Annotated in this window: 47 protein-coding genes, 1 tRNA gene and 1 pseudogene (2 of these 49 cut by a window edge); 18 read left to right on the top strand and 31 right to left on the bottom strand. The window is 69.8% G+C overall.

Annotation, left to right across the window (positions count from 1 at the left end):
* Positions 1 to 97, bottom strand: the 5' portion of a protein-coding gene (locus GRI72_RS10790; RefSeq protein ID WP_160733929.1) for an MBL fold metallo-hydrolase. It extends 791 nt beyond the left edge of the window; 97 of the gene's 888 nt are visible here — the first part of the coding sequence; it begins with the start codon at positions 95 to 97; its stop codon lies beyond the left edge, outside the window.
* A gap of 89 nt (positions 98 to 186) precedes the next feature.
* Here GRI72_RS10790 and glpK point away from each other — a divergent pair, with 89 nt between their 5' ends.
* Positions 187 to 1,668: a glycerol kinase GlpK gene (gene glpK, locus GRI72_RS10785; RefSeq protein ID WP_160733928.1), complete on the top strand. Its 1,482-nt coding sequence runs from the start codon at positions 187 to 189 to the stop codon at positions 1,666 to 1,668.
* Here glpK and GRI72_RS10780 read toward each other — a convergent pair.
* Together GRI72_RS10780 and GRI72_RS10775 are read right to left on the bottom strand one after the other, a co-directional pair.
* Complete coding sequence (locus tag GRI72_RS10780; protein ID WP_160733927.1) at positions 1,665 to 2,126, bottom strand: DUF1465 family protein; 462 nt, start codon at positions 2,124 to 2,126, stop codon at positions 1,665 to 1,667. The genes glpK and GRI72_RS10780 overlap by 4 nt on opposite strands.
* A 109-nt stretch (positions 2,127 to 2,235) precedes the next feature.
* Entirely contained in the window at positions 2,236 to 2,433 is a 198-nt protein-coding gene (locus tag GRI72_RS10775; RefSeq protein ID WP_160733926.1) for a YdcH family protein, read from the bottom strand.
* Between the two features lie 171 nt (positions 2,434 to 2,604).
* Here GRI72_RS10775 and GRI72_RS10770 point away from each other — a divergent pair, with 171 nt between their 5' ends.
* From GRI72_RS10770 to tilS, 5 genes are all read left to right on the top strand, one after another.
* Complete coding sequence (locus GRI72_RS10770) at positions 2,605 to 2,760, top strand: YdcH family protein (protein WP_160733925.1); 156 nt, start codon at positions 2,605 to 2,607, stop codon at positions 2,758 to 2,760.
* Between the two features lie 220 nt (positions 2,761 to 2,980).
* The gene (ptsP, locus tag GRI72_RS10765) at positions 2,981 to 5,251 is read left to right on the top strand and encodes a phosphoenolpyruvate--protein phosphotransferase (protein ID WP_160733924.1); all 2,271 of its coding nucleotides are present in this window, start codon (positions 2,981 to 2,983) and stop codon (positions 5,249 to 5,251) included.
* A 133-nt stretch (positions 5,252 to 5,384) separates the two neighbouring features.
* A complete protein-coding gene (locus GRI72_RS10760) occupies positions 5,385 to 6,236 on the top strand; it encodes a helix-turn-helix domain-containing protein (RefSeq protein WP_160733923.1) in 852 nt (283 codons plus the stop codon).
* A 161-nt stretch (positions 6,237 to 6,397) separates the two neighbouring features.
* Positions 6,398 to 7,348, top strand: coding sequence for a tetratricopeptide repeat protein (locus GRI72_RS10755; RefSeq protein ID WP_160733922.1), 951 nt, complete (start codon positions 6,398 to 6,400; stop codon positions 7,346 to 7,348).
* A gap of 82 nt (positions 7,349 to 7,430) precedes the next feature.
* Complete coding sequence (tilS, locus tag GRI72_RS10750) at positions 7,431 to 8,297, top strand: tRNA lysidine(34) synthetase TilS (RefSeq protein ID WP_337191178.1); 867 nt, start codon at positions 7,431 to 7,433, stop codon at positions 8,295 to 8,297.
* On the opposite strand, the gene GRI72_RS10745 is transcribed toward tilS, so the two are convergent.
* The 4 genes from GRI72_RS10745 to zwf form a co-directional block, all read right to left on the bottom strand.
* Positions 8,298 to 9,074, bottom strand: a complete 777-nt coding sequence (locus GRI72_RS10745) for a L,D-transpeptidase family protein (protein ID WP_160733921.1) — start codon at positions 9,072 to 9,074, stop codon at positions 8,298 to 8,300. It lies immediately after the preceding gene.
* Between the two features lie 105 nt (positions 9,075 to 9,179).
* Positions 9,180 to 9,794 (bottom strand): bifunctional 4-hydroxy-2-oxoglutarate aldolase/2-dehydro-3-deoxy-phosphogluconate aldolase, encoded by a 615-nt coding sequence (gene eda / locus GRI72_RS10740; RefSeq protein ID WP_160733920.1) that lies wholly within the window; start codon positions 9,792 to 9,794, stop codon positions 9,180 to 9,182.
* Positions 9,795 to 9,798: 4 nt separating this feature from the next.
* Positions 9,799 to 11,607 carry a phosphogluconate dehydratase gene (gene edd / locus GRI72_RS10735; RefSeq protein ID WP_160733919.1) on the bottom strand — a complete coding sequence of 603 codons (1,809 nt, stop codon included), beginning with the start codon at positions 11,605 to 11,607 and terminating at the stop codon, positions 9,799 to 9,801.
* A gap of 48 nt (positions 11,608 to 11,655) precedes the next feature.
* Positions 11,656 to 13,095 carry a glucose-6-phosphate dehydrogenase gene (gene zwf, locus GRI72_RS10730; RefSeq protein WP_160733918.1) on the bottom strand — a complete coding sequence of 480 codons (1,440 nt, stop codon included), beginning with the start codon at positions 13,093 to 13,095 and terminating at the stop codon, positions 11,656 to 11,658.
* Between the two features lie 138 nt (positions 13,096 to 13,233).
* Here zwf and GRI72_RS10725 point away from each other — a divergent pair, with 138 nt between their 5' ends.
* A complete protein-coding gene (locus tag GRI72_RS10725; protein WP_160733917.1) occupies positions 13,234 to 14,262 on the top strand; it encodes a LacI family DNA-binding transcriptional regulator in 1,029 nt (342 codons plus the stop codon).
* Between the two features lie 58 nt (positions 14,263 to 14,320).
* Here the strand turns inward: GRI72_RS10725 and GRI72_RS10720 are convergent, their stop codons facing one another.
* The 4 genes from GRI72_RS10720 to GRI72_RS10705 form a co-directional block, all read right to left on the bottom strand.
* A complete protein-coding gene (locus GRI72_RS10720) occupies positions 14,321 to 17,101 on the bottom strand; it encodes a phosphoenolpyruvate carboxylase (RefSeq protein WP_160733916.1) in 2,781 nt (926 codons plus the stop codon).
* Positions 17,098 to 18,075, bottom strand: coding sequence for a glucokinase (gene glk, locus GRI72_RS10715; RefSeq protein WP_160733915.1), 978 nt, complete (start codon positions 18,073 to 18,075; stop codon positions 17,098 to 17,100). The genes GRI72_RS10720 and glk overlap by 4 nt, the downstream gene beginning before the upstream one ends.
* Positions 18,076 to 18,151: 76 nt before the next feature.
* The gene (locus GRI72_RS10710) at positions 18,152 to 18,961 is read right to left on the bottom strand and encodes a transglutaminase-like domain-containing protein (RefSeq protein WP_160733914.1); all 810 of its coding nucleotides are present in this window, start codon (positions 18,959 to 18,961) and stop codon (positions 18,152 to 18,154) included.
* Between the two features lie 35 nt (positions 18,962 to 18,996).
* Positions 18,997 to 19,413 (bottom strand): secondary thiamine-phosphate synthase enzyme YjbQ, encoded by a 417-nt coding sequence (locus tag GRI72_RS10705; protein WP_160733913.1) that lies wholly within the window; start codon positions 19,411 to 19,413, stop codon positions 18,997 to 18,999.
* 18 nt (positions 19,414 to 19,431) lie between these two features.
* On the opposite strand from GRI72_RS10705, the gene GRI72_RS10700 reads away from it, so the two are divergent.
* On the top strand, positions 19,432 to 19,995 hold the full coding sequence (locus GRI72_RS10700) for an alpha-ketoglutarate-dependent dioxygenase AlkB (protein ID WP_160733912.1): 564 nt from the start codon (positions 19,432 to 19,434) through the stop codon (positions 19,993 to 19,995).
* Here the strand turns inward: GRI72_RS10700 and GRI72_RS10695 are convergent.
* The 4 genes from GRI72_RS10695 to rimO all read right to left on the bottom strand — a co-directional run bounded on the left by GRI72_RS10695 (position 19,992) and on the right by rimO (position 25,261).
* Positions 19,992 to 22,133 (bottom strand): TonB-dependent receptor, encoded by a 2,142-nt coding sequence (locus tag GRI72_RS10695; RefSeq protein ID WP_160733911.1) that lies wholly within the window; start codon positions 22,131 to 22,133, stop codon positions 19,992 to 19,994. The two genes, GRI72_RS10700 and GRI72_RS10695, sit on opposite strands and share 4 nt — an antisense overlap.
* Before the next feature lies 1 nt (position 22,134).
* Entirely contained in the window at positions 22,135 to 22,362 is a 228-nt protein-coding gene (locus GRI72_RS10690; RefSeq protein WP_160733910.1) for a hypothetical protein, read from the bottom strand.
* Positions 22,359 to 23,513 (bottom strand): PepSY-associated TM helix domain-containing protein, encoded by a 1,155-nt coding sequence (locus GRI72_RS10685; protein WP_160733909.1) that lies wholly within the window; start codon positions 23,511 to 23,513, stop codon positions 22,359 to 22,361. The genes GRI72_RS10690 and GRI72_RS10685 overlap by 4 nt, the downstream gene beginning before the upstream one ends.
* A 356-nt stretch (positions 23,514 to 23,869) precedes the next feature.
* Positions 23,870 to 25,261, bottom strand: a complete 1,392-nt coding sequence (gene rimO / locus GRI72_RS10680) for a 30S ribosomal protein S12 methylthiotransferase RimO (protein WP_160733908.1) — start codon at positions 25,259 to 25,261, stop codon at positions 23,870 to 23,872.
* Positions 25,262 to 25,329: 68 nt separating this feature from the next.
* Here rimO and GRI72_RS10675 point away from each other — a divergent pair, with 68 nt between their 5' ends.
* Together GRI72_RS10675 and GRI72_RS10670 are read left to right on the top strand one after the other, a co-directional pair.
* On the top strand, positions 25,330 to 25,740 hold the full coding sequence (locus GRI72_RS10675; RefSeq protein ID WP_160733907.1) for a DUF1761 domain-containing protein: 411 nt from the start codon (positions 25,330 to 25,332) through the stop codon (positions 25,738 to 25,740).
* A 52-nt stretch (positions 25,741 to 25,792) separates the two neighbouring features.
* Positions 25,793 to 26,200, top strand: coding sequence for a DUF1761 domain-containing protein (locus GRI72_RS10670; protein WP_160733906.1), 408 nt, complete (start codon positions 25,793 to 25,795; stop codon positions 26,198 to 26,200).
* A 22-nt stretch (positions 26,201 to 26,222) separates the two neighbouring features.
* Here GRI72_RS10670 and GRI72_RS10665 read toward each other — a convergent pair whose 3' ends face one another.
* The 4 genes from GRI72_RS10665 to serS form a co-directional block, all read right to left on the bottom strand.
* A complete protein-coding gene (locus tag GRI72_RS10665) occupies positions 26,223 to 27,341 on the bottom strand; it encodes a potassium channel family protein (RefSeq protein WP_160733905.1) in 1,119 nt (372 codons plus the stop codon).
* An 11-nt stretch (positions 27,342 to 27,352) separates the two neighbouring features.
* Entirely contained in the window at positions 27,353 to 28,132 is a 780-nt protein-coding gene (locus GRI72_RS10660; protein ID WP_160733904.1) for a M23 family metallopeptidase, read from the bottom strand.
* A complete protein-coding gene (gene surE, locus GRI72_RS10655; protein WP_160733903.1) occupies positions 28,129 to 28,893 on the bottom strand; it encodes a 5'/3'-nucleotidase SurE in 765 nt (254 codons plus the stop codon). Before surE ends, GRI72_RS10660 begins: the two co-directional genes overlap by 4 nt.
* A 93-nt stretch (positions 28,894 to 28,986) precedes the next feature.
* Positions 28,987 to 30,270, bottom strand: coding sequence for a serine--tRNA ligase (gene serS / locus GRI72_RS10650; RefSeq protein WP_160733902.1), 1,284 nt, complete (start codon positions 30,268 to 30,270; stop codon positions 28,987 to 28,989).
* A gap of 183 nt (positions 30,271 to 30,453) precedes the next feature.
* On the opposite strand from serS, the gene GRI72_RS10645 reads away from it, so the two are divergent.
* Positions 30,454 to 31,713 (top strand): sulfotransferase family protein, encoded by a 1,260-nt coding sequence (locus GRI72_RS10645; RefSeq protein ID WP_337191170.1) that lies wholly within the window; start codon positions 30,454 to 30,456, stop codon positions 31,711 to 31,713.
* Positions 31,714 to 31,779: 66 nt separating this feature from the next.
* Here GRI72_RS10645 and GRI72_RS10640 read toward each other — a convergent pair whose 3' ends face one another.
* Positions 31,780 to 34,134, bottom strand: coding sequence for a TonB-dependent receptor (locus GRI72_RS10640; RefSeq protein ID WP_160733901.1), 2,355 nt, complete (start codon positions 34,132 to 34,134; stop codon positions 31,780 to 31,782).
* Between the two features lie 103 nt (positions 34,135 to 34,237).
* Between GRI72_RS10640 and GRI72_RS10635 the strand changes: the two genes are divergently transcribed.
* Entirely contained in the window at positions 34,238 to 34,876 is a 639-nt protein-coding gene (locus tag GRI72_RS10635; RefSeq protein ID WP_160733900.1) for a TetR/AcrR family transcriptional regulator, read from the top strand.
* Positions 34,877 to 35,012: 136 nt separating this feature from the next.
* On the opposite strand, the pseudogene GRI72_RS15015 reads toward GRI72_RS10635, so the two are convergent.
* Together GRI72_RS15015 and GRI72_RS10625 are read right to left on the bottom strand one after the other, a co-directional pair.
* Positions 35,013 to 35,243 (bottom strand): annotated as a pseudogene (locus GRI72_RS15015) (SRPBCC family protein); the annotation flags it as partial.
* A gap of 89 nt (positions 35,244 to 35,332) precedes the next feature.
* Positions 35,333 to 35,920, bottom strand: coding sequence for a TetR/AcrR family transcriptional regulator (locus GRI72_RS10625; protein WP_160733898.1), 588 nt, complete (start codon positions 35,918 to 35,920; stop codon positions 35,333 to 35,335).
* 89 nt (positions 35,921 to 36,009) lie between these two features.
* Between GRI72_RS10625 and GRI72_RS10620 the strand changes: the two genes are divergently transcribed.
* On the top strand, positions 36,010 to 36,519 hold the full coding sequence (locus tag GRI72_RS10620) for a DoxX family protein (protein ID WP_237487065.1): 510 nt from the start codon (positions 36,010 to 36,012) through the stop codon (positions 36,517 to 36,519).
* A 94-nt stretch (positions 36,520 to 36,613) separates the two neighbouring features.
* Positions 36,614 to 37,483 (top strand): class D beta-lactamase, encoded by an 870-nt coding sequence (locus GRI72_RS10615; protein WP_160733897.1) that lies wholly within the window; start codon positions 36,614 to 36,616, stop codon positions 37,481 to 37,483.
* Between the two features lie 46 nt (positions 37,484 to 37,529).
* Here the strand turns inward: GRI72_RS10615 and GRI72_RS10610 are convergent, their stop codons facing one another.
* The 5 genes from GRI72_RS10610 to GRI72_RS10590 form a co-directional block, all read right to left on the bottom strand.
* Entirely contained in the window at positions 37,530 to 39,557 is a 2,028-nt protein-coding gene (locus GRI72_RS10610) for a glycoside hydrolase family 97 protein (protein ID WP_160733896.1), read from the bottom strand.
* A complete protein-coding gene (locus GRI72_RS10605) occupies positions 39,554 to 41,179 on the bottom strand; it encodes an alpha-amylase family glycosyl hydrolase (protein WP_160733895.1) in 1,626 nt (541 codons plus the stop codon). Before GRI72_RS10605 ends, GRI72_RS10610 begins: the two co-directional genes overlap by 4 nt.
* Entirely contained in the window at positions 41,176 to 42,999 is a 1,824-nt protein-coding gene (locus tag GRI72_RS10600; RefSeq protein ID WP_160733894.1) for an alpha-amylase family glycosyl hydrolase, read from the bottom strand. Before GRI72_RS10600 ends, GRI72_RS10605 begins: the two co-directional genes overlap by 4 nt.
* The gene (locus GRI72_RS10595; protein WP_160733893.1) at positions 42,996 to 44,552 is read right to left on the bottom strand and encodes a tryptophan halogenase family protein; all 1,557 of its coding nucleotides are present in this window, start codon (positions 44,550 to 44,552) and stop codon (positions 42,996 to 42,998) included. The genes GRI72_RS10600 and GRI72_RS10595 overlap by 4 nt, the downstream gene beginning before the upstream one ends.
* 69 nt (positions 44,553 to 44,621) lie before the next feature.
* Positions 44,622 to 47,321, bottom strand: coding sequence for a TonB-dependent receptor (locus tag GRI72_RS10590; RefSeq protein ID WP_160733892.1), 2,700 nt, complete (start codon positions 47,319 to 47,321; stop codon positions 44,622 to 44,624).
* A gap of 281 nt (positions 47,322 to 47,602) precedes the next feature.
* Here GRI72_RS10590 and GRI72_RS10585 point away from each other — a divergent pair, with 281 nt between their 5' ends.
* Together GRI72_RS10585 and GRI72_RS10580 are read left to right on the top strand one after the other, a co-directional pair.
* On the top strand, positions 47,603 to 48,640 hold the full coding sequence (locus GRI72_RS10585; RefSeq protein WP_160733891.1) for a LacI family DNA-binding transcriptional regulator: 1,038 nt from the start codon (positions 47,603 to 47,605) through the stop codon (positions 48,638 to 48,640).
* 114 nt (positions 48,641 to 48,754) lie between these two features.
* Positions 48,755 to 50,284: an MFS transporter gene (locus tag GRI72_RS10580; RefSeq protein ID WP_160733890.1), complete on the top strand. Its 1,530-nt coding sequence runs from the start codon at positions 48,755 to 48,757 to the stop codon at positions 50,282 to 50,284.
* An 84-nt stretch (positions 50,285 to 50,368) separates the two neighbouring features.
* On the opposite strand, the gene GRI72_RS10575 is transcribed toward GRI72_RS10580, so the two are convergent.
* Positions 50,369 to 50,443: transfer RNA gene (locus GRI72_RS10575), tRNA-Val, on the bottom strand.
* A 109-nt stretch (positions 50,444 to 50,552) separates the two neighbouring features.
* Positions 50,553 to 52,439: a signal peptide peptidase SppA gene (sppA, locus tag GRI72_RS10570; RefSeq protein WP_160733889.1), complete on the bottom strand. Its 1,887-nt coding sequence runs from the start codon at positions 52,437 to 52,439 to the stop codon at positions 50,553 to 50,555.
* Positions 52,440 to 52,713: 274 nt separating this feature from the next.
* Between sppA and GRI72_RS10565 the strand changes: the two genes are divergently transcribed.
* Both GRI72_RS10565 and GRI72_RS10560 read left to right on the top strand, forming a co-directional pair.
* On the top strand, positions 52,714 to 53,745 hold the full coding sequence (locus GRI72_RS10565; protein ID WP_160733888.1) for an aspartate carbamoyltransferase catalytic subunit: 1,032 nt from the start codon (positions 52,714 to 52,716) through the stop codon (positions 53,743 to 53,745).
* Entirely contained in the window at positions 53,742 to 54,968 is a 1,227-nt protein-coding gene (locus tag GRI72_RS10560) for a dihydroorotase (RefSeq protein ID WP_160733979.1), read from the top strand. Before GRI72_RS10565 ends, GRI72_RS10560 begins: the two co-directional genes overlap by 4 nt.
* A 27-nt stretch (positions 54,969 to 54,995) precedes the next feature.
* On the opposite strand, the gene GRI72_RS10555 is transcribed toward GRI72_RS10560, so the two are convergent.
* Positions 54,996 to 56,387, bottom strand: a complete 1,392-nt coding sequence (locus GRI72_RS10555; protein WP_160733887.1) for an SPOR domain-containing protein — start codon at positions 56,385 to 56,387, stop codon at positions 54,996 to 54,998.
* On the bottom strand, positions 56,384 to 56,614 hold the final stretch of the coding sequence (locus GRI72_RS10550) for a hypothetical protein (protein ID WP_160733886.1). 441 nt of this gene lie beyond the right edge of the window; 231 of the gene's 672 nt are visible here — the last part of the coding sequence; the start codon falls outside the window, past its right edge; it ends in the stop codon at positions 56,384 to 56,386. The genes GRI72_RS10555 and GRI72_RS10550 overlap by 4 nt, the downstream gene beginning before the upstream one ends.

Genomic DNA, 56,614 nt, shown 5'->3' with positions numbered 1-56,614 from the left:
TATAGGGGGAGGGATTGGGGGCGAGCACCCGGCGCACCAGCGGTTCGGGCTGCTCGGCCAGGCCGGTCGGCCAGGGCTTGGGGGGCGGTCCTGCCATGCGCCCCCATATGGGGGCGCGCCGCGCGCCTGTCGAGTTCCGGGCGACAGGCTCTGGCGCGGCGGGCGATTGGCGCTAGGGTGCAGGGCATGGGAGAAAGGATCCTCGTCCTCGACGCGGGCACGACCTCGACGCGCGCCATGGTCTTCGGCGCCGACGGGGCGCTGCACCACATGGCCCAGCGGCCGCTGACGCAGCACTATCCCCGGCCGGGGTGGGTCGAACACGACGCGGACGAGATCTGGCAGCGCACGCTGGCCTGCGCGCGGGAGGTCATGGCCAGTGCCGGCGGCGCCGGGGCGATCGCGGCGATCGGGATCACCAACCAGCGCGAGACGGTCGTCGCCTGGGACCGCAACAGCGGGGAGCCGCTGGCACGCGCGATCGTGTGGCAGGATCGCCGCACGGCCCCGCTTTGCGCGCAGCTGAAGGACGAAGGGCACGAGCGCGCCGTCCAGCGCCGCACCGGGCTCCTGCTCGATCCCTATTTCTCGGCCACCAAGATGCGCTGGCTGCTCGACAACGAGGCCGCCGTGCGCGCGGCGGCGGAACGTCGCGCGCTGGCGCTGGGCACGGTCGAAAGCTGGCTGGTCCACAAGCTTTCCGGCGGGGCCTTCGTCACCGATGCCAGCAATGCCAGCCGCACCCTGCTCCTGCCGCTCGACGGGGCCGGGTTCGATCCCGGTCTCTGTGCGCTCTTCGACATTCCGCCGCCCGCCCTGGCCGACGTGGTCGATACGCACGGCACCCTGGCGGTCGCTTCGGCCGACGTGCTCGGCGCGGCGATCCCGGTCTGCGGGCTGGCCGGCGACCAGCAGGCCGCGACCGTCGGGCAGGGGTGCCTGGCGCCGGGGGAGACGAAGGCGACCTATGGCACCGGCGCGTTCATCCTGACGAACCAGGGCGACCGCGTGCCCGCCTCCGGCCACCGCCTGCTCGGCACGGTCCTGACCCAGCGCGAGGGGCGGCGGCGATATGCGCTGGAAGGATCGGTTTTCGTCGCCGGCAGTCTGGTCCAGTGGATACGCGATTCGCTGGGCCTGATCGGCTCCGCGGCGGAGACCGAGGCCCTGGCCCGCTCCATCCCCGACAGCGGCGGCGTCACGATCGTGCCCGCTCTTTCCGGGCTGGGCGCGCCGCACTGGCAGGCCGATGCCCGGGGCGTGATCGCGGGGCTCAGCTTCGCCAGCGGCCGGGCCCAGATCGCCCGCGCCGCGCTGGAGGCGATGGCCCACCAGACCCACGATCTCGCCGCCGCCTTCGCCGCGGACGGGGAAAGCTGGCAGGCCCTGCGGATCGACGGGGGGATGAGCGCCAACGACTGGATGGCGCAGGATCTGGCCAACATGCTGGGCATCGCGGTCGAGCGGCCCGATTTCGTGGAAACGACGGCTTTCGGCGCGGCCATCCTCGCCGCCGTGGGCGCCGGGTTCCACGCCAGCCTGGACGACGCCGTCGGCGCGATGCGCGGCGCCGTTCGCCGGTTCGAGCCCGCGATGGCGGGCGACGTGCGCGAGGAACGGCTGGCCCGCTGGCGCCGGGCGCTGGCCGCCGCGGTGCCCGCGGACTAGATCTCGCCCACCGCCCGGCCGAGCCGTTCGCGCAGGCGCAGGACGGCCGCCGGGCGCATTTCAAAACTGTCGCGCCAGGCCCGGTCGAGCCGGGTAATGCGCGCGTGCAGCAGCTCGCTGGCGCGGACCAGCTCGCCGATGTCCCCCGGCAGCAGGGCGAGATTGTCCGGGTCGGACGGGCGATCGGGCGGCAGGGCGCCGTGGCGGCGCAGCTGGAACTCGCTCATCTCGCCGTGGAAATGGGCCCGGCGGTTGAGCAGCCAGGCCAGTGCATGCATGACGCGGGTGGTCGTGCGCAGCCCCTCCACCGACAGGGCGATGCGCGCGAAATCGTCCTCGTCCGCCGGCAGGCTGGCCTGCGACAGGTCGAACGCGGCGCGCACTTCGTCGGCCAGGGCCAGCGCCTCGTGATAGAGCGCCTCGATAATCGCCCGGCTGATATCCGCGTGCGTTCCCATCGCGGCCACAGCGCTACCCCAGCGCGCGCGCGCCCGCCAGATGCGCGGGGCCTGTTTTCCCACGCCGAATGCGCGTGTTCCGTTGCGGGACGATGCGTTTCCGGTCTGCTCAGGCGATGATGTCGGGAAGCAGCTCGTCCTCGATCGCGGCGATCCGGTCGCGCAGGCGCAGCTTGTGCTTCTTGAGCCGGGCGAGCTGGAGCTGGTCGGTCGAGCCGGCAGCGCGCAGCGCCTCGATCGCCGCGTCGAGATCGCGGTGCTCGACCCGCAGCGTCGCCAGTCGCTTGCGCAATTCCTGCTCGTTCATCCGGGGCCGATTCCACGCCGTTTCGTTTCACCGCGCCTCTGCCCGGTCCCGTCGAAATGCGCAATCGGGGGACTTCGCAAGCGGGCGCGCTTGTGGTTCTATAGCTGCACGCGGCTCGACCGCGAAGGCGAGTCGCTGTCCTAACGGTGTTCAACCAAAGGAGAGCACACAATGGTATCGTCCCACGCCAATGCCCTGCAGAGCAAGCACGCCGGCCTCGAGGAGCGTCTTCGCGACGAGTTGAACCGGCCCGTGCCCGACGCGGCGACGATCCAGGCCATCAAGCGGCAGAAGCTCAGGATCAAGGAAGAGCTTTCCACGATCTGAAGCGCCTGTTCCAGCACGTGCGCGGCCCGGCCGGCCCATCGGTCGGGACGCCCCGCCCCGCGCGGGGCGATCGCGCGTTCCTCGCGCCGGCGCATGGCAACGGCGCCTCTCGCCATCGGGCCGTGCGGGTGCGGATCGGCCCGGTTCGCGGCCACGGCGGTGCAATTTCGTAGCGTAAGCGCCGTTCCCCAGCGCGCGCTTTTGGTATAGGCGGCTTTGCATGAGCGCCGCAGTCGCAGCCCGCCAGATCCTGACCCGCCTGCACGAAGTGATGGCCTCGCGCCTTCACGCGCAGGGCAAGCTCGACCAGGTCGTCGACATCATCGCCGAATGCCTCGATAGCGAGGTCTGCTCGATCTACCTCCTGCGCGAGGGGATGCTGGAGCTGGTCGCCACGCACGGCCTGAACGCAGAGGCGGTCCACGTCACCCGCATGGCGATCGGCGAGGGGCTGGTCGGCACGATCGCCGACAATGTCGAGACGCTGAACCTGGCCGAGGCGAAGGCCCATCCCGATTTCCAGTACCGGCCCGAGACGGGGGAGGAGAAGTTCCATTCCTTCGCCGGGGTGCCGATCGTCTATCGCGAGCGGGCGGTGGGCGTGCTGTGCGTGCAGCATCTCGACCCGCGCCGGTACGAGGATGTCGAGATCGAGGCGCTGCAGACCACCGCCATGGTCCTGTCGGAACTGATTTCGAACAACGAGCTGATCGACGAGGAGGAAGCGCGCGGCCTCGCCCCGGCCGACACCGGGCCGGCGACCGTGGCGGGCCTGCCGCTGGTCAAGGGGCTGGGCAGCGGGGTCGCCGTCTATCACCAGCCGCGGATCACGATCGACCAGGTCATGGCCGACGACATCGAGGCCGAGCGCCAGCGCGTCTATCGCGCGTTCGATCGGATGCGCGACCAGATCGACAACCTGGCCGACCGGGCCGAGTTCGGCGTCGGCGGCGAACACGAAGAGGTTCTCAAGACCTACAAGATGTTCGCCTACGACGAAGGATGGAGCCGGCGCATCAACGAGGCGATCGATTCCGGCCTGACGGCGGAAGCCGCGATCGAGCGGGTCCAGCAACGCACCCGGATGCGCATGCGCGAAATCGACGATCCCCTGCTGCAGGACCGGATGCACGACCTGGAGGATCTCGCCAACCGGCTGCTGCGGATCGTCTCGGGCCAGATCGGCACCGCCGCCAGCCAGGGCCTGCGGGGGGACGCGATCCTGATCGCCAAGAACCTCGGCCCGGCCGAACTGCTCGAATACGACCGCCGCCGCCTGAAGGGCGTGATCCTCGAAGAAGGCTCGCTGACCGCGCACGTGGTGATCGTCGCGCGGGCCATGGGCGTGCCGGTGCTCGGCCGCGTGCGGGGGCTGCGCGGCATGGTGCAGGAAGGGGATCTCGTCCTGCTCGATGCCGATAACGGCAATGCCGTCGCCCGCCCGGCGCAGCAGGTCGTCGATGCCTTCGCCGCCCGCTTCGCCAAGTCGCGCGAGCGGCAGGCGCACTATGCCGAACTGCGCGACGTGGAGCCCTTCACCCGCTGCGGGACGCGGATCGAGGTGATGATAAACGCCGGCCTGCGCGACGACATCTCCGCCCTGCCGCTGGTCGGGGCCGACGGGATCGGCCTGTTCCGGACCGAGTTCCAGTTCCTCGTTTCCGCGACCCTGCCCCAGCGCGAGCGGCAATTCCGCCTCTACCGCGATGTCCTCGACGCCGCGGGCGACCGGCCGGTGATCTTCCGCACCGTCGATATCGGGGGCGACAAGGCCCTGCCGTACTTGCGCGAAAGCGAGTTCGAGAACGACGAGAATCCCGCCATGGGCTGGCGCGCCCTGCGCCTGGCGCTCGAACGCGAAGGGCTGCTGAAAGTCCAGGCCCGCGCGCTGCTGGAGGCGGCGGCCGGGCGTTCGCTGCACGTCATGTTCCCGATGGTCAGCGAACCGTGGGAATTCGATGCCGCCAAGGCCGTGTTCGACAGCCAGCTGGCGCACTTGCGGCGCAAGAAGAAGATCCTGCCCGAAGCGATCCGTTACGGTGCAATGCTGGAAGTGCCGGCGCTGGCCGAAGTGCTCGACCAGATGGTGCCGCGCCTGTCCTTCCTCTCGGTCGGGACCAACGACCTGACGCAGTTCCTCTTCGCCGCCGATCGCGCCAACCCCAAGCTGGCAGAGCGCTACGACTGGTTGAGCCCGGCGATCCTGCGTTTCCTGCGCCGGATCGCCCAGGCCACCGCGGGCAGCGGGGTGGACCTTGGCGTCTGCGGCGAGATGGGCGGCCGGCGGCTGGAGGCCCTGGCCCTCCTCGGGCTGGGATTCCGGCGGCTTTCGATCACCCCGGTCGCGGTCGGGCCGATCAAGGCGCTGGTGCGCCAGGTGGACCTGGCCGAACTGGAAAAGGCGATGCAGGGCTGGCTCGCCGCCCCGCCGCAGGACATGCGCGGCGCGCTCACCGCCTGGGCGCAGGAACGCGGCATCGAAACCGACTGAACCGTCGCTCCCCTGCGCCCTTCCGTCGCAAAGCCCGGCAGGGGCCCGGCGATCGGCTTGACAGGGTGGCGCGCCCGCTATTGTCCGGTTACTATCAATCGGGCCGTATTATTTCGGGTACGCTAGGGACGGCATGTCAGACGAAACAAGTGAAACTCCTGGCGAGCTGCCACTGGAGGGCGCGGGCCAGCGTTTGCGCCGGGCGCGCGAGGAAGCGGGCCTGACGGTCGAGCAGGTCGCGGCCGAGACGCGCATTCCGCAACGGCACCTCGAAGTGATCGAGGCGGGCGATTTCGCCGCCCTTCCGGCGCGCACTTACGCGATCGGCTTCTCGCGCACTTACGCCAAGGCCGTGGGCCTCGACGAAGGCGAGATCGCGCGCCAGGTGCGCGAGGAAACGGGCGCGGTGCAGGAGCGCGAGCAGCCGCACGGCGCCAGCTTCGAACCGGGCGACCCGGCCCGCGTCCCGTCGCGCGGGCTCGCCTGGCTCAGCGCGCTGGCGGTGGTCCTCCTGGTCGCGGGCGGCTTCGCCTATTTCAAGGACTACTTCTTTCCCGGCGCGGGGCCCGGGCCGATCACCGCGCCGGAAGCCGAGGTGGCCGCGGCCGGCGAGGGCGCGGCCGATGCGCGCGCCGATGCCGCGCCGCCGCCGGCCGGCGGCCCGGTCGTCTTCACCGCGCTGGAAGACAATACCTGGGTCAAGTTCTACGACGCCAATGGCGAACAGCTGATGCAGAAGCAGATGGCGCGCGGCGAGACCTATACCGTTCCCGCCGATGCCGATGGTCCGCTGGTCTGGACCGGGCGCCCCTATGCCCTGGCGATAACCGTCGGCGGCCGCAGCGTGCCCAAGCTTTCGGAAGAGGACGAGATCGTGCGCGACGTGCCGGTCAGCGCGGAGGCCCTGCTGGCCCGGGCCGATGCCGGCGCGGCGGATGAGGCGCCGTCCGCGGGGCAGGCCGAAGCCGGCGCGGGCGGGGCGTAAACCGGGTTAGATTTCCCCCGCTTTACCGCCCGAACGCCTCGACAGGGGCGATCGTTTGAGGCAAAAAATCGCCGCCATTCAGGCGCAGTTCGGCAAACGTGGTGCCTTCAAGGGGGCGCAGCGCCGGGCGGCGCGGATCGAGGGACAGGAGCGAACTTGACATGAGCAGCCGCACGGGCCGTGCACTTCTTGGCGTACTGGCAATCGTATCGGTCGGGGCCGTTCCGGCACCGGCCCTGGCCCAGGACGGCAGTGCCGAGGCGCGCCTGCGCAAGCTGGAGGCCGAAGTGCGCGCCTTGCAGCGCACCGTCTTCCCCGGGCCCGAAGGGCGTTTCTTCCAGCCGGAGATCACCGGCCCGGCGCAGCAGGGCAGCACCGCGGCGGCACCGTCCACGACCGCGGTGACCGACATTCTCGCCCGTCTCGACGCGCTGGAGGGCCAGATCCAGTCGCTCACCGCGCAGACCGAGAACAACACCAATGCCCTGGGGCAGCTCGAAAGCCGTCTCGCCGCGCTGGAGGTGACGCGCGGCGCGGCGCCTGCCACCGGCGCGCCCGCCGCCGACGCTACCGGCAATGGCAGCGGCAATGGCGGCGCGGCGCAGGAAAACCTTTCCGCGATGACCGGCGGCGCTTCGTCCGCCGGCGCGCAGCAGCCGGCGACCGGCCCCACGGCGGCGCGGCTGGCGGCGGTGCAGGAAATCGCCAAGCCGCAGACCGACGATCCGGGCGACGACGAGTATTCCTACGGCTACCGCCTGTGGAACGCCGGCTTCTACCCCGAGGCGCAGCAGCAACTGACGCTGTTCGTCGAGAAATATCCCGATCACTGGCGCACGACCTATGGCCGCAACCTGCTCGGCCGGGCCTACCTCGATGCGGGCAAGCCGGCCGAGGCCGCGCCCTGGTTCCTGCGGAACTACCAGGCGGACAAGCAGGCCGCGCGCGCCCCCGACAGCCTGCTCTACCTGGCCGAGGCGATGATCGCGTCGAACGACACCAGTCGCGCCTGCATCGCGCTGGCCGAATTCGCCGAGACTTATCCGGCGATCGCGGCCGGCCGCCTTTCCGACCAGTACGAGGCCAATCGCCGCAAGGTGACCTGCAATTGACGGCCCGCCCGATCCCGACAGCCTAGAGCGCTTTCGCGCCGATCTCGCGCGGGTCTGGCCGGCGGAGGGCGAAAGGCTCGGCATCGCGGTTTCGGGCGGCCCCGACAGCCTGGCCCTGCTCCTGCTCGCCCACGCGGCCCTGCCCGGACGGGTCGAGGCTGCGACGGTCGATCACGGTCTGCGCGATGAAAGCGCGGCCGAAGCGGCGATGGTCGCCGGCCTCTGTCACCGCCTGGGCATCGAGCACGCGACCCTGCCGGTCGCGCTGGACGATGGCAACGTGCAGGACCGCGCCCGCGCCGCGCGCTATGCCGCGCTGGGCGCGTGGGTGGAGCGCCGCTCGCTCGACGCGCTGGCGACCGCCCATCATGCCGACGACCAGGCCGAAACGCTGCTGATGCGGCTCAACCGCGGCAGCGGTCTGTCGGGGCTGGCCGGGATCCGCGAATGCGCGCCGCTGCCGTGCGGGCGGCCGGTCGTGCGGCCCCTGCTGGCCTGGCGCCGGGCGGAATTGTCCGCGGTGGTGGAAGCCGCCGGGATCACCCCCGTGGACGATCCTTCGAACCGCGATCCGGCCTATGACCGGGCGCGGATCAGGCAGGCGATGGCCGCGGCGGACTGGCTCGACCCGGTGGCCATCGCCACGAGCGCGCGCCTCCTGGCAGAGGCGGAAGTGACGATCGCCGCCATTGCCGACGACGCGTTCGCGCGCGGCGTTTCGCGCGAGGCGGGCGGTTTCCGCTATCGGCCGGAGGGGCCGCGCCTCGTCAGGTACCGCGTGGTGCAACGCATCCTGCAGGCGCTGTCCGCGCGGCCGCGGGGCGGACAGGTCGCCGCGCTGGTCGAAAGGCTGGAAGGCGGGGGCGCGGCGAACCTGGCCGGCGTGATGGCGCGGGCCGAGGGCGAGGCATGGCTCTTCGCGCGCGAGGCCCCGCGCCGCAGCGGCTGATCAGATGATCGAATCGCCCAGCTGCATCGTTTCGCCGCGGGTGATGATGACCTTGTCGCCCTTCTTCGCGATCGCGAACAGGCGGCTGGCAAGCGGGTCGGGGATCGCGATGCACCCGTGGCTGGCATAGCCGTTCTCGACTTCCGATCCGCCGTGAATGGCAATTCCGTCCAGCGTCAGGCGCAAGGTCCAGGGCATCGGCGCATTGCCGTATTTCTCCGAGACGTTGTGCCGTTCCTTGGAAATGATCGGGAACGTGCCGACCGGGGTGGGGTGAGCCTCGGTGCCCAGCATGGCCGCGGCCGCGCCGATTTCATACCCGCCGCGGAAGATCGAGATCACCCGCGCTTCCAGGTCCACCGTGATGACCAGCGGACCGGGGGGAACGCCCTCGTCGTCCCAGTGCCACTCGCCGTACTTGATCGGCCCGTCGATCGGCAGGATGCGCTTGACCACAAAGTCGTCGCCCGTCCCGGCAGAGGCGGGCTTCGGCTCCGGCGCCGCGCTCTGCCTGTCGGCGGTGCGGGCCAGGGCGGGGCCATCGTCCTTGCCCGCGGCAGCGTCTTCGGCGCGGGTCGTGCCCTTGCCTTCGGCGTCGCCATCGCCATCGCCGGCCGCCAGCGCCGCCTCGTCCACCGGTATCGCGGTCGCGCCCGGTGCAGCGGCCGCCCCGGTCGCTTCGCCGCGGGGCCACATTCCGCTCGCCAGCGTGGCGCCGCCGAACAGGAGAACACATGCGGCGGTCGCGCCGCCAATCCATTTCAGCATCGGGTCCATGCCCGGCACTATGCGCCCGGCGCGCCCGGCGTTCCAGTGCGAAGCGCGAGGCGTCCCGCGGGGGGACGCGGTCCGGGCAAAAGTTAACGCCGCGCGCGGGGAGCGTCAGCGCGCCAGCGCGGCAGCCTGCCGGGCGAGATCCTCGATCGCGGGCTTGTCGGGCGTGCCGCGCGGGGCGACCCAGCTGCCCCCGACGCACAGGACCGACTCGAAGGCGAGCCATTCGGCCGCGTTGTCCGGCCCGATCCCGCCGGTGGGGCAGAAACGGCACAGGCCGAAGGGCGCGGCCAGCGCCTTCAGCGCGGGAAGCCCGCCGGCGGCCATCGCCGGGAAGAACTTGAAATGGGTCAGCCCCAGGTCGAGGCCGCGCATCACGTCGCCCGCGCTGGCGACGCCGGGCAGGAACGGCACGTTGCGGTCGATTGCCGCCCGGCCGAGCGGCTCGGTCAGCCCGGGCGAGACGATGAAGCTGCTGCCGGCTTCCATGGCCTGGTCCAGCTCGTGTTCGTTGGTGACCGTGCCCGCGCCGACGATCGCGCCGGGAACCTGCTTCATCTCCGCGATCGCTTCCAGCGCCGCCGGGGTGCGCATCGTCACCTCCAGCACCGGCAGCCCCCCTGCGACCAGCGCCTGGGCCAGCGGCACCGCGTCGGCCACCTCGTCGATCACGATCACCGGGATCACGGGGGCGGTATTCATCAGGGTGGCAATATCGGTCATCGGTTCAAAGTCCTGCTGTGGCGAGCATGGCCGATCCGCCCTTCTCGGCGCTGTCGGCGAAGTTGCGGAACATGGCGAAAAGCTCGCGCCCGGTGCCGCCCTCGGGCCGCGGTTCGGGCGCCGGGTCGCGGCTGGCGAGGTCGGCCGTGGTCGACAGCTCGCCGCTGGCCGCGCAGAGGCGGATCGTGTCGCCATCGCGCAATCGCGCGAGCGGGCCGCCGCCGAGCGCCTCGGGCGTGCAGTGGATCGCCGCCGGCACCTTGCCGCTGGCGCCGGACATGCGCCCGTCGGTGATCAGCGCGACGCGATAGCCGCGATCCTGCAGCACGCCGAGGGGCGGCGTCAGCTTGTGCAATTCGGGCATCCCGTTCGCGCGCGGCCCCTGGAAACGGACGACCACGATCACGTCGCGGTCGAGCTCGCCGGCCTTGAACGCCTCGGCCACCTGGTGCTGGGTCTCGAACACGCGGCAGGGGGCCTCGATCGTCCAGCGGTCGCGCTCGACCGCCGAGGACTTGAAGCAGGCGCGGCCCAGGTTGCCTTCGACCAGCCGCATCCCGCCATCGGGCTGGAACGGATCGGACACCGGGCGCAGCATCTCGGCGTCGCCGCTCGGCCCCGGCTCGCGCCAGGTCAGCCGGTCTTCGTCGAGGCCCGGCTCCAGCGCGTAGTCCGACAGGTCGCCCCGGCCGACGGTCAGCACGTCGCGGTGGGCCAGCCCGGCTTCCAGCAGCTCGCCGACGACATAACCCATGCCGCCCGCCGCGTGGAACTGGTTCACGTCGCCCGCGCCGTTGGGATAGACATGGGCGAGCAGCGGCACGGCCGAGGACAACTCGGCCAGGTCGTTCCAGTCGAACACGATCCCCGCGGCGCGCGCCATCGCCGGCAGGTGGATCGCGTGGTTGGTCGAACCCCCGGTCGCCAGCAGGCCGACGGCGGCGTTGACGATCGACTTCTCGTCGACGCAGCGGGCGAGGGGGCGATAGTCGTCGCCGTCCTGCCCGATGGCCGCGACGCGGTGCACCGCCTCCCGGTCGAGGGCCTGGCGCAGCTTCGTCCCCGGCTGCACGAAGGCGGCGCCGGGAATGTGCAGGCCCATGAGCTCCATCATCATCTGGTTGGAATTGGCCGTGCCGTAGAACGTGCAGGTGCCCGGCGAATGGTAGGAACCGAGCTCGCTCTCGAGCAGCTCCGCGCGCCCGACCTTGCCTTCCGCATAGAGCTGGCGGACGCGCTGCTTTTCCTTGTTCGGGATGCCGCTGGGCATCGGGCCGGAAGGGACGAAGATGCACGGCAGGTGGCCGAAGCGCAGCGCGCCGATCAGCAGGCCGGGCACGATCTTGTCGCAGATGCCGAGCGTGAGCACGCCGTCGAACATCGCGTGGCTCAGCGCGACGCCGGTGGACAGCGCGATCACGTCGCGGCTGAACAGGCTCAGTTCCATGCCCGTTTCGCCCTGGGTCACCCCGTCGCACATGGCCGGCGTGCCCCCGGCGACTTGCGCGGTGGCGCCGACCTCGCGGGCGTAGATCTTCAGCCGTTCGGGATAGCGGCCATAGGGCTGGTGGGCCGAAAGCATGTCGTTGTAGGCGCTGACGATGCCGAGGTTCGGCCCGCGGTTCGCCTTCAGCGCCTCCTGGTCCTCGAGCGAGCCGGCATAGGCGTGCGCGAGGTTGGAGCACGAGACCGTGCTGCGATCGGGCCGGTTGTCGGCCTCGCGCTGCATCAGGTCGAGATAGGCCGCGCGCGTCGGGCGCGAGTTGGCGATCACGCGCCGGGTCACGCGGTGGATCGTGTCGTGGAGGGTCATGCGAACCTCCTTTCGCTGGGTTGCGGGGGCAGGGCGGCGGGGCGGAGGCTATTCATGCCAGGTCACCCCGTCGCGTTCGGCGAGGGCGATGGCGGCGCTGGGGCCCCAGCTGCCCGACATGTAGGTGCGCGGCTGCAGGCCCTGGGCGGCCCAGCCGGCGCGGATCGCGTCGATCCATTCCCACTGCGCCTCCACCTCGTCGCGGCGGACGAACAGGGTCTGGTCGCCTTCGAGCAGGTCGAGCAGCAGGCGTTCGTAGGCGATCCGGCGGACCGCGCCGGAAAAGGCGTGCGGCATGGCGATGTTCAGCGGCACGCTGCGCAGCCGGATCCCCTCGCGGTCGAGCCCGGGCACTTTCGCCATCAGCGAGAGCGTGATGTTCTCTTCCGGCTGGATGCCGATGACCAGCTTGTTCGCCTGAACTTTCGCGCCCTTGCCTTCGAAGATCGAATGGGGGATCGGGCGGAACTGGACGACGATCTCGGTCACGCGTTCGGGCATCCGCTTGCCCGTGCGCAAGTAGAAGGGCACGCCCTTCCAGCGCCAGTTGTCGACGTGGGCCTTGATCGCCACGAAGGTCTCGGTGTCGGAAACCCTGCCCAGTTCCTCGTCGTAGCCGGGCACGGCCTCGCCCTGGATCGCCCCGGCGCGGTACTGGCCGGTCACGGTCTCGCCCTCGACCACGCGGCGCAGGCTGCGCAGGACCTTGACCTTCTCGTCGCGGACGGCGGTCGCGTCGAAGCTGCCCGGCGGTTCCATCGCGACCAGCGCCAGCAGTTGCAGCATGTGGTTCTGCACCATGTCGCGCAGCGCACCGGCGTCGTCGTAGAAGGCGACGCGCCCTTCGAGGCCGACCGTTTCCGCCACGGTGATCTGAACGTGTTCGATATGCGCGGCGTTCCACAGCGGTTCGAACAGGATGTTGGCGAAGCGCAGGGCAAGCAGGTTCTGCACCGTTTCCTTGCCCAGGTAGTGATCGATCCGGAAAATCCGCTCTTCGGGAAAGGCGGCGGCGACCGCGTCGTTGATCTCGCAACTGGTGGCAAGGTCGGTGCCGAGCGGCTTTTCGAGGCACATGCGCACGTTGGGGCCGTCCAGCCCGGCGTGCTGCAGCCCGCGGATCGTCGGTTCGAACAGGCTGGGCGCGGTGGACAGGAAGATCGCCAGCCCGCGCGCCGGCTCGCCCACGCGGGCGGCAAGGTCGTTGTACCCTTCCAGCGTCGTCGCATCGAGCGGCTGGTAGGTGAGGCGGTTGAGGAAATCGGCCATGCCGCCGCGCCGGTTGGCCGGCAGGTAGGTTTCCAGCGCCTCGCGCGCGAAGTTGCGGAACCCGCCTTCGTCGAGGTCCGACCGCGCGGTGCCCACGATCTTCAGGTCGGGCGCGAGGAGGCCGTCGTGGTCGAGCGCGCAGAGCGACGGCAGCAACATGCGCTGCGCGAGGTCGCCCGTGGCGCCGAACAGGACCAGCCGATCTGCGGTAAAGCTCATGCGTCGATGCCTTTCGCTCGTCGCCTGACTACCTAGGCAGGCATCCCCCCGGGCGCCAGTGCATCGCATACATATTCAGCCTCGCTTGCGCTTTGGCCTGCACTTGCCGATAGGGGGCGACATATGGGCGAGAGGTCAATGGATACGCGAACGAAAAGGCGGCCGACGTCGATCGACGTCGCGGAACGGGCGGGCGTGAGCCAGTCCACGGTCTCGCGCGCCCTCGCCGGGTCGGAAGTGATTACCGAGGCGACGCGCGCCCGCGTCCTGCGCGCGGCGGAGGAAATCGGCTATTTCGTCGACGAGCGCGCGGCGCGGCTGCGGCGCGGATCGACCGGCACGATCGCGGTGGTCGTGATCTGCCGCCCGGGGCAGGGCGCGGCCGACATCAACCCGTTTTCCTACATGCTGCTGGGCAGCGTCTGCCTGGCCGCCTCGGAACGCGGGTTCGAGACGCTGGTGTCGTTCCAGGCGCGGGAAGAGGATCTTTTCGGCCATTACGAGGAACGCGGCTGGGCCGACGGGCTGGTCGTTATCGGCACGACGACCAACCGCGCGGCCTGGGACTATTTCCGCAAGCTGGAGAGCGCCGATCGCAACGTCGCCTACTGGGGATCGCCGTTCGAGGACCTCGAGTGGGTGCGGTCGGACAACCGCGCCGCCGGGCGCCTCGCGGTCGAACACCTGCTGGCGCGCGGATACCGGGCGCCGTGCTTCCTGGGCGCGATCGATTCCGCCCAGCACCAGTTCGCCGAGCGGTACGAGGGGTATTGCGAGGCGATGCGCGCCGCCGGCCTCAACCCCAGCCTGATCGCGACGCGCGAAGGCGCCACGCGCGAGGAGGAAGGGGCGGAAGCCTGCGCCCGCTACCTGGCGGGCGGCGGCAGGGGAGACGCGATCTTCGCCGCCTGCGACGCGATGGCGCTCGGCGCGCTGGAGGAACTGGCGCGGCGCGGGGTGTCGGTGCCCGGCGAAGTGGGGCTGGTGGGTTTCGACGACTTGCCCGCCACCCGCTACAGCCGGCCGCCGCTGACGACGATCGCGCCCGATGCCGCCGCGGCGGGCGGGCTGCTGATCGATGCCGTGCTGGGCAACGGCGAGCAGGAGGCCGAGGGCCGCCGCCGGGTGCCGGTCTCGCTCGTCGCCAGGGGCAGCACGGCGCGCTAGCGCCGGCCCGGGTGCCGTTTCCCGCAGGTGCCGTTTTCCCGGGGGCGGCGCGGGCCGCCTAGCCGTGGGCGCCGAACTCGTTGGCAATCGCGGTCGCGATCCGCAGGTTCAGCGCGTGCGCGCGCTCGATCGGGGCGATGAACTCCGCCTCGATCGCCGCGTAGCCGCCGGCGCCGTGATCCGGGTAGTCGGACGGTTCGTCGAGAACGTAGTCGGACGGCCCCGGGAAACGCGTCGGGAAGGCGCGGCGCAACTGGGCCAGCGCGTCTTCGACCCGCAGGGTCAGGACCATCTCGATCACGTCGCGCCGGCTGATGTCGTTGGCGCGGCTGAAGGCCGGCACCGAGACGGCGCGCAGGAACATGTGCTGCAGCAGGGCGAGGCGCAGGGCCTGGAGCACGCCGATCCGGCGGCGCACGTCCTCGCGGTTCTCGATCGGCGCCTCGTCGGGCAGGAGATCGAGCAGCTGGTGCAGTTTCAGCGCATCGATCCGCAGGCGCGAGGCCAGCCGCCGGAACACGCCGGCGCGATCGTCCTTGACCAGGTATTCGGCGAGCGCCGCGCACGGCTCGGCCAGGTCGCGCTCGGTCCCGCGATAGGTCCGGCTGGCCCAGTAGGCGGAGTTGTACAGCTCGCCGAAGGCGGCGACCGTCTTGATGCTGGCCAGCGCGTTCGATGCGCGCACCAGCCGGACCATCTGCCGCCCCCGCGCGCTGTCGGCCAGGAGCGCGGCGATTTCCTCGCGGTTGCCTTCCGCCGCGCTGCCGAAGCCGGCGATCACGTTGACCGGATAGCCAAGCTGCTGGAGGATCGCGTTGTGCGGGATCGCGCGGATCTGGCGCAGGCTCATCTCGCGGTCGGACGAGAGATCGGACTGGCGGCGCGAGACCCGGCTGCCGGTGGCGTTCAGCAGGCCGAGGCCGAAGGCGGTGACCGCGCGCGAATACGTCGCGCTTTCCAGGTGCTCGTTCTGGTGATCGCGGATCGCGCGGTAGAAATCGAGGCTGAGGTCGGTCCGGCGATAGAACGGGTCCGCCGGGGCCCCGGCCGCGGTCTCGGCCGGGCGCAGCTGGGCGATCCGGGTCAGGGTCGCCAGCGCCAGTTCGGGATTGGCGAAGAACAGGTACCCGTCGCCGCCCTGGAAGCTCACCTCGGGCTCCAGCCGGATGCCCGCGCGCGCGAAGCGGCGCCGGGCCCAGGGGCTCAGCGGCCATTCGAGCCGGTCGGCGAACCCGCCCGGGTGGGCGCCGCGGCCCATCGATTCGCCGTGCGTGTCGAAGATCAGCGCGGCGACATCGGTCAGGCCATTGGCGGCCATCGCTTCTGCCAGCCGGCCCTGGAGCCGCTCGATCGCGAGGCTGGCGGGGATCTGGCCGACGAACCGGCCGGCATCGGAAAAGCCGGTCTGGATGCACACGCGCCCGCGGCGGCGGGCATAGTCGCGGTAGATATCGTCCGCCAGCAGGGCGTCGAGGAAGCGCCCGCCGTGTTCCAGCGCGGTCTCGGTCTCGAACAGGGGCGATACGTCGACTTTGTCCTCGACCCCGAAAAGGCGCGCGAAATAGACCGCGGCGAGCACGGTGGCCGGCTGCTCGCACTCGGCGATCAACATGCGGATCGGCGCGTCGGCGTCGATGTGGCGCAGGATCTGGGCCATGGCCAGGAACTGGCGGATCGCGGTCGAGCTCTCGATCGCGAGGGCGGCGAAATTGCTGCGCAGTGGCTCCGCCCCGGCGATCAGGTCGCGCAGCGTGCCGAGCGCGCCCTGGCTGGCGAGGTCCACCGTCAGGCCGGCTTCGTCGAGGCGCCGGCGGATCGCGTTGTGCAGCTGCTTGGCATTGACCCGGAAATGGATGCCGCCCATGCCCAGCCCGTCGGCGCGCATTGCCGCGGCGAGGGTCTTCAGCGCGACCGCGCGTTCGCCGCCCGCTTCGCGTGCCTCGCTCTCCAGCCGCTCGACCAGCGGTTCGAGCGACAGCAGCTTGGCCGGATCGTCCGCCGTCAGGCGGTTGGCCGCGGCCGAAAGCGCGGCCGGATCGTCGAGCGGCTCGGCGAACAGGCCCGCGCACTCGGCCGTGTGATCGCGCGCGGCGCGCAGCGTTTCGAGCAGCGCGTGCCCGTCGTCGATCGCGGCGAGGCTTTCGGCATAGCGGGCCAGGCGCTCGGCCTTTTCCGCGAGGCGGAAGCCGATCGAGGTGTGCCAGCCGATGTCGGTCCGCCCGTCCATGTCGTAGCCGACCCAGGTCGCGAAGCGGAACGGCAGCGGGGCGAATTCGTGCCACCGGTCGGGCCAGCGTTCGCGCGCCGCGTCCAGCAGCCGCGCGACGATCCGGTCGCGCGCGTCCTGCCCGCGGGCCATCGCGGCCATGGCCTGGCGATGTTCGAAGGCGAGCGTGATCGCCGGGCGCTCGGCCGGGATCGCGCAGGCGGTTTCGTCGATCTCGCCCTCCGACGCGGCGGCCGTCGCCACGGCTTCGGACTGGGCCGGGGGGAGGAGGAAGGTCGGGTGGGCGGTGAAGACCGCGTGGAGCTGCGGGTTTTCCCAGGCCGCGCGGAAGGCGTCGAAATCGCCGCTGTCCAGGCAGCCTTCGATCGCCGCCTCGTTCTCGGCCGGCGCGACCGGGGCGACCAACCGGCGCAGGCGCCCGGCGCGGGTCATCAGCGCCTCGCACTCGAGCTCGGCGATCATGCCCTCTATCGCGGCGAGATCGATCTCGCCCGCTTCGAGCGAGCGCGAGAGATCGAGCGCGAGCTGGAATACCGGGTTGAACAGCGGCGTTTCCTGCGTCTGCCGGTGCAGCGCGCCAAGGCGTTCGGTCAGTTCGGCCACGGTCTTCATGCCGTTTCTCCATGTTCCGCGACGAACGCTGCCGCCGCGCCGTAAAGCCCCGGTTGGGGGTGAACGATGAGTTTGACGGGAATCTCGGCCATCAGCCCGGCGAACCGGCCTTTGGCCCGGAATCGCTCGGCAAAGCCGGATGCGGGCAGGGTGTCGCGGATGCGGTACCCCAGCCCGCCGGCGATCACCACGCCGGCAAAACCGCCCTGGGCCAGCGCCATGTCGCCGGCGACCGAGCCGAGCGAGAGGCAGAACCGGTCCACCGCCGCGGCGGCGAGGCTGTCGTCGCCCTGCATCCCGCGGGTCCAGATCTCGACGTCGTCGTATTCGGGCACCGTCCGCCGCTCCATCGCCGCGAGCGTCTGGTAGATGTCCACGATCGCGGGGCCCGAGACCACCCGTTCCACCGAGACGCGGCGATGGCGCCGGCGCAGGCGGGCCAGGATCGCGTCCTCGATCGAATCGAGCGGGGCGAAGTCGATGTGCCCCCCTTCGGTCGCCTGGACGCGGTAGCCGTCGCCCGAGCGCCACAGGTGCGCCACGCCGAGGCCGGTGCCGGGGCCGAGCACGGTGATCGTGCCTTCGCCGCCCAGCGGCCCGTCGGGGCCGGTGAGGTGGAGGAACTGGTCGTCCGGCGCGCGCGCGACGGCATGGGCGACCGCGGCGAAATCGTTGACGATCGTGTAGCGTCCGACGCCCAGCTTCGATTTCACCAGCGGCGGGCGGATGATCCACGGGTTGTTGGTGAAGCGGATGATGTCGTCGCTCACCGGGCCGGCGATCGCCATGCTGACCGCATCGGGCAGGGTGCCGCCGCGCCGTTCGCGGAAATCCTCCCACGCGGTCTGGAAGCTGGCGTGGTCTTCGGTGTGCAGCGTTTCCGGCTCGCTCAGCGCGATCGCACCGTTCGCCTCTACGGTCGCGATCGCGAACCGCGCATGCGTGCCGCCGATGTCCACTACGACGAGTTCCATCGCTATCCTCCCGGAGCTTCCCCTCGCCGGCCTGCTAGCAGCACGATCGCGCCCTGCCCACGCATCGCATACATATTCACTCGCCCCCGGCCGTGCGCCCTACCTGCACGGCCTTGTCGATGAACTCGGTCGGGCCGAAGCTGGTCATGAAGCTGACGTCGGCCGCGTCGCGCCCGACCCCGATCTTCACGATCTCGTCCGCGCGGGCCATGTCGGTCGCGTCGACCAGGTACCAGGCCCCGCCGCCCGGGGTGGTCGGATCGGTCAGGAACACTTCGGCCACGGCGTGGAAATCCTGCGGCGTCACGCCGGGCGCGAAACAGCTGACGAAGCGCGCGGGAACGCCCGAGGCGCGCGCCAGCATGATCGTGACATGGGCATAGTCGCGGCAGATCCCGCGCCGTTCGATGAAGCTGTCCAGCCCGGTCGTGTTCGACGTGCTGGAACCGGGCGCATAGGCGAAGTTGCCGGCGATCCAGTCGCGGATCGCCGCGATCCGCGCGCCGCCGCGGCTGCGGCCGAACTCCGCCTCCACGAACGACTGGAACCGGTCGGCCGGGCAATAGCGCGAATCGAACAGGTACTGCACCGTTTCGCCCGGCAGCTCGTGCGGGGGCAGGCGTTCGAGCCCGGCGATGTCCGCCTGCATCCGCTCGACCGCGACCGTCGCGCGATAGGTCACCTCGTACCGCCCCTCGGCCCGGATCCAGACCCGTTCGCCGATCGCGTCCTGCGCCGGAATGCGCGCGAAATGGGCGCCTTTCGTCGCCCGGGTGTCGGTTTCGAGCAGCCTCTGCTCGGGAATGGGCGCCGCCTCGAACTGGAGCAGGACGTCGGTCGGCTGCTCCATGCGGAAGGCGAAGGAAAGGTCGATCGAAATGGCCATGCCCAAGATACGCCGGACCGGCCGGTATGTTTCGCCTAGTCGCCGGCGAGGTGCAGGGCGACGTGGCGCCGGTGGGGCCGCGCGCGGTGTTCGACGAGGAAAAGGCCCTGCCAGGTACCCAGCGCCAGCCGCCCCTCGATCACCGGGATCGCGTGGCTGGCCCCGGTGAGCGCGGTCTTCAGGTGGGCCGGCATGTCGTCGGGCCCCTCGTCGTCGTGATCGTAGTGCGCGCCTTGCGGGGCGAGCCGGTCGAGCCATCGCAGGATGTCGCCCTGCACCGCCCGCGCGGCGTTCTCGTTGATCAGGAGCGAGGCCGAGGTATGGCGGCAGAAGGCCGTGAGCAGGCCGGTCGTCACCCCGGTGCCGGCGAGCCAGTCGGCCACAGGCGCGGTGATGTCGCGCATCCCGGGCCCTTCCGTATCGAAAGCGAACGTGGTGGCGTGGTGCCGCATGGGCCCCATATAGGGCCGATGCCGCGGCAGATCGACCTCTTCGCCTCCTCTCCGGCCGTGCCCGGGCTGCGCCTGGTCGAAGACGCGGTGGACCGCGCGGCCGAACGGGCGCTGGAACGGCGGATCGACGCCGCGCCGCTCGAACCCTTCCGCTTCGGCCAGTGGCGCGGCAAGCGGCTGACCGCGAGTTATGGATCGGGCTACGATTACCAGCGCGGCCGGCTGGCGCCCGCGCCGCCATTGCCCGGCTGGCTGACCGACGCGCGCGACGCGCTCGCCCCGCAGGTCGGGCGCGCGGCGGGCGATTTCGTGCAGGGGCTGGTGATCCGGTACGACCCCGGCGCGGGGATCGGCTGGCACCGCGACCGGCCGCAATACGGCGAGGTGATCGGCCTGTCGCTGTCGGCGCCCGCGGTCCTGCGCCTGCGCCGCCGCACCGCGCAGGGTTTCGAACGGCGCAGGGTCGAACTGCCGCCGCGCTCGCTCTACCTCCTGTCGGGGGAAGTGCGCGCGCAGTGGGAGCATTCGATCGCCCCCATGGAGGCGACGCGCCGTTCGGTCACCCTGCGCACCCTGCGCTAGAAATCGACCGAGACGGAGGCGTTGACCGTGCGCGGCCGCCCTTGCAGCAGCGACGGGCTGAAGCTGTCGTAGCCCGAGGCCCAGTACCGCGTGTCGGCCACGTTATCGACCGTCAGGCGCAAGGTCACCGGGCGATCGCCGGCCACGACGACGTAACGCGCGCCGAGATCGAACACGGTCCAGTCGTCGAGGCGCAGGGTGTTCGCGGCATCGGCCCACTGCTTGCCGGTATGCGTCATGCGCCCGGTCAGCGTCAGGCCGGGCAGGAAGGGCGTGTCCCATTCCAGGTTGGCATTGGCCGCGAAGCCGGGCACGCCCGTCGCCTCGCCGCCGTCGCCGCGCTCGGCGTCGATCGTCGAAAGGCCCGCGATCAGGCGCAGTCCCTCTACCGGTTCGCCGTTGACGGTGAACTCGATCCCGCGATGGCGCTGGCGGCCGACATAGCCGTAGCGCAGCGTTCCGCCGGGCCCGGTCACCGCGCCGTCGCCCGGGCGCTCGACCTCGTAGAACGCCAGCCCGGCGTAAAGGAACCGGCCCAGCGCCAGCTTGGCGCCCGCCTCGTACTGCGTGGACTTGCGCGGGGCGAGCATCTCGCCCGGGTTTTCCAGCCCGGGTTCGAGTGGTGCGGTCGGGCCCTGTTCCAGCGCCTCGATGCGGTTGGCGTAGAGCGAGACGAAGGGGATCGGCTTGACCACGATTCCCGCGACCGGGGTGACGGCGCTGTCGTCGTAGACCGTTTCCAGCCCCCCGCCGAAGTAGCTGTAGGCGCGGCTGTGGATCGTCTGCAGGCGCAGCCCGCCGGTGATCAGCACGCGGTCATCCCACAGGCCGATCGTGTCGGAGGCAAAGGCGCTCCACAACCGGCTTTTCGCGATCGGGTAAGGATCGTCGAGATCGCCGCCGACGAGGCTGGACGCGGGCACGGCGACCTGCGGCGTGTCATAGAGATTGGTGGCATAGCCGGCGAAGCCCGGTCCGTAGCGGAAATCATAGGCATTGCGGTTCGTCTGCCAGCTCGCGCTGGCGCCGAACACGATCTCGTGCGTCACCGTCTCGCCCAGGTCGACGCGGATGCCGGCTTCCGCCGCCTCGTTGTTGTCCGTGCGGGGGACGTAGAGCGCGGTGCCATTGGCATCGCCCGTCGCCGCGTCGACGATCGTCAGCCCGGCGTAGAGCCCTTCCTCCCGCCCGTCGCGCGCGCCCGCCTTCGCGTAGAGCAGGGCGTTGTCGGCAATGTCCCATTCGAGCGACAGCGTGCCGAAGACGTCGCGCATCTCGGTATAGGCAAAGTCCTGGGCATAGTTCGCGTTGGCTTCGGGCACCGCGGGCAGGGCGGCGAGGCCCGCGCCGAGCGTGACCTTGGGGCGCAGCGAGTCGACGCGGACCTGCTGGTAGGCAAGGTCGAGCGCGGCGCGGAAGCTGCCGCCGTCGTAATCGAGCGCGCCGCCGATCACCTGCGTGCGCCGGTCCTCGCGCTCGACCGCGGTTTCCCCGTCGCGATGGGCGCCGTTGACGCGCAGGCCCCACTGGCCGTTCGCGCCGAACCGGCGGGCGAGGTCGAAGCTGCCGCCGAAGTGGGCATCCGCGTTGTAGCCGATCGTCGCGCGCGTCAGCGGGTCGTACCCGGCGCGCTTGAGCTTGAGGTTGACCGATCCGCCGATCGTCGATCCCCCCGGCGCCGCGCCGTTGAGGAACGCGCTCGCCCCGTTCAGCACCTGCACGCTGCCATAGAGTTCCGGCGCGACGATCTGGCGCGGGGCGACGCCGTAGAGGCCGTTCACGCCGACATCGTCGCCGTTGAGCGCGAACCCGCGGATCACGAACAGTTCCGAAGCATTGCCGAAGCCGTAGCCGGTCCGCACGGTCGGGTCGTTCTCCAGCACTTCGCCCAGGGTCAGCGGCTGCTGGTTGAGGATCAGCGATTCTTCGAAGCTGCGGATAGAGAAGGCAAGGTCGGCCGCGTGCTTGTTGCCCAGCACACCGGCGTCGCCGCCGTTGGTCACCTCGGTCGCGTTCTCGCGCTGGGCGGTGACGACGATCTCCTGCGCGTTCTGCCGGGCGCTTTCCTGGGCGAGCGCGGGCGTGGCGGCTGCGGCGAGCGCAAGGGCGGAGGCCGTGAGGGCGGGGCGAAACGTCATGTCAGGTCTTTCTGTATCGGGAAGGCAATCCGCGCCGGCGCCAGGCGACGCCGATCGCGAGGAGGGGGAGCGAGAGTAGCAGCCAGGCGAGGGCATCGCGCAGGCCGTCGCCGGTCAGGCCGAGGACGAGGCCGGCAAGGCTGGCGGCGAAAAGGATCGCGGGAATCGCGAAGACGCGCAGCACGCTGCGCCGGCCGCGGCGCCGGAGGGGGGAGCCGCGCGCTTTCACGCCAGGCGCCCTTCCGCCCCGCCGGCGATCTCGGACACGCGGCGCTCGACCGCGCCCGGGCTGCGGCGCCACCACAGCAGCACCCCGGTCCACAGCACCCAGATCGTGACGAGCGTCAGCAGGGCCCAGACGATCTTGAGCGGCAAGCCGCCGTAGTCGCCGAAGTGCAGCGGCTTGGACATCATCAGCGCCTGGTTGAGCGCGGGCATGGCGCGCGCGTCGACCAGTTCGCCGCCGCGGGCGTCGATCAGGGCGGGGGTGAGCAGGTGCTGGGTCAGCGGCCGGTCGCCCTGGAAGAAGACCGCGTAATGGCGCGCGGTGCTCCATTCGCCGCCGGGGAAGGCGATGAACTGCGGCGATCGGCCGGGCAGGGCGGCGCGCGCGCTGGCCATCGCCCGGTCGAGCGAGCCGTAGTCCTCCGGCGCGACCGGATCGGCCCCGCCGTGCCGTGCGGTCATCGCCGCCAGTTCGCCTTCGCGCCACGCGTCGGTCAGCGGGTCGGCGAAGGCGTTGATCATGCCGGTGCCGCCGACGACGAGCGCCCAGGCGAGGACGACGATGCCGGCGAGGTTGTGCTGGTCGAGCCGCCCGACGCGGCGGCTGCGGTCGAGCCGCAGCTTGCCGAACCGCAGCCGCCGCATGAACGGCGCGTAGAGCACCGTGCCGGAAACCAGCGCGACCACGAAGAGCGCGCCCATCGCGCCCAGGAGCCACATGCCCGGCTGGCCGAGAAACATGTCGGTGTGGAGTTGCAGGAGGAAGTCCATCACGCCGCCGCCCGGTGCAGGGCCGAGCGATCGCCCGGTCGCGCGGTCGAAGAACAGCAGGGTCATGTCCTCCCCCGCGGCGTCGGGCGTGGGGCCGGTGGTAACGGTCAGCAGCGGGCTTTCCTGGCTGAAGGCCATGAACAGCGGAACTTCGCCCGGCCGCTCGGCCAGCGCGGTTTCCACCATCGTATCGAGCGCAACGCCGCCTTCCGCCGAAGGCGCGCCGGGCAGGGCGGTTTCGTAATCGACCCCCTCCAGCGCCTCGATCTCGTCATGGAAGATCAGCGGCAGCCCGGTCACGCACAGCATGAGGAGGAACACCGTGGGCACGATGCTGCTCCATTTGTGGACCAGATACCAGGCACGGATGGTGCTGCGCTGCATGGCCCGCGCTTATGTCGGGGCACGAGCAAGGTCAATGATAGGCATTTGCAATAACGGCGTCCGCCCCAAATGCGTCTGCATCAAGGGCAGCAACCAGCAGCGCCGAAGGATTTTCCTACACGCCGATCGCTCGATAGCGTCTGCGCGATTGCCGATTCGCCCGGTCTACAGGCTCTTTCCCAGCGTCGATAGCCGCCCCTGAGATGGGCGCTAGTGCCAATGCGGGCGCATTTTCCCGGCGCGAATCCCTGTCCGTCCGCTTGCTCAAAAGGGCCGAATAACGAGGATTAACAATCGGCTGGCGGAGAAAGACGAAAGTGACACGGTGTCGCCTTTGTCACCCCGATCGGGATGATTCAGGCCGGTACGGCGTAGAGATCGTGCGCGTCGGCGTCTTCCACCACGACGTCGATGATGTCGCCCGCCCGAAGATCGGCGGAGACGTTGCGAAGGAAGACCTGCCCGTCGATCTCCGGCGCGTCCGCCTCGCTGCGCGCGGTCGCCCCGATATCGCCGTCTTCGTCCGGCTCGCCGACTTCGTCCACGATCACGGGCAAGGTGCGACCGACCTTCGCCGCCAGGCGCGCCGCGCTGATCCGCTCGGTCACTTCCATCAGCCGGGCGTAGCGTTCTTCCTTCACCGCCTCGGGCACCGGATCGGGCAGGGCATTGGCCGCGGCCCCTTCGACCGGTTCGAAGCGGAACGCGCCGACCCGGTCGAGCTGCGCCTCCTCCAGCCAGTCGAGCAGGTAGCGGAAATCCTCCTCCGTCTCGCCCGGGAAGCCGACGACGAAGCTCGACCGGATGGTGAGATCCGGCGCGATCCGGCGCCATTCGCGGATCCGCTCCAGAACGCGGGCCTCGTTCGCCGGGCGCTTCATCGCCTTCAGGACTTTCGGCGCGGCGTGCTGGAAGGGGATGTCGAGATAGGGGGTCAGCAGGCCCTCGGCCATCAGCGGGATGACCGCGTCGACGTGCGGGTAGGGATAGACGTAGTGCAGCCGCACCCAGGGCACCCGGCCTTCGGGCGTGCGCAGGGTGCCAAGCTCGCGCGCGAGGTCGGTCATGTGCGCGCGCACCTCGCGCCCGTGCCACTGCCGCGCCTCGTGGCGCGTGTCGACGCCGTAGGCTGAGGTGTCCTGGCTGATGACCAGCAGTTCCTTCGTGCCCGCGGCGACCAGCTTTTCCGCCTCGCGCAGGACCGCGTCCACGCGCCGGCTGGCCAGCTTGCCGCGCAGCTGCGGGATGATGCAGAAGGCGCAGGAATGGTTGCACCCTTCGGAGATCTTCAGATAGCCGTAATGCCGCGGGGTCAGCTTCAGCCCCGCCTCGTCGAAGGCGGCCTGGGGGATCAGGTCGACGTAAGGGCCCTGCGAGGGCGGGGCGGCCTCGTGGACTGCCTCGACCACGTCCTCGTACTGGTGGGCGCCGGTCACCGCCAGGACGGCGGGGTGCGCGGCGCGGATCGCCTCGGCATCCTCGCCCATGCAGCCGGTCACGATCACGCGGCCGTTCTCGGCGATGGCTTCGCCGATCGCGGCCAGGCTTTCTTCCTTCGCACTGTCGAGGAAGCCGCAGGTATTGACCAGGACGACATCGGCCCCGGCGTAGTCGGCGCTCATCGCGTAGCCGTCGGCGCGCAGGCGGGTGAGGATGCGCTCGCTGTCGACGAGCGCCTTGGGGCAGCCGAGGCTGACCATCCCGATCTTCTTCTGATCGGGGATCGGGGACGTGGATCGGGCGGACATTGCGCCGCGCCCCTACACCCGTGCGCGCCAATGCGCTAGCAGTGAGTCGAACGAAGGAGAAGGCATCCTTGGGTCCGATCGACTGGACAGGAGCTATCGCGGCGACGCTGGCCGCCGGGCTGATCGCGCTGGCCTGGTACGGGCCGATCTTCGGGATGGCGAAGGCGCGCAAGGTCGCGCCGGGCAAGATCGCGGTGCGCCGCCGGCCCGAACACGTCGTCGCGATTACCGGCGGGCTCCTGTTCCTCAGCGCGGCGATGATGGGCCACATGTTCGCCCGCGTCGGCGGCGAGACGCTGGCCGCGAAGCCGTGGCTCTATTTCATGATGTCGGGCGGGCTCGCAGGGGCCTTCGTGATTCCCGCGCTGCTGATCAGCTACAGCCACATCCGGGTGGCGACGCGCGTCGCGCTGATCGATGCCGGTTACTGGCTGACCGCCTATCTCGCGATGGGCGGCGTCTTCTGGCTCCTGGCGTAAAGATCGGCTAGCCTTCCCGGGGGGTCGCGGCTCTCGAGGGGAGGGAATTGCGATGCTGTGGGAAGTCAACTGGCTGGCGATCGTGCTGGCCGCGCTGGCCGGGTTCGTGGTCGGCGGGATATGGTACGGCCCGATCATGGGCAAGCGCTGGATGGGCGCGGTCGGGATCACCGAAGACGAGATCCGGCAGGGCAACATGACGCTGATCTACGGCGGGGCCTTCGCCTTCGCCCTGCTCGCGAGCTGGACCCTCGCGCATACTTTCGCGACCTACGGGCGCGAACTGTCGGTTTTCGTCAAGGTGCTGACGGCGTTCGGCGTGGCGCTGGGCTTCATCATCCCGGCGATCGGGACCAATTACCTGTTCTCGCAGAAATCGAAGGTCCTGTTCTTCATCGATGCCGGGTACTGGCTGCTGTTCTACATCGCGATGGGGCTGGTCCACGCCTACATGCCGTGAGGCGGGCGGGGACGCGGCGGCCTCACGCGCCGGCGCGTTCCCCGCGGCCCGCGGCATTGCCCGTGCCGTTGCCCCGGCCATTGTCGTCGCAATCGCTCGACGGGCGGATCTCGACGATGACGTCGCCCGCGCGCAGCGTGCCCGCCTCGTCTTCCCAGAAGCCGCAGGCCCCGCCGTTGCGATAGATGCGCAGGCCCCGCCCGCCCGTCGCCAGCTGGTCCAGCGGCTTGCCGATCTCCTCGGGCAGGACCGGCCGCTCCACCAGGTGGACCCGCCCGGTGACCGAGGCGAGGTCGGCCATGTACTCGGCGATATGCGTACCCTGCGCGCTGCCGGCGAGGAGGAGGCCGGTGAAGCGGACCGGGTTGATGACGTTGTCCGCCCCGGCCTGCCGCGCGAGCAACTCGTTGTCCGCCGCGCGCACGACCACGCTGATCGGCAACTTGGGCGCCAGGTGGCGCACGGTCAGCACGATCAGGATCGAGGCATCGTCGCGCCCCGCCGATACGAGCACGGTCTGCGCCTCGGTAATGCGCACCGCCATCAGGCTTTCGTCGCGCGTCGCGTCGGCGGCCATGACGTTGCAACCCAGCGCCTCCGCCTCGGCGAGGCGTTCCTCGCGCGTGTCCATGACGACGATGTCCCTCGGGTCGGTGCCGCGCTCGATCAACTCGGCCACGGCTTCGGAGCCGGATACGCCGAAGCCGAGGACGACGACGTGATCGGACAGCTTTTCCTGGATGCGGGCCATGCGCCATTTCTCCCAGCTGCGCCTGATGATGAAGTGATAGGCCGCGCCGACGAAGATGAAGATGACGGCGAAGCGGATCGGGGTCACGATCACCGCCTCGACCAGGCGCGCGCGGTCGCTGATCGGCGCGATGTCGCCGAAGCCGGTCGTGGTGATGGAGATCATGGTGAAATAGACGACGTCGAGGAAGGAAACCTCGCCGTCGAGGTTGTCGACAAGCCCCTCGCGATCCCACCAGTGGATCATGATGACGATGAAGACGAGCGTGAGGGCAAGGCCGATGCGAATGCCGAGATCGGCCCAGACCGGGACCTTCAGCCTGCGCCGCAGGGGCTGGAAGCGCTGCGCGCGCGCGCCGCGGTCGCGGCGTTGCCCCTGGCTGCGCGGCATCCGGCTCCAGATCACGATCCGGGCTTTCTGCCGAAATGGTCCTGCGGATCGACTTTCGCGTCGCCGCGGCGAATCTCGAAGTGGAGCTCGGGCGCCTCTGCATCGCCCGAACTGCCCGCGATCCCGACCCGCTCCCCGCTCTTCACCACATCGCCCGGCTTCACCGTGATGCGGCCGAGGTGGCCGTAGGCACTGCGCCAGCCATTGCCGTGGTCGATCACGACCAGCCTGCCGAAGCGAGGGGCATCCTCGCGCGCGACGGCGACCGTGCCGCTGGCCGCGGCGCGGACCATGTCGCCCGGGCGCACGGCATAGTCGATCCCGTCGTGGCCGCCGCCGTCGGGCCGCAGGGCGAAGCCGAGCCGCACCTCGCCGTCGTGCGGGGGGCGGAAATAGGGGCGGGCCGGGGCCGGCCGCGCGGGCACGGGGGCGCTGATCACGGCGGGGATGATGAGCCGCTGGCCCGGACGGATGCGATAGGGCGGCTCCAGCCCGTTGGCGACCGCGATCGTGTCGAACGCGACGCCGTATCGCACGGCGATGGCGAAGCCGGTTTCCCCCGGCTTCACCACGTGGGTCCGCTGGCGCGGGATGACCAGTTTCTGCCCCTCGCGGACGATATAGGGTTCGGCCAGACCGTTGGCCGCGGCGATCACCGCCGCCGGCACGCCGGCGCGGTTCGCGATCCCGTTCAGCGTCTCACCCGCGGCCACCACGTGTTCGGTTTCGCTCGCCGGGTCGGTGGCGGCGAGCAGGAACGGCAAGGCGGCGATCAGGGCGCGGCGTTTCATTCGCTGTACCGCTCGCCCAGTTCGCCCAGCGAGGCATGGTGCGTCAGGTCGAGCTGCAGCGGGGTCACCGCAACGTATCCCTCGTCGATCGCTTCCAGGTCTGTCCCATGGTCTAGCGTGTGCTCGATCGCCTCCAGCCCGAACCAGTAATACTTGTAGCCGCGCGGGTCACGCCCTTCGACCACGGTGCCGCGCGAATAGTCGTGGAAACCCTGGCGCACGACGCGGATGCCGCGCACCTGGCCCGGCGGGAGCGGGGGGAAGTTGACGTTGACCAGCGTGCGCTTGGGCAGCGGCGCGTCGAGCAGCGGGGCGAGCACCCGCGCGCCCCATTCGCGCGCCGCGCCGAACGGCACGTCGTCGCCCATGCCCTCGCGCGCGTAGACCTGGCTCAGCGCGATCGAGCGGACGCCCGCCAGCGCCCCTTCGATCGCGGCGGAGACGGTGCCCGAATACGTGATGTCGTCGCCCAGGTTGGCCCCGCGGTTGACGCCCGAGAGGATCACGTCGGGGGCGGCGTCCATCACCGTGCGCAGGCCCATCGTCACCGCGTCGGTCGGCGTCCCGGTTACCGAGAAGCGCCGGTCGTCGTGGCGGCGCAGGCGCACGGGGCGGGTCAGGGTCAGCGAATGGCCGGTGCCCGACTGCTCTTCGTGCGGGGAGCAGATCCAGATATCGTCGGAGAACTCGCGCGCGATCTCTTCGAGGATCTTCAGGCCCGGTGCGTAGATGCCGTCGTCGTTGGTGAGGAGAATGCGCATCGTGTCGTCCCGCTCCGGCTTCTCGGCAAGTGAGGCTTGATAACCAATTAGGTTACGAAAGTCAAGAAAATATTACGCAAAAGGTTCTTAGGGCTACCGGCTTTCGGGCCGGAGTCGTTCGACCCCGCCCATCCACGGCCGCAGCGCCTCCGGCACGTCGACCGAACCGTCTTCGCGCTGGTAGTTCTCGAGCACCGCGACGAGCGTGCGGCCGACCGCGAGGCCGGAGCCGTTCAGGGTGTGGACGAACTCGGTTTTCTTCGAGCCTTCGGGGCGATGGCGCGCGTTCATCCGCCGCGCCTGGAAATCGCCGGTGTTCGAGCACGAGGAGATCTCGCGCCAGGCGCCCTGGCCGGGCAGCCAGACCTCCAGGTCGTAGGTCTTGCGCGCGCCGAAGCCCATGTCGCCGGTGCACAGCAGCATCCGGCGATAAGGCAGGTCGAGCGCTTCCAGGATGCCCTCGGCGCAGCGGGTCATGCGTTCGTGCTCGCCCTCGCTGTCTTCCGGGCGGCAAATGCTGACCAGCTCGACCTTCTCGAACTGGTGCTGGCGGATGAAACCGCGCGTGTCCCGGCCCGCCGCGCCGGCTTCGGAGCGGAAGCACAGCGTATGCGCCGCCAGGCGGATCGGATCGGCCAGATCGGGCAGGATCTCGCCCGCGACCGAGGCCGTCAAGCTGACTTCGGAAGTGGGGATCAGCCAGCGATCGTCGGTCGTGCGGAAGCTGTCCTCGGCAAATTTGGGCAGCTTGTCGGTGCCGTACATGGCATCGTCGCCGACCAGCACCGGCGGGTTGCACTCGGTATAGCCGTTCTCGCGCGTTTGCGTGTCGAGCATGAACTGCGCCAGCGCGCGGTGCAGGCGGGCCATGTCGCCGCGCAGGAAGGTGAAGCGCGCGCCCGACAGCCTGGTGCCGGTCTCGAAATCCATCCCCAGCGCCGGGGCCAGGTCGGCGTGTTCCTTCGGCTCGAACGCGAAATCGCGCGGATCGCCCCATTGCGACTGTGCGACGTTGTCGCTCTCGTCCGCGCCGTCGGGCACGTCGTCGGCAGGCAGGTTGGGCAGGCGTGCCAGCGCGTCGTTCAACTCGGCGGAGAGCGCGCGGTCTTCCTCCTCCAGCGCGGGGAGCGCCTTTTTCAGTTCCGCCACTTCGGCCTTCAGGGCCTCCGCCCGGTCCCGGTCGCCCTGCGCCATGGCCTGGCCGATCGCCTTGGACGCCTCGTTGCGGCGGCTCTGCGCTTCCTGCATCCGGGTCGTCACCGCCCGGCGTTTCGCGTCGAGTTCGACCAGGGTTTCGGCGGCCGGTTCGGCCCCGCGCCGGGCGAGGGCGGCGTCGAAGGCTTGCGGATCGTCGCGGATCAGGCGGATGTCGTGCATGGCCGGGCCTATGCCCGAGCGCCGCGCCCATTTCCAGTGGGCTTCGGGGAACGCGATCGGCCCCGGGGGGTAGACAATCCACGGATCGATTGGCAGCGATGGGCGCGCCAAGTCCGCAGCCGGGCGAGAGAATTGAACAATCCAGCTATCCGTCCCCCGCGGCGCACGCCTTTCATCGACATCGTGGATTTCGGCATTCGGGCCGGCCGCCGGCTGGGCGCGGTGGCCCCCGCGCGGCTGGAGAAGGCGCACCTGCTGGAACAGGCGGCCGAGGCGACCGGGCTCGACGATTTCGGCGATCGCTGGTTCGAACGGCCGATGGACGTGCTGCTCGACGCGGTCGCGGGCGAGGCGCGGCTGAACGCGGCGGGCGATTTTTCCGCCATGCAGCAGTTTCACCACGTGCTGCGCGACCGGCTGCTGGCGCAGATGTGGTTCCGGCGCCACCCGGAAATCCTCTCGCGCCCGATGCCGCGCCCGGTCGTGATCGTCGGGCCGATGCGTTCGGGAACGACGCGGATGCACCGCCTCCTGGCGAGCGATCGGCGGTTCACCCACATGCGCAGCTTCGAAACGATCAGCCCGGTTCCCCGGCCCGGTTTCGAGGAAGTGATGGAGGGCCGGCGCGAGGATTTCCGGCCGGTCCTGGCCCGGCGGATCATGAAAGTCGCGCGGCTGGCCAATCCGCGGACCCTGTCGATCCACCCGACCGGCCCTTACGAGCCGGAAGAGGAACTGGGCCTGCTGGTCGCCAGCATGTGGGGCATGAAGCACGAGGCGCAGTGGCACGTCCCCAGCTATGGCCGCTGGTGCGAGGGCGAGAGCGCGGTTCCGGCCTATCGCCACATGGCCGACCTGCTGCGGCTGGTCGGATGGTCGCAACAGGCATCGAGCCTGCGCCCGTGGATTCTCAAGACCCCGCAGCACATGCTCGACCTGCCCGCGCTGCTGGAGGTGTTCCCCGACGCGCGGCTGATCTTCACCCATCGCGACCCGCTGAAGGTCGTCGGCAGCGCGGCCTCGCTCGCCTGGAACCAGACGATCATCTATTCCGACCACGCCGATCCGGCGCGCATGGGGCGCGAATGGCTGCACAAGACGGCGTTGCAGGTCGAACGGATGCGCGCCGCGCGCGAGACGATCCCGCAGGAACGGATGATCGACGTCCAGTACGAGGACATGGAAAGCGACTGGCGCGGGACGATGGAGCGAGTCTATCGCTTCCTGGGCCTCGACATGGCGCCGGCCCTTCCGGGGATGGAAGACTACATGCGCCGCGCCAGCGCGCTCAAGCGGCGCCCCCATGCCTACAGCCTCGACGAATTCGGCCTGACGAGCGGCGACGTGCTCGACCGGCTGGGCGACTATGTCCGCGCCTTCGACGTGCCGATCGAGGGGGCCGCCCCGGCCAGGCAGGCGCGGCGCGGCATGCGCGCATCCTGACCGGCCGGCGCCAACAGGCCGGGGCGCGCGACCCCGGCCTGTCCCGATCGGCGTCGCTGGCGGCGATCAGTACTTGAACGTCGCGGTGACGAAGACCTGCCGCGGGTTGCCGTAGAACGCCGTCAGCGTGCCTTCCGGCCCCAGCGTGGGGATCGGCTGGCCATTGGCCGTCAGGATCTCGCCGGTCGTGGGATCGGTCGCGACGAACGTGTAACCGGACGTCTTGTACTGCTTGTCGAACAGGTTCTTGCCGTAGAGGCCGATGCTCCACCGGTCGCCCGGCGCGGTATAGACCACGCTGGCATCGACCAGCGCATAGCCGTCCTGGTCGAGATAGGGATTGGGAATCTCGAACTGGTAGGTCTTGCTGCGATAGGAGACCGTGGTGCCGAGATAGAGATCGCCGGCGCCCAGCGGGGCGGTGTAGCTCGCCGTGCCGCTGGCGGTCCACTTCGGCGTGTTCTGCACCTTGCGGTGTTCGGCCACGTCGGTCGGGGTATTGTTGATATTGGTGATGTACTCGTCGTACTCGGCATCGATATAGCCGAGCGAGCCCGACAGGTTGAACCCGCCGCCCAGCCGGGCGCTCGCTTCCAGTTCCACCCCCTTGAAGGTCGCCTTGCCGGCATTCGACACGACCCCGCAGAAGCTGGGCAGGCCATTGGCCTCGCAGGCGACCGATCCGGGGACCTGCACGTCGGTATAGTCGGCGTAGAAGCCCGCGACGGCGAGGTTGAGTCGCCCGCCCGCGAGGCTGCCCTTGTAGCCGATCTCGTAGCTGTCGACTTTCTCCGGCGCGAAGCTGAGGAAGGCGGCGATCTCCTCGTCCGAACGGTTGCCGTCCTCGTCGAGGTCGGGCGCATTGCTGCCGACCCCGCGCGGATCGAAGCCGCCGCCCTTGAACCCCTGCGAATAGGAGGCGTAGAGGTTGTGATCGGGCGTCGGCATGAAGCTGAGCGAGGCGCGCGGCGTGAACTTCTTGAACTCGCGGCTGCCGGTGAAGTCCGTCGCCGCGTCGCCGAACGGGATGCCCGCGCCGCCGAAGTAGGGCGATCCGCCGCCGAGGTAGTTCTGCCGCAGGATCGAGGCGGTCCGTTCGTCCCAGGTGTAGCGCCCGCCGAGCGACAGGCTCAGCCGGTCGCTGATGTCGTAAGTGAAATCGCCGAATATCGCGTAAGTCTCGGTATCGACTTCGGCCTGGGTATAGGCGGTCAGCCCGGCGAAGGTGGTGAAGATCCGCACGTCGAACAGGGTATCGGCCCTGGCGTCGAGGTAATAGAGGCCGAGGAGGCCGGTCAGCGGCCCGCCGTCGTCCCACATCAGCTGGAGTTCCTGGCTGATCTGTTCGTTGAAATAGACCCCGGGGACGTCGAGATCGACCGCCGGAAGCGCGTCGAAATCGATCGGGGTATAGCTGTCGTCCTTGCGCCAGGCGGAGATCGAGCGCAGCGTCAGCGCATCGCTCAGCATGACTTCGGCATTGATCGCCATGCCGTAGGATTCGACGTCCTGTTCCGGGTCGTCCAGCGCGCCGCGCGTGTCGTAGACATTGTCCAGCACCGGCGCGCCCGAGGCGAGCCCCGGGATCAGGCGGTGGCCGCCGCGCGGATTGCTCTTGTCGCGCGTGTAGTCGCCCGAAACGCGCACGAAGACCGGTTCGCCATAGCCGCCCATCTCGAGCGACAGGCGGCCGGCCCAGACGTCCTTGTTGTAGTTCTCGATCCCGAGGGTGAGGTTGTCGCCGAATCCCCCGCGCGAGAGGCGGGCGATCGATCCGCCGACGCGCACGATGTCGCCGAGCGGGGCCGAGGCGGTGACGACGGCTTCGGCCTGGTCGTAAGTGCCATAGGTCGCGCGCGCCTTGAGCGAGAATTCCTGCGGCAGGCGCCGGCTGACGTATTTCACCGCGCCGCCGATCGTGTTGCGGCCGTAGAGCGTGCCCTGGGGGCCGCGCAGGACCTCGATCCGCTCGACGTCGTAGATGTCGAGCACGGCGGCCTGGGGGCGGTTGAGGTAGACGTCGTCGAGGTAGATGCCGACGCCCTGCTCGAACCCGGAGACCGGGTCCTGCTGGCCGATGCCGCGAATGAAGGCGGAGAGGGTCGAATTGGTCGCGCGCGAGCTTTCCAGCGTCACGTTGGGCACGGCCTGGGCGACATCGGTGATGTCGAGCGCGCCGCGTTCCGCCAGCTGCTCGCCGGAAAAAGAGGAAACGGCCACCGGCACGTCGATCAGGCGTTCCTCGCGCCGGCGCGCGGTCACCACGATCACGCCCGCATCGCCCGCCGGGGCGGCCTCCTCGGGCTGCGCCTGGCTTTCCGGGGCCGGCGCCTCCTGGGCCGCGGCCGGCTGCGCGGCCAGGGCGATGGCCGCCGCACTTCCCAGGAGCGCGGCCGCGATACCGGTATCGAAAGTCTTCATGATCCTCTCCTGTCCTTGTTTGCTCCTTCAATATTGAAAGGTGAACCGGGTTTCAAGTTTTCTCTTGCCCTTGCCCGCCACGGGCCCTAGCCCTTGCCGGGGGATGGACATGGAAAAACACGAAAGCGCGCCCCTCGATGCCAAGCGCCCGCGTACCGAGCGCGGCCGGCGCACCTTGCGCAAGCTGCTCGATGCCGCGGCGATCGAGTTCGGCGAAAAGGGATTCCACGAGGCGTCGATCAGCACGATCACCGCGCGGGCGGGCACGGCGCTGGGCAGTTTCTACACCTACTTCGATTCGAAGGAGGCGATCTTCCAGGCGCTGGTTCGCGACATGAGCGAGGCGGTCAAGCTCGCCGCGCGCGAGGCGCTCGACGCACCGGCCCCGGCGCTGGAGCGCGAACGGCAGGCGCTCGCCGCGTTCCTGCGCTTCGCCGCCGAGCACAAGGAAGTCTATCGCATCATCGACGAGGCCGAGTTCGTCGACCCGGACAGCTATCGCCAGCATTACGAGACGACCGGCGCGCGCATCCTCGAACGCCTTCGCGAGGGCGCGCGCAAGGGCGAACTGCGCGGCGACCTGGAGGAAGCCCATGCCTGGGCAATCATGGGCATGAACGTCTTCCTCGGCCTGCGCTACGCCGTGTGGGACGACGGGGCCATGCCCCCCGAACGGGTGGCGGCGCTGGCCAACGACCTGCTCGCGCGCGGGATCGCGCGCATGGCCCCGCAGGGCGACTGACCGGCCGCCGGGCCTGCGCCTGGCCGGCCCCGGCGTCGCGTTCCACGTTCCGCGCCAGTGCGCTTGCCCCTTCGATCACGAGGGGGCGCACCGTTTCGGCCCGCTCGGCGGGCAGGAAATCGCTGGTCCACACGAACCGGCAGCTGTCCGCGTCCAGCGGAAGGATCTCCATCGAGGCGGCGTGACGCTCGAACATGTCGCCCAGGACGCTGTAGGCCAGGCGGCGCCCAGCGTCGTCCACGGTCACCACCTGTTCGCGCACGACCATGCCATTGGCGAACGTGACGGTACGAACGTCGCCTTCCATCGTGCAACCGGTCAGGACCGGCGCGAACAGGCGGTCGGCCCGGTCCACGCGGCGAAGCATGGCCCAGGCCCGCTCTGCGGGGACGGCGATATCGTGCTGATGTCGGATCGTGGCCATTGAAGGGTCTCCTGGGCTGGTGCGGGCCCGTTTCACCCGGCATCCGCTTCGCCCCGGTGCGCGTCGATCCCCGGCTGCAACAGCTTGAGCACGCGGTCGGGCGCTTCGCCCGCCCCGACCGGCAGCCGCCCGCTCATCGACAGCAGGGCCAGCCCGTGGACCAGCGCCCAGGCCGCGACCGGGCCCGGATCGCCGGGGCCTTCGTCGCCCGGATGCGCGCTGCTCCGGGCAAGGATCGCGAAGGCTTCGCGCCCGGCCTGCGCGAGCACGGGATCGGCGGGATCGACTTCGGTTTCGGGCCCGAACATCAGGCCGTAGAGCCCCGGGTTGTCGTGCGCGAAGGCGAGGTAGGCCTTGCCCAGTTCGGTCAGGTTTTCGCAGCCCGCGCGTTCCGCCTCGCGCAGCCGGTCGCGCAGCCTCTCGAAGCCGAGCGCGGCGATCGCCGACATCAGCGCGCGCTTGTCCCTGAAATGGGCATAGGGCGCGGCTTGGCTGACGCCGACCTCGCGCGCGACCGCACGCAGGCTGACCGAGGGCGGGCCGCCGCGCTCGACGAGGCGCAGCGCGGCCTCGATCAGCGCGCTGCGAAGGTTCCCGTGGTGATAGGCATCGTTGGACATTTCGGTTCCTGGCGGCTTGACGCCTCCGCGCGGGTGCGTATCTTAACGGTGTATAGATTGCTGGCGCTCCGACCGAAAGGGGGCATGGGATGTTTTTTCTGGCTCTGATGGCGACGCTTTCCGGCGTGGCGCTGGTCTGGAGTGTCGTGCGCGCCGCGCCGCTCTGTTGGCGGTCGGTCATGCGATATGGAATGGCCGGTGCTTTCCTGTTTACCGGCTTCGATCATTTCCTGAGCCTCGAGACGCGCTACCTGCCGATGATCCCGCCCTATCTCGGCCCGTTCGGGCGCGAGCTGGTGATCGCGTCGGGCGTGGCGGAACTGGCGGGCGCGATCGGCCTCCTGCTCCCCCGCGCGGCGTGGAGCCGCTTGCGGCTGCCCGACATGCGGCCCGTGGCGGGTGTCGGCCTGGCCCTGCTGCTGTCGGTCACCGTGCTCGCCAACGCGCACGTGGCCGAGGCAGGGCTGGAGGTGCAGGGACTGTCCGCCGGGCAGACTTACGCCGCGATCCGCCCCCTGCTGCAGCCGATTTTCATCCTCTGGGCGCTGGTCTGTTCGGAAGCGATCTTTCCCCCGCGCCGAAGCGCGCGAACCAGCTGATCCGCTGCGCCGCATTCCCATTTCCCCGGAAAAAGACAGGACCTATCGACCCATGAGAACCGCCGTCGCCAGGCCCCTGCGACCCGCTCTTCGCATGTTCGCGGTCGCTGCGAGCCTCGTCGCCCTCGCCGGGTGCGAGGCCCATCGGCCATCGTTCCTCGCGCTCCAGCCCCGGCAGGCCGCCGGCTGCGAGGCACTGCCCGGCCGGGAGCGGTCCACGGTGGTCGTGTTCGATCCCGAGCGGCGCCTGCTGCTCGCCTGCAACCCGCAGCGTGCCGGGGAGCGCTTCGTCCCCGCCTCCACGTTCAAGATCCCCCATGCCCTCATCGCGCTGGACCTGGGGGTGACCGACCCTTCGGAGACTTTCGCCTGGGACGGGCGGGACCGCGGCGTCGCCGCGTGGAACGCCGATCGCACGCTGGGGCAGGCGATCTCGACGTCGGCGGTGTGGGTCTTCCAGGCGCTGGCGGAACGGATCGGCCGGGCGCGGGAGAAGGCCGGGGTCGAACGGCTCGGTTACGGCAACCGCGAGATCGGCGCGGCGGAAGACCTGGGGCATTTCTGGCTCGGCGGCCCGCTGAAGATCAGCGCGCTCGAACAGGTCGACTTCCTGCGGCGGCTGCGCGAAGGCGACCTGCCCGTCTCGGCAGCCGCGCTGCGCGAGGTGCGCGCCATGGCCAGGCTGGAGGCGGACGGGCAGGGCAACGTGGTCCACGGCAAGACCGGGGCCATGCTGCCGATCGACGACGAGGGTTTCCTGCGCGCCGGGGCGGACGACCTGCTGCCCGCCGGTGAAGAGCGGACCGGGTGGTTCGTCGGCTGGCTGGAGCGCGGCGACGGGGAGGGGGAGCCGGTCTATTTCGCGACCAACCTCGATCTCGCGCTGCCGGGGGCCATGGCGGCGCGGCGCAATGCCACCTATGCCGTGCTGGCGGCGAACGGATACCCGGTGCCGGCGCCCTAGATCAGCCTGCCGGCGCAGCCGACCGGGCCTTCCGCGCCCCCGCTGCTCAGGCCCCGGCCGGCGTCAGCCGGATGGCGAAGCCGCCGCCGGGGGCCATGCGCAGGTCCAGGCTGTCGGCCGCGGTCACCTCGCGTCGCTCGATCGCGATGTCGAAGCGCGTCGGCCCCTCGAAATGGGTACTCCCGGCGTCGCGGTAGATCTCCGCCCGATAGGTCCTGCCGGGATCGAGGAAGTCGAGCGCGATCGCCATCTCGCGCGCATCGGCATCGGTGGCCCCGCCCAGGTACCAGTCCTCGCTGTTGCGGTCCTTGCGCGCGGTCACGACGTAGTCGCCGACTTCCGCGGCCAGAACGCGGCTTTCGGACCAGTCGACCGGAACGTCCTTGATGAACCGGAACGGCTCGGGATGCTCGGCATAGTGTTCGGGCAGGTCGGCGACCATCTGGATCGGGGAATAGACCAGGACATATTCGGCCAGGGCCCGCGCCATCGTCATCTGCAGGGGCTGGCCGCGCCCCTCGAGGCTGAGGATACCGGGGGTGTAGTCCATCGGGCCCGAAAGCAGACGGGTGAAGACCATCGTCGGGACATGGTCGGGGCCATTGGGCGGGGTGCCCCAGGCGCTGAACTCCATCCCGCGCGCGCCCTCGCGCGATACCCAGTTGGGATATGTGCGCCGCAGCCCGGTGTCCTTGACCGGCTCGTGCGGGTTGACCGCGATCTGCCGCTTCGCCGCTTCGGTCACGACTTTCAGGTGGTGGCGCTGCATCACCTGGCTTTCGGTGCACTCGCGGGTCTCGCGCCCGTCGGGATGGACGTAGCGCAAGTTGCAGGCATCGGTGACATAGCCGGACTTGATCGTCTTCACCCCGCGCGCGGCCATCAGGTCCAGCCCGGCCTCGAGCTGGCGCTCGTAATTGCCGACATCGCCGCTCGTCTCGTGGTGGCCGACGATCGCCACGCCCTTCGCGGCGGCATGGCGGGCGACGTCCTCGAAATCGTAATCGGGATAGCTGCGGGTGAAATCGAATTCCGCCCCGTTGAAGAACCAGTTGCCGTCCCAGCCGAGGTTCCAGCCTTCGACCAGCACGCCGTCGAAGCCGTGCTCGGCGGCGAAATCGATGTAGCGCTTGACGTTCGCGGTCGTCGCCCCGTGGCGCGGGCCCGAGCCCCAGGTTTCCTCGTCGAGGTGAAGCGACCACCATACGCCGACGTACTTGTGCGGCTTGAACCAGCCGACGTCGCCGAGCCTGTTCGGTTCGTTGAGGTTCAGTTCGACCAGACTCTCCGCCAGGCCGGCCGCGTCGGGCGAGACGCGGATCGTGCGCCAGGGCGTTGCGAAGGGCACCGCGCGCGTCGCCCGGGCCGCACCGGAGCCGGTCGGCGCCAGCGTCGCGCGAAACCGCGTGCCCGTGGTGCGCTTCACCCACATCCCCGCGAAATCGACCAGGGCGGCCTCGTGGATCGCGACGTGGGTGCCGCCCTCCATGCGGAACGTCAGCGGCGTATGGGCCAGCGAAACGCCATCGATCGGCGTTTCCTCGTACAGGTATTCGTACCGGTTCCACTCGCCGCCCGGTATCCACCAGGCGGTGCCGTTGCGGGCGAGGTTGAACTCGGTCAGCTCGTCGGCGATCCGCAGCGTCCCGCCCATGCTCGGATCGTCGAAGACATAGCGGAAGGCGACCGCGTCGTCGAAGACGCGGAACGTGACGCCGAACCGGCGCTGCTCTTCGCTGTCTTCCTGGAAGCGGACGGTCAGTTCCTCGTGGTGATCGCGCACGAAGCGCTGCTCGCCCCAGGGTTGCTCCCAGGTCTCGTCGTGGCTCGCCCGGGTGCTGCCGGTGATCTGCAGGCGGCGCTCCAGCTTGTCCTGGTCGGTCAGCAGGAAGCCGAGCCGGCTGTCGGTCAGGACGGCCTCGCCGTGCCGGTCCACGCGGTAGAACGGGCGCCCCTCGCCATCGACGTCGACGGTGACGGTGATCGTCCCATCGGGCGAGGCGACGACTTCTTCCGCCGCGGCGGGCGCGGCGGGCAGGAGGGCGAGGGCGGCGAAAACGGGGGCAAGTCTCATGGTTCGATCACCAGGGCGCTATAGGAAGGGAGGGTGGCGGGCGTCGCCGCGTTGGCCGCGGCGAGAACGGTGCCCGCCGCGAGGTCGGCGGGCGGCGCGACGTCCGACGGGCCGAGATTGAACAGGCAGAGCACCCGCTGGCCGGGCGCGGTGCGCTCGATCACGAACAGGTCGCCTACGCATTCGCACCGGCTCACCGCGCCGTGATGCAGGGCCGGGTTGGCGCGGCGCAGCGCGAGCATGGCGCGCGTGTGGTGGAGCAGGGAGCCCGGGTCGGCTTCCTGCCGGTCGACGGCGCGGGCGGCATTGTCCTCGCCCACCGGCAGCCAGGGATCGCCCGCGGTGAACCCGCAATGGGGGGCGCCGGCTTCCCACGGCATCGGCGTGCGCGCGCCGTCGCGGCTCAGCGTCAGCGGCCAGTTGGCGATCGCTTCCGGGTCGTGGAGTTGGTCGAAGGGAATGTCGACCTGCGCCAGGCCCAGTTCCTCGCCGTAATAGAGGATCACGTTGCCGCGCAGGCAGGTGAGCAGCGTGATCTTCATGCGCGCCGCGCGATCGCGCGCTTCCGGCGGCCACCAGCGGCTGACCGCGCGGGGGGCGTCGTGGTTCTCGAACGCCCAGCTGGGCCAGCCCATCCCGTCTTCATCGGGCCATTCGGCCAGCGCGGCCCGGATCGCCCCCGGCGTCAGCCGGTCGGCATAGAGGAAGTTGAAGCCATAGGCGGAATTGAGGTGCGTCTCCCCCGCGGTGAAGCTTTTCATCTCGGCCTCGGCCCCGTCTCCGCCGACTTCGGCGACGGTGAAGATACCGTCGTACTCGTCGGTCAGCGCCCGGATGCGCTCGATGAAGGCCGGGATGCCGGGGTGCGACATGTTGTATTTCTTGACCTGGAAGTCGAACGGGCGCGTTCGCGGCCGGTCGGTCGGCGGGGCGGCCGGATTGTCGCGCAGCTGCGGGTCGTGCATCGCGAAGTTGAGTGCATCGATGCGAAACCCGTCCACGCCCCTCTCGAGCCAGAACCGCATGACGTCCAGCACCGCGTCCTGCACCGCGCGGTTGTGCATGTTGACCTGCGGCTGCGAGCTCAGGAAATTGTGCAGGTAGTACTGGCCGCGGCGGGCGTCCCAGGTCCAGGCGGGGCCGCCGAACACCGATTGCCAGTTGGTGGGTGGCGACCCGTCGGGCCGGGCATCCGCCCAGACGTACCAGTCGCTTTTCGGGTTGGTCCTGTCGCGGCGGCTTTCGGCGAACCACGGGTGTTCGTCCGAGGTGTGCGAATAGACCTGGTCGATCAGCACCCTGAGGCCGAGTTCGTGTGCGCGCGCGACCAGCGCGTCGAAATCGTCGAGCGTGCCGAAAATCGGGTCGACGTCGCGATAGTCGGCAACGTCGTAGCCGAAATCCTTCATCGGCGAGGTGAAGAAGGGCGAAATCCAGACCGCATCGACGCCGAGCGACGCGACATGGGGCAGGCGGCGGGTAATGCCCGGCAGGTCGCCGATCCCGTCGCCGTTCGAATCCTGGAAGCTGCGCGGATAGATCTGGTAGATCGCCGCGCCTTTCCACCACGGAAGGTCGGCCGTGGTCGCCGCCATGCCTTCCAGCCTTTCGACGCGGTTCATTCGGCGATCTCCGACACGCGGCAGACGGCCCAGCCGAAGGCGGGGAGGGCCACGGTCGCGCTGCCCGGGGCAGCCACGCCGCCCGGGCACTGGCCGGCAAGCGTTTCGAAGTCGCGCGCGTCGTAGCCGACGACCACGTTCGCGCGGCGCGCCTGTGCGGCCGTGTTGAACGCCGCCACGTATTCGGTGCCGCTATCCGGATCGAACCGGCTGACCGCGAAGATGCCGGCCTCCTGCCCGTAATGGCGCACGACCTGGCGCCCGCGCGAGAGCGCCGGGTGGGCGCGGCGCAGGGCGGAAAGATCCGCGACGAGTTCGAACAGCGGATGCGTTTCGTCGAAATTGTCCTCAGCCGTGGTGGCCGCGGTGCCGATCAGATCGTTGTCGTTGTAGCTGGCTGTCTGCGAGGGGAACATGTCCTCGCGCGCGGCCTGGTCGTTGCCGTCGCCGACGAAGCCCTGTTCGTCGCCGTAGTAGATCACGGGGCTTCCGCGCAGCGTCAGCAGCATCGCGTGGGCGAGCTTGACCCGGGCCAGCAGCTCTTCCTGCCCGATGCCGGGCCGGTCGGCCTTCACCAGGGTCGCGAACCGCCCCATGTCGTGGTTGCCGAGGAAGGTCGGCATGGCCAGCGCGGCTTCCTCGCCGCCTTCGTAGAGCACGTCGCCGTCGAACAGCGCGTTCAGGACGTGGGTGCCCTTGCCTTGCCCCACGGTCTCGCGCATTGCCTGGGCGAAGGCGAAGTCGAGCACGGCGGGGAAGCCGTCGCGCCGGGTGTACTGCGCGATGTAGCCGTTGTCGGCGCTGTCGCGATAGACTTCGCCGAAGATGTGGAAGTTGGGAATCCCTGCTTCGCGCGCGGTTTCCAGCATCGCGGGCACGAAGGCCTGCCAGAATTCCGGGTTCACGTGACGCGCGGTATCGACGCGGAAGCCGTCGATGCCGAAATCGCGAATCCACGCGGCATAGATATCGATCATGCCCTCGACCACGCGCGGGTGCTCGGTGAACAGGTCGTCGAGGCCGGCGAAATCGCCGAAGCGGCTGCTTTCGCCGCTGAAGGTCGTGTCGCCGCGGTTGTGGTAGTAGATCGGGTCGTTCAGCCAGGCGGGCACTTTCACGTCGGCTTCGTCGGCCGGGACCACCGGGGTATAGGCATATGCCGGGTCGGTCAGGCGCGCAAAGTTGGCTTGGCTGCGATCCTCGTCCCCCTGGAAGCCGGGATTGATCGGCTCCCCGTCGATCCCGCCCTTGCGCGAATAGGGATAGTCGCCGCGGCTGCGATAGGCATAGCCCGTCTCCTCCCCCTCGGCATAGCGGATGACGTCGGCGGTGTGGTTGGTGATGATGTCCATGTAGACCTTCATCCCGCGGGCATGTGCCGCGTCGACGAAAGCCTTGAACTCGGCGCGCGTGCCGAAATGACTGTCGGGCCGGGTGAAATCGGTCACCCAGTAACCGTGATAGCCGGCGCTCTCGGCGCCGGGATCGCCCTGGACCGGCTTGTTCTGGAAGATCGGGGCGAACCAGATCGCGGTCACGCCCAGGCGTTCGAGATAGTCGAGACGGCGGGTCAGCCCCGCGAGGTCGCCGCCATGGAAGAAGCCCTTGTGCGCAGGGTCGAAGCCGTGCGCCAGGCGATCGCCCGCGAAGCCGCCCCTGTCGTTCGTGCGGTCGCCGTTCTCGAACCGGTCGGGCAGGACGAAATAGACGATCTCCTCGCTCGGCAGCCGGTCGCGGAAAGCGACCCGGGTTTCGGCCGTCTCGGCACGCGCCGTCGTGGCGAGGCCGAGCGCGAGAAGGGGGAGGGCGTAACGGATCATGCGGCGGCTTCCAGTTTGCGGCGGCCCTGTTCGGCGAGCCGGCTGACGTAGTCTTGGTGATCGGGCATGCGCGCGACATCGCGGGCATAGGCGTGGCGGACGGTGTCGAGGAACTGGCCGAGCTGTTCGCGTGAAAGCTGGTCGGCCAGCGGGTGCCAGGCTTGCGGCTCGATCCCCTGGCCGAGCATGACCTGGACCCAGCCGGGCACGTCGAACAGTTCGTCGTGGTCGCGAACGACCTTCCCGCCGGCGCGGAACATGGCCAGCTTCTCGGCCAGCGTGTCGGGGATCGCCATGTGCCGCAGCGCGTCCCAGAACGGCTGCCCCTCGCGCCCGTTGGCGTGGTAGTGGAGGATGATGAAGTCGCGGATACGCTCCATCTCCCACGCCGCGCGGCGATTGAAGTTCTCGCGGTCGGCCGCGCCGAAACCGGACACCGGCAGGTAGTCGAGCAGGCGATCGATGCCGGTCTGGATCAGGTGAATGCTGGTCGATTCGAGCGGTTCGAGAAAGCCCGACGACAGGCCGATCGCCACGACGTTGCGGTTCCATGCCTGCCGGCGCATCCCGGTCGTGAAGCGCAGCAGGCGCGGTTCGGCGGTCGGCGCGCCGTCGAGACTGGCCAGCAGCACGTCGCGCGCGGCGTCTTCGTCGATGTGCGTGGAGCAGAAGACATGCCCGTTGCCGAGCCGGTTCTGCAGCGGGATGCGCCATTGCCACCCCGCCTCGCGCGCGGTCGCGCGGGTATAGGGCAGCCACGGTTCGCCCGGCTCGCAGGGAACCGCGATCGCGCGGTCGCAGGGCAGCCAGTGCGACCAGTCGGTCCAGCCGGTCCGCAGCGTCTCCGCGATCAGCAGCCCGCGAAACCCCGAGCAATCGACGAACAGGTCGCCCGCGACGCTCTGCCCGTTCTCCAGCCGGACCGCGGCGACGTGGCCCGTCTCGCCCTGCGTTTCGACGCGATCGATCCTGCCTTCCACGCGCACGACGCCGCGCGCTTCGGCATAGCGCCGGAGATAGGCGGCATAGAGCCCGGCGTCGAAATGGTAGGCGAAGGGCAGGGGAGGCAGCGGGCTGCCGGCCTGGCGCTCGACATGGGCGAAGCGGTTTTCGCGGCAGGCGACGGCGTTGAGGACATAGTCGCCGATCGGCCCGGCCAGCCCCTCGGCCCGGGCGCGCAGCCAGTAATGCTGGAACGGGAGCAGGCCGAGCCCGCGGCCGACCAGGCCGAAGGCATGGAGATAGCGGCTGTCGGGCGCGCCCCAGCCGACGAACTCGATCCCCAGCTTGTAGGTGCCATTGGTCGCGGCGATGAATTCGGCCTCGTCGATGCCCAGCGCCGCGTTGAAATTGCGGATCATGGGAATGGTCGCCTCGCCCACGCCCACCGTGCCGATCGCGTCGGATTCGACCAGCGTGATCGACCAGTCCGTATCGCAGAAGCGCGACAGCGCGGCTGCGGTCATCCAGCCGGCGGTGCCCCCGCCGACGATGACGATCCGGCGCCCGGGGCGCGGCTGGCGCGCGCGGTGCGGTCCAGGCTGGCTTGTCATCACGCCTCCCCCAAGAAACGGCGGCGATTCCCCGGTACCCGAAGATACCGGGGAATGGCGCCCTGACGATCAGAACTTGTAGGTGAAGCCGCCCATGAAGCGGCGCCCGTAGTTCTGGTAGTTCATCACCTGCAGCGGCTCGCCCGGGTTGATCGCGACGAAGGGCTCGTTCGTCAGGTTGAAGCCCTGGAGGAAGAGCGACAGCCCCTCCAGCGTGCTGCCCGGCTGGAAGTCGTAGCCGATCTGCGCGTCCACGATCGTCTCTGCCTTGGCGCGGCGACGGACGCGATTGGCGCCGAAGCCGGAGAAATCGCCGAGGAAGGTCGAGCGGTAGCGCATCGAGCCGCGGACCGAGAAGCCGCCCTTCTCGAAATAGGCGGTGCCGTTGGCGACCCAGCGCGAATAGCCGGGAATGTCCGACGGGGGCGAATCCGGGTCGGGCTGGATCTTGGACTTGGTGTAGCTGACCCCGCCGGTGACGCCGAAGCCTTCCAGCGCGGAAACGAATGTGTCGAACGGCAGCGTGCCCGCCAGCTCGACGCCGTAGATCTCGCCCCCGTCGCCGTTGATCGGCGCGCTGATGCGCCCCTGGTAGCTGAACGGATACCCCGGATCGACGACAGGGAAGCTGCTGTAATCGAACGGCCTTTCCGCCGTGTAGATGTAGTTGTGCAGCTTCTTGTAGAACAGCTGGGCGGCGAGGTAGCCGGCATTGCCGAAGTATTTCTCGAAATTCAGGTCGAACGCGGTCGCGCGGTAGGGGCGCAGGTAGGGATTGCCGCCCGAACCGGTCACGATCGCCTCGATCGGGTCCACGCCGTAGCTGAAGTTGACCCGCATGTCGTCGAGCCGCGGGCGCTGGATTTCGCGCGCGGCGGCGACGCGGATGATGAAATCGCTGTCGAAACGCAGCGACAGGTTGATGCTGGGCAGGACGTCCCAGTAATTGTCGCCCAGCGTGCGCTCGATGATGCCCTGCGCGGCCCCGGTGTTGACGAAGCCGGTCGAGCTCTGGTCGGTATGGATCGCCTGGACGCCGAAGTTGCCGGTGAGAAGGGCGGAGCCGAGGTCGCTCTCGATATTGCCCTGGGCGTAGAACGTCATGATGTCTTCGTTGATCGCGAAGCTCTTGAACAGGACGTCTTCCGCCTCGTTCGGGACGATCGCGTATTCGCCGCCGTTGAGCAGGTCGAGCGGGTTGTAGCTGACCATCGGGCCGAGGCCGAGATAGTCGAGGTTGGTCGGCTCGAGCAGGTACTGGTCGGGCACCTGCGCCTGAAGGCGATCGCCGGAAAGATGCAGGAAGTACTCGTCGGGCACGAGCGTCTTCTGGCGCGTCACGAAGTTGAACCCGGCCTCGATCGAGCGGAGGAAGCCGCCGGCCAGCTCCTTCTCGATATCGGCCTGGAACTGCCACAGCTCGTCCTCGACGATGCGGTCGTTGTAATAGCCGTGCTGGCGGCCGCCCGGCGCTCCGCCGCCCCAGCCGAGGGGGTCGGTCAGCTGGATCAGCGCCGGATCGCTGTAGTCGATCACCTGGTCGGTGAAGAAAGTCCCGCTGGTGGTCGAGCGGAAGGTCAGCGTGTCGGTTGCCCCGGTGCCGCCGCCGGGCGCGGTGCCGGCGTTCGATTCGAGGATCAGCTCGTTGCGGTCGGTGCGCGAGAAGCTGACGTCGGCGTTGACGTTCCAGCCGTCGTCGCCTTCGTGCGCGATGTTGAAGCCGCCGGAATAGAGCTTGGCCTTGCGGACGTAGTTGTGGTTGTTCACGACCGCTTCGACGCCCGAGAACGTGCCGCCGGTGACCAGGCCGTCGGTCACTTCCAGCCCGGTGGGCGAAAGCTGCGCGCCCGACCATGCGAGCGGAATCTCGATCCCGCGCTTGATGTTGGTATCGTCGAAGTCGGAATAGAACCCGTCGAGCGTCAGCATCGTGGTCGGCGACGCCTGGTACTGGACCGTGCCGTTGACGCCGAGCCGCTTGAGGTTGGACGAGGTGACGAAAGGCTTCACGCCGCCGATGACCTGGTTGCCGTCAGGCCCGTCGGCGTAGCCCCAGGCTTCGAATTCTTCGGTCTGGTACGGCTCCTTCGAATAGGCGACCGACAGGGCCAGGCCGAGGGTGTCGTTGGCGAACTGGTCGACGTAAGTGCCGAACGCCCGGTAGCCGAAATCGTCGGACCCGCTGTTGAGCTTGCCGAGATCGGCGTGGACGCCGCGCGCGCCGACGGCGATGACCTGCTCGCCCTTGTCGAGCGGGCGGATCGTGCGGATGTCGATCGTGCCGACCAGGCCCTGGCCGACGAGGTTGGCCGAAGGCGACTTGTAGACATCGACCGAGCTGACGATCTCCGACGGATACTGGTCGAACTCGATCCCGCGGTTGTCGCTGGTCGAGGTCTGCTGGCGGCCGTTGAGCAGCGTGCTCGAGAAATCCGGGCCGAAGCCGCGCACCGAGATATAGCCGGCGCGGCCCGAGATGCGCTGCGAGGTGAGACCGGGCAGGCGTGCGATCGATTCGCCGATCGAGGCATCGGGCAGCTTGCCGATGTCCTCGCTCGAAACCGATTCGATGATCTGGTCCTTCTCGCGCTTTTCGGCGATCGCGCTTTCCAGCGAGGCGCGATAGCCGGACACGATGATGACATCCTCGTCGCCGCCCTCGGCGCTTTCCACCGGGTCCTGCGCCGCGGCCGGGCTGGCCAGTCCTGCCAGCGCGGCGGCGCAGGCCGGCAGGCTGACGGTTGCAGTAAGCTTGCTGCGAATTGCCATTTCGATGCACTCCCCAAACGGCCCGGAACCTATGCTGGTTGCCTGGGCGAAAATCTTCAGTCCCACGCGGGCAGCGCGTCACCGCGGCGCCCGGTCGATGCCCCGCATAGGTCCGGTGCGATCGGGGGCGGAAGACAGCATACGTATGTTGTTGCGGCGCACGCGAGGCCGGCCGGTGCCGCCCGCGCGGGGTTTCGGCGCCCCGCCGTTGCCCGTTCTGCGCGGCTTTTCTATGCAGGCTGGCGGGGGCCATGCGGCACCCCTGCCAGAGGAGAGGAGCGATGGGGCGCAAGCCGACCGGCCGTCCGACCAGCTTCGACATCGCCTATGCCGCGGGGGTCTCGCAGCCGACGGTCAGCCGGGCGCTGCGCGGCGACAAGGCCGTCAGCGCCAAGACCCGCGCGAAGATCGAACGGATCGCGCGCGAACTCAACTACACCGTCGACAAGAACGCGTCCTCGCTCCGCAGCCAGCGCTCGAACACGATCGCGCTTCTGTTCTTCGAGGACCCGACGCCCGATGACAGCATGATCAACCCGTTCTTCCTCGCGATGCTGGGATCGATCACCCGGGCCTGCGCCGACCGCGGGCTGGACCTGCTGATCTCCTTCCAGCGCATGGAGGACGACTGGCACGTCCAGTACCAGGACAGCCACCGGGCCGACGGACTGATCCTGCTCGGCTATGGCGATTACACCCGCTACCGCGAACGCATGGAGCAGCTGACCCGGCAGGGCACGCATTTCGCCCGCTGGGGATCGGTTTCCAGCGACACCAGCGGCGTGACCGTGGGGACCGACAATGTCGCCGCGGGCCGCCTGGCGGGCGAGCACCTGATCGCCCGGGGCCGCCGCCGGATCGCCTTCCTCGGCCATGCCGACGACCATTATCCCGAGTTTGCCGGCCGCTATCGCGGGCTGGGCGATGCGTTGGAAGCGGCCGGCCTCGCCTTCGATCGCTCGCTGCAGTTCGACGCGCTGACCACGGAGGAGGAAGGGCGCGCCGCGGCGCAGGCGCTGCTCGACAGCGGGCAGGCGTTCGACGCGATCTTCGCCGCGAGCGACCTGATCGCGATCGGCGCGATGCGCGCCCTGGCCGATGCCGGGCGCGCCGTGCCCGAAGATGTCGCGGTGGTCGGCTTCGACGACATCCCGGCCGCCAGCCTCACGACCCCGCCGCTGACCACGGTGATGCAGGACATCCGGGGTGCCGGCCAGGCCCTGGTCCAGACCCTGCTGGCCCAGATCGAGGGGCGCGACCTGCCCCCGCGCAAGCTGCCGGGCAAGCTGGTCGTCCGCGGCAGCAGCGGCGCCGCCTGACCGGCCAACGTATTCGTATACGCACTTGGCGGCCGGTCGCTGCCGTGCAAGCGATCGGGGAAGCGAGGATTGCACGCGGACGAAGATCCGCGGGACAGGGACGAGGGACAGGGCATGGACCAGGTGCTGCGGCAGAAGCCGCGCCAGAGCTTCGCCGGGCTGTGGAACATCAGCTTCGGATTCTTCGGCATCCAGATCGGTTTCGCCCTGCAGAACGCGAACATGAGCCGCGTCTTCCAGACCCTGGGATCGAGCATCGACGACTTGCCCGCGCTGTGGGTCGCCGCGCCGCTGACCGGGCTGCTGGTCCAGCCGATCATCGGCCACTTGTCCGATCGGACCTGGAACCGACTGGGGCGCCGCCGCCCCTATTTCCTCGCCGGGGCGATCCTGTCGGCCCTCGCGCTGTTCCTCATGCCGCTCAGCCCGGCGTTCGGCGCGCCCCTGCTGTTCGCCGCGGCGATGCTGTGGCTGCTCGACGCCTCGCTCAACATCTCGATGGAACCCTTCCGCGCCTTCGTGGGCGACATGCTACATGCCGATCAGCACGCGGCGGGCTACGCCGTGCAGACCGCGTTCATCGGCGCGGGCGCGGTGGTCGGTTCGATCTTCCCCTGGTTCCTCGAACAGGCCGGCGTCAGCAACCTCGCCGCCGACGGGGGCCTGCCGGGGACGGTGAAGTGGAGCTTCTGGGCCGGCGGCATCGCGCTGTTCACCGCGGTCATGTGGACGGTTTTCACGACGCGCGAATACAGCCCCGAACAGCAGGCGGCCTTTGCCGAAGAGCAGGCGCGCGCGCCGGCCCCGCCGGTCGATGCGCTGGCGGGCAAGAGCTATCGCGCCAGCGCGCTCTGGATCGCCGCGGGGGTCGCGGTGCTCCTGTCGGTCGACTGGGCCGGCTTCGAAAAGGAAGTCCTGCTGCTCGGCGCGCTCCTGGTCGCCTACGGCATTCTCAGCGCGCTCGGCATAGGGCTGGCCCGGCGCGGGCGAACGACGAACATGCTTTCCAGCATCGTCGGGGATTTCTCCGGAATGCCCCCGGTGATGAAGCGGCTCGCGCTGGTCCAGTTCTTCAGCTGGTCGGCGCTGTTCATCATGTGGATCAACACCACGCCGGTCGTGACCCAGTACGTGTTCGGCAGCAACGATACGACCAGCGTCGCCTATAACGAGGGGGCGAACTGGGTCACCGTGCTGTTCACCGTCTACAACGGGGTTGCGGCGGTGGCCGCGCTCCTCCTGCTACCCTGGCTCAGCCGAAAGGTCGGGCAGGTGATGACCCACTCGATCTGCCTCACGCTGGGCGCGGCGGGTTTCCTGATGTTCTTCGCGGTGCGCGACGCGACGATGCTGCTGGTGGCGGAAGTGGGCATCGGGATCGCCTGGGCCAGCATCCTGGCGATGCCTTACGCGATCCTCGCCAGCAACCTGCCGCAGGCCAAGCTCGGCATCTACATGGGGCTGTTCAACGTCTTCATCGTGATCCCGCAGCTGCTGGTGGCCACGGTGACCGGAAGCATCATGCAGGCCCTGTTCCCGGGGGAGCCGGTGTGGACGATGCTCTTCGCGGCAGCCAGCTGGCTCGTCGCCGCGATCGCCATGCTGCGGGTGAAGGCGACGCTGCCGCACGCCGGCCAGGGGTAGGCGGCGCAGCCCGCGCGGGACCGCCCGGCCGCCGGCGCGGCCGTGCCGATGGCACCACGAATCCGGTCATCCACGGAGAGATCGTGGTGGGCGCGGCAAGGATTGAACTTGCGACCCCACCCGTGTGAAGGGTGTGCTCTACCACTGAGCTACGCGCCCGCCCGACGGCCTTGCAAAAGGCTGCCTCTGCGGCAGGGGCGCGCCTTTGCCATGGGGACGGGCGAATGGCAAGCGGTCTCTGCCTGCAGGCGAACCGCTTGCCCGTCGGTCAGTCGAGCAGGGCCGCCAGCCGCGCCAGCCAGCCGCCCCGGCCGGTATCTTCCGCCCGGGCGGCCGCCGGCGGCGGGCATTCGAGGCAGTAGGCCTGCATCCCCCGCGCGCCGAGAAGCCGCTCGAACGTCCGGACAGCCTGGCCGATCCGGGCCTGTTCGCCGCGAGCGACGACGGCGAAGAGATCCCCGCCCCCGCCATCCAGCCCCCGGCCGGCTTCGCCGGTCACCATCTGGCGGACCAGCGATTCGTAAGGCTGCGCGTCGTCGCCGAGGTATTCGACGTGCCAGTCGTCTTCTTCCAGCTCGGCCTGGGCGGCGGCCCATGCGATCGCATCCTGGAGGCCGCCGTACTGGTCGACCAGGCCCAGCTGGCGCGCGGTGCCGCCGTCCCACACGCGCCCCTGGCCGATCTCGTCCACCCGCTCGGGCGTGAGATTGCGCGATTCGGCGACGCGGACGAGGAAATCGCGGTAACCGTCCTCGATCGAGCTTTGCAGGATCGCATCGACCTCGGGCGTGAAGCCGCCGATCAGGTCGGGCTGGCCGGAAAGCGGCGTCGTGCGGACGCCGTCGGCATGGATGCCCCATTGCGCCGCCGCATCCTCGAACGTCGGGATCACGGCAAAGATGCCGATCGACCCGGTGATCGATTCGGGCTCGGCAAAGATCCGGTCGGCCGGGGTCGAGACCCAGTATCCCCCGCTGGCCGCGACATTGGCCATCGACACGGCGACCGGGATGTCGTTCGCCTTGTGTCGCAGGATCGCGCGCCGGATTTCCTCCGATGCGGTGACGGATCCGCCCGGCGAATCGACCCGCACGACAAGCGCGGCGAGGTCTTCGTCGAGCGCGTCGAGAAGCAGGTCGCGGATGCGATCGCCGCCGGCGGTGCCGGGGCCGGCATCGCCGTCCACGATCTGTCCGGCGATCGTGACGACCCCGATCTTGCTGCCCGTTTCGTCGGGCTCGATCTCGGCCAGCCAGGGTTCCAGCTCGCTATGCGCGAAGGTGCCCGGCGTGTCGTCCCAGGTGTCGGCCCCGGCAATCTCGGCCACGCGTTCGCCGAACTCGGTCTTGCTGCCCAGCTCGTCCACCAGCCCGGCCGCCACCGCGGCGGTCGCCAGGTCGCCGTCGCTCTCGGCAATCCATTCGGCCGGCTGCGCGGTGATGCGGTCGAGCTGGATCTGGGGGCGGGCCTTCTTCACGTTGGCCTGCCACTCTTCCCACAGCGCGCCGTAGAGCGCCTGGTAGTTCTCGCGCGCCTCGGGCGACATGTCGTTGCGCGAATAGGGTTCGACCGCCGACTTGTACTCGCCCACCTTGTACACCCGGGCGCGGACGTTCAGGTTTTCCAGCAGTTCGCCGAAATAGAGGTTCGACCCGCCCGGCCCGGCGACGAGCGCGCCGCCCATCGGATCGACCCAGACCTCGCTCGCGTGGGAGGCCAGCATCATCGCGTCGTCGCCATAGACGACGGCATAGCTGAGCACCGGCTTTTCCGCGGCGCGCACGCGGTCGAGCGCGGCGCCGATTTCCTGCAGGTGGACTTGCCCGCCGCCGAGGAACGAGGTGAGGTCGAGCACGACCGCCTTCACCCGCTCGTCCGTCGCGGCCTCGTCGATCGCGCGCACCAGGTCGCGTGCCTGGAACTCGCCGATCGGCGGTTCGCCCGAAAGCAGGACGCCGATCGGGTCGATCGGGCTGCTTTCTTCCACCACCACGCCGTCGAGTTCGAGCAGGAGGGCCCCTTCGCGGACCTGGGCCGGGCTGGGGCGGGCCGTCAGTATGGCGTAGAGCGCCATGAAGAACAGGAGGAGGAAGACGAGGCTCAGCCCGTCCTTGATCCCCACCAGCAGCCGCCAGACCTTGCCTGCAAAACTCATCTTCGGAAAAACCCCTGAAATCGCGCGATTGCCGGCAACCTAGTGCGGTCGGGGCACGGGTTCCAGCCGAAAGGGTGCGAGCGACCGATGCCGCTCGACAAGGGGCTTTGCGCATCGCCCGGGCGGCGGGGGGTGGATCGCCGTTCGGTCGTATCGCCGGGCGGGTACGGGGCTGGGTGGGTAGGGGGCCGGGCGGGTAGGGGACTGGGCGGGTAGGGGGCTGGGCGGCAGGGCATTGCCAGCGCCACCGGTGCCCCCTAAGGGGCTGGCTTCGATGGCATCGACGGGCACCCCCAATCCTCCCGGCCGCTTCCCAGCGGGGGCGCGGGCATTTCCACATCGCGACCTGACCGGTATCGCGCAGCTGGAACGGCACGAGATCCTGTTCCTCCTGGCCGAAGCCGAACAGTGGGTGGAATTCAACCGGCGCGCGGACAAGCATTGCGACGCGCTGTCGGGCCAGACGATCATCAACGCCTTCTTCGAGAACTCGACCCGCACGCTGCTCAGCTTCGAGATTGCCGGCAAGCGGCTGGGCGCGGACGTGGTGAACATGCACGCGGCGCAGTCGAGCGTGAAGAAGGGCGAGACGCTGATCGACACCGCGGTCACGCTCAACGCCATGCGGGCCGACGCGATCGTCATCCGGCACGGTTCCAGCGGCGCGGTGGACCTGATCGCGAGCAAGGTCGACTGCCCGGTCCTCAATGCCGGGGACGGTCAGCACGAACATCCGACGCAGGCCTTGCTCGATGCGCTGGCGCTGCGCCACGCTCTGGAAGCCCGCGGCGAGGGGAGCGAGGATTTCACCGGCCTGACGGTCACGATCTGCGGCGACATCCTGCACAGCCGGGTCGCGCGCTCGAACATTCTCTGCCTCCAGGCGCTCGGCGCGTCGGTTCGCCTCTGCGCGCCCCCGGCGTTGATGCCGGCGGGCGTGGAGGCGATGGGGGCCGCGACCTTCGCCGATTTCGACGCCGCGCTGGACGGGGCGGACGTGGCGATGATGCTGCGGCTGCAGACCGAGCGGATGAGCGGGCAATTCATTCCCTCCGCGCGCGAATACCACCATCTCTACGGGCTGACGCGCGCGCGGCTGGATCGCTGCGCGCCCGACGCACTGGTCATGCATCCGGGGCCGATGAACCGCGGGGTGGAGATCGACAGCGACGTGGCCGACATGCTCGACCGGTCGATCATCACCCGCCAGGTCGAAATGGGGGTCGCCGTGCGCATGGCCTGCCTCGACGTGCTGACGCGCCGGGGCAGGGCCGTTCCCGGCTGGAACGACGGGCAATGGACATGAAACAGGAACGCGCGATCACCGTCACGGGCGGGCGGCTGGTCCTGCCCGACGGCGTGAAGGCGGGGAGCCTGCGGCTCGTCGATGGCAGGATCGCCGCCCTCGGCGACGTCGCGCCGCAGGACGGCGACGAGACGATCGATGCCCGTGGCGGCCTGGTGGCGCCGGCGCTGGTGGACCTGGGGGTCTTCGCGGTCGACAAGCCCGCGTTCCATTTCGGCGGGATCGTGCGCGCGGCGCTGATGCCCGACCAGGCGCCGCCGCTCGACCTGCCCAGCCGCGTCTCGCACCTGGCCAAGAGCGGGAAGCCCGATGTCTGGGTCCACCCGCTGGCGGCGGCCACGCGCGCGCTCGAAGGGCGCGAACTGGCAGAGATCGCGCTGATGAAGGCGGCCGGTGCGCGGGGCATCGCCACCGGCCGGCAATGGATCGGCGATTCGGGGGTCATGCTGCGCCTGCTGCAATACGCGGCGATGCTCGACCTCGTGGTCGTGACCCATGCCGAAGATGCCGCGCTGGCCGGTTCGGCCGCGGCGACGGCGGGGGAAATCGCCACCCGGCTGGGCCTGCCCGCCGCCCCGGCCGAGGCCGAGGCCCTGGCCGTCGCGCGCGATGTCGCGCTGGCGGAAATGAGCGGCGCGCGCGTCCATTTCCGGCAGCTGACGACCCGCGCGGCGATCGGCATCGTGCGCGAGGCGAAGGCGCGCGGGGTGCGCGTTACCGCCGGCGTCACCCCGGCGCATTTCATGCTCTCGGACCTGGCGACGGCCGATTTCCGGACCTTTGCCCGCCTTTCCCCGCCGCTGCGCTGCGAATCCGACCGGCAGGCGGTGATCGAGGCGATCGGTGACGGGACGATCGACGTCGTCTGCTCGGGCCACGACCCGCGCGGGCCGGAGGACAAGCGCCTGCCGTTCGCCGACGCCGCGCCGGGCATGGCAGGGGCCGAAACCCTGCTGGCGATGACGCTGACGCTGGTGCGCGACGGGGTGATCGATTTCGCCCGCGCGTTCGACCTGCTGGCGGGCGCGCCGGCGCGCCTGCTCGGCGCTGAGGCGGGCGCTCTGCGCGAAGGGTTCGAGGGCGACGTGGCGCTGATCGATCCCGAGAGGCCGTGGGTCGTCGATCGGCGGAAAATGGAGGCGATGGCCGGCAACACGCCGTTCGACGGTCAGCCCGCGCAGGGGCGCGTACTCGCGCTGTTCAAGGGTGGGGTGCGGCTCTAGGCCGCGCAGCCCGGCCGGCGCACGCGATCAGCGGCGCGCCATGCGCACGCCGCTGTCCACCGCGCCGGGCAGCGGGCGTCCCTCGGCCCACTGGATGCAGCCTTCGCCGCGCGCCTTGACCGTCGAGCAGACGGAGCGCGCCTCGGCCGATTGCAGGCCGCCGGCCGACACGCGGTAATACGTCTTCCCGCGCACGCGCGCTTCGGTGATGACCATGCGATAACGGTCGAGATCGGGATATGTCCGGGCATAGATGCCCCAGGCGCGGCGAGCGCCCTCGCGGCTGGAGAACGATCCCAGCTGCACCAGGTGCTTGCCGTCGGCGCGTTCGAAACGCGGCGCGTCCGTGCCGGCCGCGGCCACGCGGGCCCTGGCCGGCCTGGGCGCTTCCGCGCCGTAGCGGGCGGGCATCTTCTGCACGACCGGCTCGGAAATGAACGCGACGACGCTCTTGGTGATCTGGGCCGGTGTCGCGCCCGAAGGGGCCGGCGCCGCGAAGGCGCTTTCGACGTCGGCCGGCTTCTCCACCCGCGGGTTGGCGACCGCAAGCTGCGGCGCCGGTTCGACCGGCGGCAGTTCGGCGCCCTGGCGGGCATCGGCTAGCGCCGGAGCCGGGGCGGCGGCGGGCGCCGCGGCCGGCGGGCTCGCCGGCTGGGCCAGCGCCGCGGCCTCGGCCGCGAGTTGTTCCGAACCGGGATTGTTGGCGAGGGCGAGGGCCACCGGCTGGCCCGGATCGCGCACCACCGGCGCGCCGAGCAGGCGGGCGACGCGGGCCTGGTACATTTCCGGTCGCACGGCCTGGGCCCATTCGCCGATGCGTTCGTCGAGCTGGTCCGAAGGCACGTCCTCGGCCGCCATCAGGCGGGCGGCGCGCCAGTTGCCCTGCAGGGCATAGGCATAGGCGAGGTTCTGGCGGACCTTGGGCGTGTTCTGGCCGCCGCGCAGGGCATTGGCCAGGACCTGCGCCCCGCGATCGGGCTGGCCGGCCAGCGCCAGGGCCAGGCCGAGATCGGCCGGATCGAGATCGTCGCGCCAGTCGTCGAGCACGGCCAGCGCCTTGGGGTAATTGCCCACGGCCGTCTGGGCCAGCGAATAGCTGAGCGCGGTGCGCGGCGAGTTGTCGCCCAGCGCCATCGCGTCCTGGAAACTGGTGGCGGCCGACTGGAACCGGCCCGCCTTCAGATAGGCTGCGCCGAGCATCGCGCGATAGCCGGCATTGCGCGGTTCGGCGTGAACGGCGGCCTCGGCATGGGCGACGGCCGCGTCCTCGTTGCCTTTCGCCAGCGCCGTCTGGGCCTTGTTCGCCGAGAGATCGGCGCGCGGCGCGGCCTGGGTCGTGCAGCCGGTAAGGGCGGTCGTCGCAAGGGCGCTGGTCAGGGCCACTGCCACGAGGCGGTTGGTCGTGGTGGTCCGGGTCATCGGTTCTTCCCCATGTTCCCCGCCGGCCGTTCGATCTGGGCCGCGAGATTGTCGAGCTCGGGCATTGTCCCGAGCAGCGTGTCGAGCGCTTCGGTTACGATCTGTTGCGCGCTGCGATTGCGGACGGTGCAGGCGAGCCGCAGCTTCAGGTGGCGGTCGCCGTCGAGCCGCAGCGTGAAGGCCGCGCGCTTGCCGCGTGCCAGGGCCGAGCGGCGGGCGGGCGGGGC

Source organism: Pelagerythrobacter marinus (assembly GCF_009827515.1).
Lineage (GTDB): Bacteria > Pseudomonadota > Alphaproteobacteria > Sphingomonadales > Sphingomonadaceae > Pelagerythrobacter > Pelagerythrobacter marinus.
The sequence above is the reverse complement of the archived record's forward strand: the minus strand, read 5'-3'. Positions and strand labels throughout refer to the sequence as shown.

Coding starts and splice junctions, on each gene's coding strand:
- GRI72_RS10620 (WP_237487065.1), top strand. CDS start 36,010: ATGTTTTTTCTGGCTCTGATGGCGACGCTTTCCGGCGTGGCGCTGGTC.
- GRI72_RS10755 (WP_160733922.1), top strand. CDS start 6,398: ATGAGCAGCCGCACGGGCCGTGCACTTCTTGGCGTACTGGCAATCGTA.
- surE (WP_160733903.1), bottom strand. CDS start 28,893: ATGCGCATTCTCCTCACCAACGACGACGGCATCTACGCACCGGGCCTG.
- GRI72_RS10745 (WP_160733921.1), bottom strand. CDS start 9,074: ATGGACCCGATGCTGAAATGGATTGGCGGCGCGACCGCCGCATGTGTT.
- GRI72_RS10580 (WP_160733890.1), top strand. CDS start 48,755: ATGGACCAGGTGCTGCGGCAGAAGCCGCGCCAGAGCTTCGCCGGGCTG.
- GRI72_RS10590 (WP_160733892.1), bottom strand. CDS start 47,321: ATGGCAATTCGCAGCAAGCTTACTGCAACCGTCAGCCTGCCGGCCTGC.
- serS (WP_160733902.1), bottom strand. CDS start 30,270: ATGCACGACATCCGCCTGATCCGCGACGATCCGCAAGCCTTCGACGCC.
- GRI72_RS10720 (WP_160733916.1), bottom strand. CDS start 17,101: ATGAAGACCGTGGCCGAACTGACCGAACGCCTTGGCGCGCTGCACCGG.
- GRI72_RS10685 (WP_160733909.1), bottom strand. CDS start 23,513: ATGCAGCGCAGCACCATCCGTGCCTGGTATCTGGTCCACAAATGGAGC.
- GRI72_RS10780 (WP_160733927.1), bottom strand. CDS start 2,126: ATGGGAACGCACGCGGATATCAGCCGGGCGATTATCGAGGCGCTCTAT.
- GRI72_RS10625 (WP_160733898.1), bottom strand. CDS start 35,920: ATGTCCAACGATGCCTATCACCACGGGAACCTTCGCAGCGCGCTGATC.
- GRI72_RS10710 (WP_160733914.1), bottom strand. CDS start 18,961: ATGGCCATTTCGATCGACCTTTCCTTCGCCTTCCGCATGGAGCAGCCG.
- glk (WP_160733915.1), bottom strand. CDS start 18,075: ATGGAACTCGTCGTAGTGGACATCGGCGGCACGCATGCGCGGTTCGCG.
- GRI72_RS10615 (WP_160733897.1), top strand. CDS start 36,614: ATGTTCGCGGTCGCTGCGAGCCTCGTCGCCCTCGCCGGGTGCGAGGCC.
- GRI72_RS10695 (WP_160733911.1), bottom strand. CDS start 22,133: ATGACGTTTCGCCCCGCCCTCACGGCCTCCGCCCTTGCGCTCGCCGCA.
- GRI72_RS10760 (WP_160733923.1), top strand. CDS start 5,385: ATGTCAGACGAAACAAGTGAAACTCCTGGCGAGCTGCCACTGGAGGGC.
- GRI72_RS10770 (WP_160733925.1), top strand. CDS start 2,605: ATGGTATCGTCCCACGCCAATGCCCTGCAGAGCAAGCACGCCGGCCTC.
- GRI72_RS10635 (WP_160733900.1), top strand. CDS start 34,238: ATGGACATGGAAAAACACGAAAGCGCGCCCCTCGATGCCAAGCGCCCG.
- GRI72_RS10670 (WP_160733906.1), top strand. CDS start 25,793: ATGCTGTGGGAAGTCAACTGGCTGGCGATCGTGCTGGCCGCGCTGGCC.
- ptsP (WP_160733924.1), top strand. CDS start 2,981: ATGAGCGCCGCAGTCGCAGCCCGCCAGATCCTGACCCGCCTGCACGAA.
- zwf (WP_160733918.1), bottom strand. CDS start 13,095: ATGAGCTTTACCGCAGATCGGCTGGTCCTGTTCGGCGCCACGGGCGAC.
- GRI72_RS10665 (WP_160733905.1), bottom strand. CDS start 27,341: ATGCCGCGCAGCCAGGGGCAACGCCGCGACCGCGGCGCGCGCGCGCAG.
- glpK (WP_160733928.1), top strand. CDS start 187: ATGGGAGAAAGGATCCTCGTCCTCGACGCGGGCACGACCTCGACGCGC.
- GRI72_RS10605 (WP_160733895.1), bottom strand. CDS start 41,179: ATGAACCGCGTCGAAAGGCTGGAAGGCATGGCGGCGACCACGGCCGAC.
- GRI72_RS10705 (WP_160733913.1), bottom strand. CDS start 19,413: ATGCGGCACCACGCCACCACGTTCGCTTTCGATACGGAAGGGCCCGGG.
- GRI72_RS10585 (WP_160733891.1), top strand. CDS start 47,603: ATGGGGCGCAAGCCGACCGGCCGTCCGACCAGCTTCGACATCGCCTAT.
- rimO (WP_160733908.1), bottom strand. CDS start 25,261: ATGTCCGCCCGATCCACGTCCCCGATCCCCGATCAGAAGAAGATCGGG.
- sppA (WP_160733889.1), bottom strand. CDS start 52,439: ATGAGTTTTGCAGGCAAGGTCTGGCGGCTGCTGGTGGGGATCAAGGAC.
- edd (WP_160733919.1), bottom strand. CDS start 11,607: ATGACCCTCCACGACACGATCCACCGCGTGACCCGGCGCGTGATCGCC.
- GRI72_RS10700 (WP_160733912.1), top strand. CDS start 19,432: ATGCCGCGGCAGATCGACCTCTTCGCCTCCTCTCCGGCCGTGCCCGGG.
- GRI72_RS10600 (WP_160733894.1), bottom strand. CDS start 42,999: ATGATCCGTTACGCCCTCCCCCTTCTCGCGCTCGGCCTCGCCACGACG.
- GRI72_RS10725 (WP_160733917.1), top strand. CDS start 13,234: ATGGATACGCGAACGAAAAGGCGGCCGACGTCGATCGACGTCGCGGAA.
- GRI72_RS10610 (WP_160733896.1), bottom strand. CDS start 39,557: ATGAGACTTGCCCCCGTTTTCGCCGCCCTCGCCCTCCTGCCCGCCGCG.
- GRI72_RS10640 (WP_160733901.1), bottom strand. CDS start 34,134: ATGAAGACTTTCGATACCGGTATCGCGGCCGCGCTCCTGGGAAGTGCG.
- GRI72_RS10560 (WP_160733979.1), top strand. CDS start 53,742: ATGAAACAGGAACGCGCGATCACCGTCACGGGCGGGCGGCTGGTCCTG.
- GRI72_RS10555 (WP_160733887.1), bottom strand. CDS start 56,387: ATGACCCGGACCACCACGACCAACCGCCTCGTGGCAGTGGCCCTGACC.
- GRI72_RS10775 (WP_160733926.1), bottom strand. CDS start 2,433: ATGAACGAGCAGGAATTGCGCAAGCGACTGGCGACGCTGCGGGTCGAG.
- GRI72_RS10595 (WP_160733893.1), bottom strand. CDS start 44,552: ATGACAAGCCAGCCTGGACCGCACCGCGCGCGCCAGCCGCGCCCCGGG.
- GRI72_RS10565 (WP_160733888.1), top strand. CDS start 52,714: ATGGCATCGACGGGCACCCCCAATCCTCCCGGCCGCTTCCCAGCGGGG.
- eda (WP_160733920.1), bottom strand. CDS start 9,794: ATGACCGATATTGCCACCCTGATGAATACCGCCCCCGTGATCCCGGTG.
- GRI72_RS10660 (WP_160733904.1), bottom strand. CDS start 28,132: ATGAAACGCCGCGCCCTGATCGCCGCCTTGCCGTTCCTGCTCGCCGCC.